The following is a 57,671-nucleotide window of genomic DNA, read 5'->3' as shown; positions in this document are numbered from 1 at the left end:
ATAAAGTCCGTAAAGGCGATGCAGAAGAAGGTTATCACCAGAGTTTAATTGATATTCAACCAGAGCAGGTTTATCAGGAATTAAGCCAGTTACTGAGTGCAAGGAAGGAGCTGTAATGCGGGTACTCATCGTCAAAACCTCGTCCATGGGCGACGTTCTGCATACGCTTCCGGCGTTAACGGATGCCATGCAGGCTATCCCCGGGATCCGCTTTGACTGGGTTGTGGAAGAAGGATTTACGCAAATCCCCGGCTGGCATCCGGCCGTTGATCGCGTGATACCGGTCGCCATCCGCCGCTGGCGCAAAAACTGGTTTGGATCTGAAACCCGTCAGCAACGCTGTGATTTTAAGCGAGAAGTGCAGTCTCAAACCTATGATGCGATCATTGATGCGCAGGGGCTGATGAAAAGTGCCGCGCTGATCACCCGTGTCGCTAAAGGTGAAAAACACGGTCAGGATTGTAAAAGTGCCCGTGAACCGTTCGCGAGCTGGTTCTACAACCAACGTCATGAAATCGACAAAAAACAGCATGCTGTAGAACGTACCCGCGAATTATTCGCCAAGAGTCTCGGGTATCAGAAACCTGAAACTCAGGGGGATTACGCCATCGCGGCACGGTTCCTTTCGCACCTTCCGGCGGATGCAGGGCAGTATCTGGTGTTTCTCCATGCCACCACCCGCGCAGATAAACACTGGCCGGAAGAACACTGGCGTGAACTGATTAGCATGCTGAGCGGGCAGGATATCCGCATCAAACTTCCCTGGGGAGCCGAGCATGAATATCAGCGCGCGATGCGTCTGGCCGACGGATTTCCTTTCGTCGAGGTCTTGCCGAAATTGAGTCTGGAAAAGGTAGCCGAAGTGCTGGCGGGCGCCAAAGCCGTGATTTCTGTGGATACCGGCCTGAGCCATCTGACAGCGGCACTGGATCGACCGAACATTACGCTGTATGGCCCCACCGATCCCGGTCTGATTGGCGGCTACGGAAAAAATCAGTTTATCCTCAAGGCGGAAGATAACGCGTTGCAAAATCTGCCCGCAAAACGCGTTTTTGAGCGTCTGAACGACATCATATCAGCAACAGAGGAAGTGAACTGAGCATGAGCTATGTGATTATCTTCATTCTGTTGTGGCCGTTCAAAATGCTGATGAAACCTTTTCATCAGGGAAAGGGCCGAAATCTGGTCATCCAAACCGCCAAAATTGGCGACTTTGTGAATATCACTCCGCTGCTGAAACACCTGAAAAAATCAGACGTGCTGATCAGTAAAACCGTTTTACCCCTCGCGGAACGTGATTCCACCATTGAGAACCTCTATCTGATTGAAGATCATAAAAAATCTCTCATCAGCAAAATTCGTCTGGCCTTTAGACTGCTCAACCGTTACGACAATGTGTATTTGCTGCAACCTAACAGTATCAACGCGTTCTACGCAGCCTTTTGTAATGCCCGACATAAAGCCTTTCTGATTGCCTATACCCGCAAGTGGTATCACAGCATTTTTTATCAGACCGCAGATGTTGTTGTTCTGCATAAGAAAACAGACTTTACGCTGGAAAGTTATCTGAAGCTGGCGAATCCATCCCTGACTGCCGACAGTTATAAGAAGCACGCCACTTTTCCTTTGTGGATCCCGCAGGAAAGGCTGTCAGCACTGGTGGAGAGTGAACACATCAAAATCGGCATCAGTATTTCTGCCGGTAACAAAGCGAAAACGATCCCGACGGCAATATGGATTAAAATCCTTGATTCCCTGAAAGACCTTCCCTGCCAGTTTTATGTGTTTGGTCCTGAGAATGAGCAAAAATATCTGGATCAGTTACTGGCGCAAAAAGGTGACAGTGAAAATATCATCAGTCTGATTGGTAAGCTAAAATTACACGAGGTGCCACACGCCATTTCACTGATGGATATGTATATCGCTTCCGATTCAGGGAATGTCTATATTGCAGATGCTGTAGAGGTACCGGTGGTGTGTCTGGCGGGTCCCTGTGATCTGCGCGAGCAACATCCTACGTTTTCGCCGCTGATCCTTACACCGCAGGGTGAGGGTCTGGCTCCTGAATCGTTTATCTTCTCGGCACCTTATTCATTCAGGCACAGCGCAGAACAGCTTTTTGCTCTCAGTGATGAACAGTTAAATCAGATACGTTCTTTTGTCATCAGCAAAATGGGTCAGGAACAGAATCATGCCTAATCATGAATACCTGAATTATCTCGAGCAGAAAGAAGAGCTCGTAAACAATTTAGGGTTTTCAGTATTGCCGGTTGTTCATATTGCGTTCGGGATCAACAACGCCTATGCACGCGGCATGGGCATCACTGTTTTTTCTGTTATGGAAAATAATCCAGATTTGGCGTTTCATATTCATGTTTTTGGCAGCCCGCTGGATCAAAAATCAAAATCCCTCCTGCTCGAATTGGCCGCCGGTCGTCCTCTGGCCATCACTTGCTATGTCTTTAAAGAGTCGGCATTTGCGGATTTACCGCTGATGGGGCGTTATCCACAGGCCATTTATTACCGTCTGTTTACGCCGTACATTCTCGCTAACGTGACGTCAAAACTGCTTTATCTTGATGCAGATACATTGTGTCTGGGCAGTTATAAGCCACTAAATGACATGGATATCAGTGGTTACACGCTGGCGGCAGTGAATGACACCCAAAGGGCGCGAAATAAACTCTGCCCTCAGTTAGGGCTGGTCCAGGGTAACTACTTCAACTCAGGTTTTTTATATATCAACATCCCGCAGTGGATCGAGAGAAAAACGACCGAAAGAATTATCCAGGTCCTTTCTCAACGCGAAGGTGAATTAAAATTCCCGGATCAGGACGCCCTGAATATTGCGCTGGAAAATGAAGTGTTATTGTTACCTAAAAAATACAATTTCATCTGTGACATCATTTTAAACAAAGTTGGGAAGAAAACCCCTGTACCGCAGGATACAATCCTGATGCATTACACCGGAAAATGTAAGCCCTGGCATCTGTGGGGGCTGGGTGAGTTATCGGCGATTTATAATCAATATTACGATAAATCTCCGTGGCATGGTGTGCCACACGATCATCCCGTGTCCTATAAAGAAATGAAACGTTACGCGCAGGCGCTTTGGCATGAACGTCAATATATAACCAGCCTGTGCTGGATGACTAAATACATGAACAACAAGATCTTCAGGAAGAGTCATTTATGATCAGGAAGTTAATGGCATCCGTCAGACAATCGTCTTTTGATGAGAAGCTGGCTGCTGTATTTTTCTTATTTATCACGATTTCTATTTCTTTCTTTATGTACTCAGGCGAAGTTACCCGAAACTTCTTCTACATAATTACCTATATTTCAATTATTTACTTTCTATACCTGACTTTCAAAGTCGAGAAGAAAGTCCATTTTTATCTTTTCTCCTGGGTCGTTTTCCTGCTGGGGTTAAGCAAGTTACTGTGGGTGATGCTGACCACCAATGAGCACTATCCTCTGATCGCCTATCACTATCAGATCAGCGGAAAACGCATGATGTTAGCCGCCTTTGTGCTCTATGCCATTGAACATAACTTGCGCAAATGGACATTATCGCGCACTACCGTCAGAGCGGGCGTCATTATTATGTCGCTGATGTTTATTTTCATTTCCGTCATTCATATTGTGGTGTTTGTTAAAACCGGCCACAGAATAAAAATAAACTCTGATGCCCCGACGTCAGGGGGATATATCTTCACCATCTTCTCGCTGCTGGTGATGTACAGCATTAAATATTATTCATTCAAACATTACAGGTTACCCTGTCTGGTTGTGATGACATTAACCTTTGCGGTACTGGCGGCCACGCAAACCCGTTCGGCCATTATACTTTTTGCCTTATTCAGCGTATTGAGCGTTCTTTACGATTTCGCCAAAAGTTCGCACACGTCGAAAATGATCTACGGGTTTGCTATCGGCGGTTTAATTATCGCTGCGGTTGTCTCCGGTCATCCTTATTATAATAAAGCGCTGGCCCGTATCGATAATCTGCAAAAAGAAGTGTCCTCTTACAGCGAAGGACATCGTAATTCATCCGTCGGGGCACGCTTCTCAATGTGGCGCGCGGGGATAAATGTTTTTGAACAACATCCGCTGGGTCAGTCGGCGGACAGTCGCAACGCGCTGGCCACCACGTTTATCCAGCAGCATGAAGGCGGTAACCCGGAAGCCCTGCGCAATCTGCAGTTCCATTTGCATAACGACATTATCGACACGCTGTCACTGCAGGGGATTTTTGGCGCCATCATTCTGGTCATCTTCTTTGCCGTCCTGCTGCTCTACCCTTTCAGACTGGTACCCAAAGGCTACGAATTCCTGCTGCTTTCGGTTCCGGTCATTTACTTCAGTCAGGGCGATACCCAGTTTTATAATCGTGAATCCCCCTATTTTATCATTCTGGTCTTCGGCTACCTGCTGATGCTGAGAATGAGCACCCGCACTTCATTGGGTAAATCCTGACCCTTCCGGACGGCGGGGCTGACCCGCCGTCCGGTTGTCTGCCCTCTTTATCAGTGGAAATTGTGTGAAATGATCATGACAACGACATCCGAAAACATCCGGCTCAGCGCCATTATTCCTCTGTTTAATGCCGGGGAGATGTTTCGAAACTTTATGGATTCGCTCGTCGCTCAGACGCTGGAAAGCCTTGAGATCATCATTGTTAATGACGGTTCAACGGACGGTTCTGATAAGGTGGCTCAGGAATATGCCGACAAATATCCGCACATTCGTGTCATCCATCAGACTAACGGTGGCGTGTCCCGGGCGCGCAATGCCGGTCTGGACGTTGCCAAAGGTCAGTATGTCACCTTCCCGGATGCCGATGACATACTGGATCCGGCGATGTATCAGACACTGACAGACATGTGTGAGCAGGATGATCTGGATGTCGCGCAATGCAATGGCGAGCGTTATTTTGTCGGGTCTGAGAAAGTAAAACCGATCATACCGGTTGACCGTTTAACCTCGACAGGTGTGCTGGATGGCGCAACCTGGCTGAAAATGGCGCTGGCAACCAACCGTTATCTGCATGTGGTGTGGCTGGGGGTCTACCGGCTTGAATTGATAAAGAAAAATGGCCTGTATTTTGAGCCCGGTTTGCATCATCAGGATATTCCCTGGACGACCGAGTTAATGTTCAACGCCCGTCGGGTGAGATATACCCAGCAGATCCTTTACCGCTATTACATTCATGGTCAGTCAATCAGTAACCAGAAGCGGACGGGGATGAAAAACGTTGAATATCAACGGCATTATTTGAAAATTGCCAAAATGCTGGATGAGCTGAATCAACGGTATAAAGACCGGGTCCACATCTATCCCGAGTTTCCACGTCAGGTCACCCGTGAAGCCCTGACGGTATGCCATTCTGTTCGTCGTGAACCGGACCCGGCGGCTCAGAAAGCCATGATCGAGGATATTTATACCTCCGGAACACGTAAGATAATGCTGCGTAATGCCCGCGGCCCGAAGCAGTGGTGGCAGGTCGTGCTGTGGCTCATCCGCCTGCACAAGTTACGTAAAAGACTCGCGTAAGATGTTTAAGAAAGGGACGATTCATTTACGTTCTTAACTCCATTATAACGGGTTCATAAACGTCGTTATTTATCTTTCTATATCAGTCAGATAAATAACTTCACAGCATACGATTCTTCACCTAAAATCAATTCACTATATTCTAATATCAGATAATAGAATGCCTAACTCCGAAGCCAAATATGCAGCGCTAAAACCCAGAAGAATTCTTCTGGTTAAACTCCGTCATCACGGAGATATGGTGCTGACAACGCCGGTGATAAACAGGCTGCGTCAGCATTATCCCGATGCTGAAATTGATGTGCTTCTGTATAAAGAAACCCGACCGATCCTCAGTGAGCATCCTGCCCTGTCGCATATCCATGTCATTGACAGATCATGGAAAAAGCAGGGGATTCGCTATCAGCTACAGCAAGAATATCAGTTACTCAAAGCAATCCGCGCACGGCATTATGACCTGGTGATTAACCTCGCCGACCAATGGCGAAGCGCCCTGCTGGCGTTGTTCAGCGGTGCTAAAATCCGGTTAGGCTTCGACTATAAAAAGCGCCGCTCACTGATCTGGCGCATGGGTCACACACAGTTAGTGACCACCGAAAATCACAGCATTTTGCATACCGTTGAGCAGAATATGTCGATTCTGTCTCCGCTGGGCGTATCGACAGAGAATGCCCAGACCTCGATGCATTATTCAGAAAGTGACAAGGCATTTTGTCAGCAGTTACTTCTGAAAAATCAGGTCGCTGGCGACTATATTGTGATCCAGCCGACGTCCCGCTGGACGTTCAAATGCTGGGACGATGACAAATTTGCCAGCGTAATTGATGGCCTCGGCGATACCGGTCTCACCATAGTGATGACCGCCGGTCCGGATAAGAAAGAGCTGGATATGGTGCGCAAAATCCAGGATCTGACCCATAACACGCAGGTGATTTCCGTTGCAGGTCAGCTTTCCCTGACGCAACTGGCGGCAATGATTGACGGCGCAAAACTCTTTATTGGTGTCGATTCCGCACCGATGCATATGGCTGCCGCGCTCAATACGCCTTGCGTGGCCCTGTTTGGTCCGACGAAGATGCAGCACTGGCGCCCGTGGGGTCACAATAATACGACACTCTGGGCGGGTAATTACGCACCACTTCCATCGCCGGATTCAATCGATACCAAAACCCAGCAACGTTATTTGCATGCAATCCCTGTCAGCGATGTGATTGATGCCGCCAGGAGTTATCTGCATGACTGATGCCGCCGAGACCAAAAATATTCGCTTAGCCATTGTCCGGCAAAAATATCGCCCGGATGGCGGCGCGGAACGGTTCATCTCCCGCGCGCTGGAAGCCCTGGATGACCAGAATATTGATCTAAATATCATTACCCGCCAGTGGGAAGGCAAGCCCAATCCGCAATGGAAAATTCACCTGTGCAATCCGGCAAAATATGGCCGTGTATCACGGGAGAAAGGATTTGCCGTGGCCGCCCGCCAGTGCTGGGAGCAGCAACATTTCGACATTGTGCAAAGTCACGAGCGCATTCCGGGTTGCGATATTTTCCGCGCCGGTGATGGCGCGCACCGCGTCTGGCTGGAACAAAGAGCACGCGTTATTTCGCCCTTCCAGCGGTTTCTCACCCGCATCAGCCCTTATCACCGCTACGTTCTGCAGGCTGAAGAAGCCATGTTCCACTCTGCGGAATTGAAAAAAATCATCTGTAATTCCGGGATGGTAAAGCGCGACATCATGCGCTGTTACGGCGTTGATGAGAGCCGTTTTGAAGTGATCTATAACGCCATCGATTCTGAAAAATTTATGCCTGCAACAGAGGAACAGCGCCGGAGTTCACGTGAGGCGCTTTCCATCCCTTCAGCCGCCGTCGCACTGATTTATGTGGGTTCAGGATTTGAGCGTAAGGGCCTGAAACCGGCGATTGAAGCCATTGCTTCCGGTGATCGCTACCTCATCGTTGTCGGGCAGGATAAAGATCAGAAAAAGTATGAGTTGCTGGCGCAGCAATCAGGCTGTGCTGACCGCGTCCGCTTCACCGGCGTGCAAAACAATGTGCTGCCTTACTACCACGCCGCAGACGGCATGATTTTGCCGACGTTATATGACCCGTTCCCGAACGTCATTCTGGAAGCGATGGCCTGCGGTTTACCGGTGATCACCAGCCAGACCTGCGGCGGGGCAGAATTCATCACACAGGGGAAAGAGGGCTTTGTTTGCGATGCGCTGGATGTTGCCAGCCTGAGCGAATTCGTGAAGAAAATCCCTTCGCGTCAGGAAAATGACGACATGGGGAAAGCCGCCAGAGCGCGAATTTTGCCTTATAGCCCTAAAAACCTTTCACAACAGTTAGTTGCACTCTATCACTCATTACTGGTCTGATGACGTTTGTGCTGACATGATGAGTCGATCGCACTTATCTGATACCATGTGCCAATCTATCCGCCGGGACTATTTTCGCTATATGAAATTGACTTTCCCTAACGCAACGCCTCATAAAAGATGAATATTTTTTATAATATAATCATATATTTAATTCAGCCATTGATTTGGATCCGTTTGCTGTTGCGCAGCCGCAAGTCGCCTGCATACCGTAAACGCTGGGCTGAACGTTATGGCTTCTGCAAAGGGAAGGTTGTCTCCGGCGGCATTATGCTGCATTCAGTCTCCGTGGGTGAAACACTGGCGGCAATCCCGTTAGTCCGCGCCTTACGCCACCGTTATCCGTCGTTGCCCATCACCGTGACCACGATGACACCGACCGGTTCGGAACGCGTGCAGTCCGCGTTCGGCAAAGGCGTGCATCACGTTTATCTGCCTTATGATCTGGCAGGATCGGTCAACCGCTTCCTGGATGAGGTCAACCCGAAGCTGGTGATCATCATGGAAACCGAGCTTTGGCCGAACCTGATCAGCGCCCTGCATCGCCGCAAAATTCCACTGGTGATCGCCAATGCCCGCCTTTCTGCCCGTTCAGCGAAGGGATATCAGAAGCTGGGTAAATTCATCCGTACCATTTTGCAACGCATCACCCTGATCGCCGCACAGAATCAGGAAGACGGCGAACGCTTCCTGTCTTTAGGGTTGAAACGCAATCAGCTCGCGGTCACCGGCAGTCTGAAATTCGATATCTCTGTCACGCCGGAATTAGCCGCCAAAGCCATCGCATTGCGCAGCCAGTGGGCGTCACGCCGTCAGGTATGGATTGCGACCAGCACGCATGAAGGTGAAGAAACCTTGCTGCTGGAAGCGCACAAAGAATTACTCAAAACGCACCCGAACTTGCTACTGATTCTGGTACCACGCCACCCTGAACGTTTCCCGGTCGCGTGCGACCTCACCCGTAAAGCGGGTCTGTCATTCATTCAGCGCAGCTCAGGTGAAGTTCCTTCTTCGGCTACGCAGGTGGTGATTGGCGATACCATGGGTGAACTTATGCTGCTGTACGGCATTGCCGATCTGGCATTTGTCGGCGGCAGTCTGGTGGAGCGTGGCGGGCATAATCCGCTGGAAGCAGCCGCACATGCGATCCCGGTACTGATGGGGCCACACACCTTTAATTTCAAAGACATCTGCGCCAAACTGGCTCAGGACGATGGCCTGATCACCGTGACCGACACGGCGTCGCTGGTGAAAGAGATTTCCACCCTGCTGACGGATGAAGATTATCGTCTCTATTACGGGCGTCACGCGGTCGAAGTGCTGCATCAGAATCAGGGTGCATTGCAACGCCTGCTGCATTTACTGGAGCCTTATCTGCCTGTCCGGAGTCATTAATGGCTGATAAAAAGCGTTTATCCGTCGTGCTGATTGCCCGCAATGAAGCGGATTTGTTGCCGGAATGCCTGGAATCAGTGGCCTGGGCAGATGAAATTATTCTGCTCGATTCCGGCAGTGAAGATGCCACGCAGGACGTTGCCCGTCGCTACGGCGCTAAAGTCTTTCAGAACACCGTCTGGCCAGGGTTTGGCAAACAGCGCCAGCTGGCGCAAAGTCATGCCACCGGCGACTACATTTTGATGATTGATGCCGACGAGCGCGTCTCCCCTGAATTACGCCAGTCCATCGAAAACGTTCTGCATACCCCACGCGATAACACTGTTTATAGCCTCGGGCGCAGTAATCTTTTTCTCGGAAGATTCATGCGCCACAGCGGCTGGTATCCTGATCGCGTCAACCGCCTGTATCCTTCCGCTTTCCGCTATAACGATGATCTGGTGCATGAATCACTGAAGACGGAAAATGCCAGCGTGATCCCGTTGCAGGGTGACTTGTTGCATCTCACCTGCCGCGACCTTTTTGTTTTCCAGCGTAAGCAGCTTAGCTATGCGCAGGCATGGGCGGAGCAGCGTCACCAGCAAGGCCGCCGTTGCAGCTTCTTCTCGATCATTTCGCATACGCTGGGCGCCTTCAGCAAAACCTGGATCCTGCGGGCTGGGTTTCTGGACGGGAAGCAGGGGTTGATCCTGGCGGGCGTCAATGCACAATATACGTTCAATAAATATGCCGCCCTGTGGGCACTCAGTCACCAACTGCAAAAGTGAGCCATCATGAGCACTAAGGCAATTTATCCCGGCACGTTTGACCCGATGACCAACGGGCATCTTGATATCGTCACCCGTGCGGCGCTGATGTTCGATCACGTCATTCTTGCGATTGCCGCCAGCCCGGGCAAAAAACCGATGTTTACCCTGGATGAGCGCGTGGCGCTGGCAACACAGGTCACCTCGCATCTGGATAACGTCGAGGTCATTGGTTTCAGTGATTTGATGGCGAATTTCGCCAAAGCACAGGGGGCTAACGTGCTGGTACGCGGATTACGTGCGGTGTCTGATTTTGAATATGAGATGCAGCTGGCCAATATGAACCGCCATTTGCTGCCGACGCTGGAAAGCGTGTTTATGATGCCTTCGAAAGAATGGTCGTTTATCTCCTCTTCACTGGTCAAAGAAGTTGCCCGCCACGGCGGGGATATCACTCCCTTCCTGCCACAGGTCATTACTCAGGCACTGATGGAAAAAATCAGCGCCTGAATCATGAATTAGCGCTGACAGCGCGGGCAGAAAAACGTGGTGCGCTGAGCGTGTTTTTTACTCTCAACAGGCGTACCACATACCCGGCAAGGTTCGCCAGCCCGTCCGTATACCTGCAATTCCTGCGCAAAATATCCCGGCTTTCCATCCGACTGTAAAAAGTCTTTCAGCGTCGTCCCACCCTGCTCAATCGAGCGCAGTAATACCGCTTTAATCGTTCTCACCAGTAATTCCGTCTCATCACGTTTGAGCGAATGAGCAGGTCTGTCAGGTGAAATACCCGCAACAAATAAGGACTCGCTGGCGTAGATATTCCCTACCCCGACCACCAGTTTGTTGTCCATCAGCCAGGGTTTGATCGGCGATTTTTTTGTGCGCGATTTCTCAAACAAATAGTCTGCTGTGAAATCTTCGCTTAACGGTTCCGGCCCCAGATGCGCCAGAACATTACTGGCCGCCAGATCAGCAGACCACAACCAGGCACCAAACCGTCGCGGATCGGTATAACGCAGCACATGTCCGGTATCCATGACCAGATCAACATGGTCATGTTTGCCTGCTTCTGTTTCTTCCGGCAGTACACGCAAACTGCCGGACATACCCAGATGGATGATGATCCAGCCGGTTTTCAGCTCGACCAGCAGATATTTTGCCCGGCGCTGCACACTCAGAACGGGCTGATCGCTTAACGCTAAGATTTCCGCCGAGACAGGCCAGCGCAGGCGTGGATTGCGCACGATGGCATGCAGTATCGTGTGACCTTTCAGATAGGGTTCAATCCCTCTGCGGCTGGTTTCAACCTCAGGTAATTCCGGCATAATTTCCCCTTGAGCAGAATCGTTTACAGAGTGTGTCGCAGTCGTCGATATCAGGCAAATAAAAGTCACGCCGAATGAAAACCACAAAATTCAGGCAATAAAAAACCCGGCCGGAGCCGGGTTTTTAGCAATCCACTAAAATTATTTAATTTTAGCTTCTTTGTAGATCACGTGTTGACGGACAACTGGATCGAATTTCTTCAGTTCCAATTTTTCCGGCTTAGTACGCTTGTTCTTCGTGGTGGTATAGAAGTGACCAGTACCAGCAGAAGAAACCAGCTTGATCTTCTCGCGAACACCTTTAGCCATGATGCAGTTCCTTAATACTTCTCACCGCGGGCACGCAGATCGGCCAAGACCGTCTCAATACCCTTCTTATCGATAACACGCATACCTTTAGCAGATACACGCAGAGTTACAAAGCGCTTCTCAGCCTCAACCCAAAAACGGTGGGAGTGCAGGTTCGGCAGAAAACGGCGTTTGGTCGCGTTCATTGCGTGGGAACGGTTGTTACCGCTCACCGGGCGCTTGCCAGTAACTTGGCAGACTCGGGACATGTCTATTCTCCAAAAATCAAATCAGCTCGAGCTTCGTATAGGGTATGGCCGCCTCGTCAGGCTTTTAGAGCCCATCTCAGCAAACTCCACTGAGAACCGACTCACTGTCGTCGGGTAAAAACCAATTCATCAGGTTAGAAACCTGCTGAGATAGGCTCTTAACGCCAAACCCAAGATTCTCAAAGGTGGCGTAGTATACGCTCTGTAGCGTAAGTGCTCAAGTCCCGAACAGCTAAAGATCCCTAAGGATCTTCAAAAAACGACGCTAAATCCAGCCGCGTTCGGCAAAAGATACCGTTTCTCCGTGACCTACAACCAAATGGTCAAGGACACGAATTTCCAGCAGCTGGCACGCTCGAATAATCTGTTCAGTCACTTTTCTGTCCATCAGACTGGGCTCAGCCCGACCGGATGGGTGATTATGCGCCAGAATTAGGGCTGCCGCATTAACCTTCATCGCACCACGAACAATTTCGCGGGGATACACTTCTACGTGCCCAATAGTACCAGCAAACATCTCCTCATGGCGAATAACGCGATGCTGGTTGTCGAGAAAAAGTACCAGAAATACCTCTCTTTCCCGAAAAACGAGCAAATTCTGCAAATATTCCCGGATGACCTCGGGGCTTAGCATCGCATTTTCGGCACTCAGGTGACGCAAATAGGCGCGGCGTGATAATTCAGACACCGCCACCAGCTGCGAAAACTTGGCGACGCCCATCCCTTTCGTACGCGCCATGGCCTCAAAATCGGCCATCAGTAATTTATGCAATGAACCGAATTCTTCCAGCAGGTTCTTTGCCAGATCCATCACATGTAATCCCCGGCATCCTGTACGCAGATAGATCGCCAGCAATTCCTGATCCGTCAGTTCCTTCGCACCCTGCTGCAACAATTTTTCCCGTGGTGGCATCATTCCCGGCCACTGGTCTGCTTGTTTCGTCATCCTGACTCCTTTTTCGCCGCGATTGTGGCACAACATTCCTTCCGCTAAGACGCTCACTGAGTAAGCTTGCGAGACGTTACGCAAAATTTTTATTCTTCAGATTTCGGCGCATCGCCAATAGCTGTCATCATTCCCCGTTATGCTAAAATGTCGCTTCTTTCAGCTTTCAACCAATCGGACAATGATGATGACGGGACTTTCCGGCAAACATATTGTGCTCGGTATCAGCGGTGGTATCGCTGCCTATAAAGCACCAGAACTGGTACGTCGCTTACGTGAAAGAGGCGCAGAAGTCCGCGTCGTCATGACTGAAGCGGCGAAATCCTTCGTGACGCCGTTGAGCCTGCAGGCAGTGTCTGGCTATCCGGTGTCTGACGACCTGCTTGATCCGGCTGCCGAAGCGGCGATGGGGCATATCGAATTAGGCAAATGGGCCGATTTAGTCATTATCGCGCCCGCGACGGCGGATTTGCTGGCCCGCATGAACGCTGGCATGGCCAATGATCTGCTGACGACGGTGTGTCTGGCGACAGCGGCACCGGTCGCCGTGCTGCCTGCAATGAATCAGCAAATGTACCGCGCTGCGGTGACGCAGGAAAATCTGCAAAGCCTGACGGCACGCGGCACGTTAGTGTGGGGTCCGGACAGCGGCAGTCAGGCTTGCGGCGATGTTGGCCCTGGACGCATGCTGGATCCGCTGGTGATTGTTGATATGGCGAACAGCCATTTTTCTGCGCGCAAGGATCTGGCACATCTGAACATTATGGTCACCGCAGGTCCGACGCGCGAGCCACTGGATCCGGTTCGCTTCATCAGTAATCACAGCTCCGGAAAAATGGGTTTTGCGATAGCCAAAGCCGCCGCTGAACGGGGTGCTAACGTGACGCTGATCGCCGGACCGGTATCGCAGCCGACACCCGCTAATGTCCGCCGTATTGATGTGGAAAGCGCGCTGGAGATGCAGCAAGCCGTCCGGCTTTCAGCAGCCACGCAGCAGATTTTCATTTCCTGTGCCGCCGTGGCAGATTATCGTGCGGAACGCATTGCAGATGAGAAAATCAAAAAGCAAGGCGATGAAATCACCGTAAAAATGATTAAGAACCCTGACATTGTTGCCGGTGTTGCGGCCATGACAGAAAACCGCCCTTACGTCGTGGGGTTTGCCGCTGAAACCCAGAATGTGGAAGAATACGCGCGGCAAAAAAGGATCCGCAAGAATCTGGATCTGATCTGCGCCAACGATGTTTCACTTGCCGGGCAAGGTTTCAACAGTGATTCCAATGCTTTGCATCTTTTTTGGCAGGACGGGGATAAAATCTTACCGCTCAGCGATAAGTCCCTGCTTGGCCAACGTTTATTAGAAGAGATTGTCAGCCGTTATGATGAAAAAAATCGACATTAAAATTCTCGACCCGCGCATCGGTTCGACTTTCCCTTTACCGGCTTACGCGACACCAGGGTCGGCGGGTCTGGATTTACGCGCCTGTCTGGATGCGTCGGTTGAACTGAAACCGGGCGAAACCACGTTGCTGCCAACAGGTCTGGCTATCCATATTGGTGATGCTAATCTGGCGGCGGTAATTCTGCCGCGCTCCGGTCTGGGCCATAAACACGGCGTCGTGTTGGGCAACCTGGTCGGCCTTATCGATTCTGATTATCAGGGCCAGCTGATGGTGTCGGTATGGAACCGCGGTCAGACGACCTTTGTTATCGAACCGGGCGAGCGCATTGCTCAGATGGTATTTGTGCCTGTGGTTCAGGCAGAATTCAATCTGGTGGAAGATTTTGACGCCAGTGAACGCGGCGAAGGGGGCTTTGGCCACTCAGGTCGCCAATAAGAACCTGTTCAGCACCGCTGATTCTGACGCGATATTGAACAGATCCTTATCACTATCAGACCGTCACAACGCGAAGGGAACGAAATAAGCCGCAGGATCACAGCGATTCATGCGGCAGTTGTGCGGTTTCTCCATGATTTTAGCCGTTTTTTAGCAAGGGTCTATTCAGACATGGCAGAGAAAGAAACGACAAAAAGGAACAGGCGCGAAGAGATTTTGCAGGCATTAGCGCAAATGCTTCAGTCCAGCGATGGCAGCCAGCGGATCACGACTGCAAAGCTCGCCGCCAGCGTAGGTGTTTCAGAAGCAGCTCTTTATCGTCATTTTCCCAGTAAAACGCGGATGTTTGACAGCTTAATCGAGTTTATCGAAGACAGTCTGATCACCCGTATCAATCTCATCCTGCAGGATGAAAAGGATACGCTGAACAGAATACGTCTGATTTTGCTGCTGATTTTAGGGTTTGCAGAACGTAATCCGGGGCTGACCCGCATTATGACCGGTCACGCCCTGATGTTTGAACAGGATCGCCTGCAAGGCCGCATCAACCAGCTTTTTGAGCGAATTGAAGCGCAACTGCGTCAGGTGTTGCGGGAAAAGAAAATGCGTGAAGGCAGCGGATTCATCAGTGATGAAACCCTGCTTGCCAGCCAGTTACTGGCCTTTTGCGAAGGGATGTTGTCGCGTTTTGTACGTTCGGAATTCAAGTACAAACCGACTCAGGACTTCGATACCCGCTGGCCGCTCATCTCTGCTCAGTTGCAATAAAGGCACGCCGCAGAGTCAGACGTCAGATATCAAAAAGGGCCGAAAGGCCCTTTTGTTTTCATCAACGATTATACGCCGTAACTCTGCTGGTAAGCCCGGACCGCCGCCAGATGGTCAGCCATTTCGGTTTTCTCTTCCAGATACTCAATCAGGTCAGCCAGCGTAATGATTGAAATCACTTTACAGTGATAGTCACGCTCCACTTCCTGAATGGCAGAAATGTCCGCGCGTCCACGTTCCTGGCGATCCAGAGAAATCAATACGCCTGCCAGCGTGGCTTTATTAGCATTGATGATTTCCATCGATTCACGGATAGCAGTGCCAGCGGTGATCACATCATCCACCAGCATGACGCGCCCCTGCAACGGGCTGCCGACCAGTAAGCCGCCTTCGCCGTGATCTTTTGCTTCTTTACGGTTAAAGCAATACGGCACGTCACGTTCATGATGTTCAGCCAGCGCAACGGCCGTGGTCGTGGCAATAGGAATACCTTTGTAAGCCGGGCCAAACACTAAATCAAAATCAATCTTGGAATCCACCAATGCTTCGGCATAAAAACGTCCCAGTAACGCCAGATCACGGCCAGTGTTAAACAAACCGGCATTGAAGAAGTAAGGGCTGATACGCCCGGACTTCAGGGTAAATTCACCGAATTTCAAAACCTGTTTGTTCAGTGCGAACTCAATAAACTGGCGCTGATAGGCTTTCATTGATGGTCTCCTAGATAATGTCTTATTTCTCATTGTCAGCCCGCAGGCCATAAAAAAGGCGACTTCTCAGTCGCCTTAAAAAATTATTCCGCCAACGCCGCTTTCTGCGCCTGGAAGATGGTGTCGATTCCCCCTCTGGCGAGGGCAAGCAAACCGAGCAGTTCTTCATGGCTGAACGGCTCGCCTTCGGCGGTGCCCTGCACCTCAATCATGCGGCCATCTTCCATCATCACCACATTCATATCGGTTTCAGCTGCCGAGTCTTCGACATACTCAAGGTCGCACAGCGCTTCGCCTTTCACGATGCCGACTGACACTGCCGCCACCATACCTTTCATCGGGTTAGCTTTCAGTTTACCTGCCGCCACCAGCGCGTTCAGCGCATCGGCCAGAGCAACACAAGCCCCGGAAATAGACGCCGTACGTGTGCCGCCGTCAGCCTGCAATACGTCGCAGTCGAGCGTAATGGTAAATTCACCCAGCTTTTTCAGGTCTACCGCAGCTCGCAGGGAACGGGCGATAAGGCGCTGGATTTCCAGAGTACGGCCACCTTGTTTGCCTTTTGCGGCTTCACGCGCATTACGCGTATGGGTAGAACGCGGCAACATGCCGTACTCTGCGGTGATCCAACCTTGTCCCTGACCTTTCAGAAAACGCGGAACACCTTCCTCCACCGTCGCGGTACACAGCACTTTGGTATCACCAAACTCCACCAGCACGGAACCTTCAGCGTGTTTAGTGTAATGGCGGGTCAGTGTTACGGGGCGCACTTGTTGTGCATTTCGGCCAGCTGGACGCATGGATAGTTCTCCGGGTCGCGATTCGTGTTTGGCTGCGCATTATACGGACTTCGCGAGGTAATGCCTATCATGACCCGCCCGTGGAGGCTATAATCGCTGCATCTTTACATTAACAGGTACGCATACATGATCCGTAGTATGACCGCTTATGCCCGACGCGAAATTAAGGGTAACTGGGGCAGCGCAGCGTGGGAACTCCGCTCGGTAAACCAACGTTATCTCGAAACTTACATCCGTCTGCCCGAGCAATTCCGCAGCCTGGAGCCGGTTGTCCGTGAGCGTATTCGCGCCCGACTGACCCGCGGTAAAGTCGAATGTAATCTGCGTTTTGACCTCGACCCGAGCGCGCAGAGCACGCTGCAGCTCAATGAAAAATTGGCGAAGCAGCTGGTGGAAGCCGCGCAATGGGTGAAAATGCAAAGTGATGAAGGCGAAATCAATCCGCTGGAAGTCCTGCGCTGGCCGGGTGTGATGCTGGCTGAAGAACAAGATCTGGACGCCATCAGTACTGAATTGCTGCTGGCGCTGGAAACCGCGCTGGACGATTTCATCAGCGCACGCGAAAGCGAAGGCGCCGCACTGAAAACGATGATCGAACAACGCCTCGACGGTGTGAGCGCAGAAGTGGTGAAAGTCCGCGCCCAGATGCCAAATATTCTGCAATGGCAGCGCGAGCGTCTGGTCAGCAAGCTGGAAGACGCGCAGGTACAGCTGGAAAATACCCGTCTTGAGCAGGAGCTGGTGCTGATGGCACAGCGTGTGGATGTGGCCGAAGAGCTGGATCGTCTGGAAGCGCACGTCAAAGAAACGCATAAAATCATGAAGAAAGAAGAAGCCGTTGGCCGTCGTCTTGATTTCATGATGCAGGAATTTAACCGCGAGTCGAACACTCTGGCCTCAAAATCGATCAATGCCGACGTCACGACATCAGCCATCGAGCTGAAAGTGCTGATCGAACAAATGCGCGAGCAGATTCAGAATATTGAGTAAATCTTCATTAATTATGAAGCATCGGTACCCCGAGAAGCCCGTCTACAGACGGGCTTTTTAATTTTCACGCGCTATCATAAAGGCGCTGTAAAATTCGCCATTCCGGGCATTGGCTACCGGCATCATTTGCGATAGGGAGATTAAAATGAAAAAGAACCATCAACCTTTTGAAGAACTTCGCCAGCACAGCAATGACAACAATGAATATTGGTCAGCAAGAGATCTGGCCCCGTTGCTGGATTATAGAGATTGGCGTAACTTTCAAAATGTTCTATCCAGAGCGGCGCAAGCTTGTGAAACCAGCAATCAACAGTTAAGCGACCATTTCGTTGATGCCACCAAAATGGTAATTCTTGGTTCCGGAGCACAACGTGAATTAGAGGACATTCACTTGTCGAGGTATGCATGTTATCTGGTTGTCCAGAATGGTGACCCCGGCAAACCCGTTATCGCAGCCGGACAGACTTACTTCGCCCTCCAGACCAGACGGCAAGAGCTGGCGGATGACGCTACGTTTAAACAGCTGAGAGAAGACGAAAAGCGTTTATTCCTGCGTAACGAACTAAAAGAGCACAATAAACAATTGGTTGAAGTCGCTCAACAGGCAGGAGTAGCAACAACGCTGGACTTTGCCGTGTTTCAGAATCACGGCTATCAGAGGCTGTATGGTGGGTTAGACCAAAAAGCTATCCATCAGCGTAAGGGGCTCAAAAAGAGTCAAAAGATCCTCGATCATATGGGATCCACTGAACTGGCCGCCAACTTGTTCAGAGCAACTCAGACAGAAGAGAAATTGCGACGCGATCAGGTGGATTCAAAAGAACAGGCTAATCAGACACATTTTGATGTGGGTAGTAAGGTTCGGAAAACAATCGAAGAATTAGGCGGAACCATGCCGGAAAATCTCCCCGCTCCGGAACACAGCATCAGGCAAATTGAATCAGCCGCAAAGCGGCTGAATAAAAAATAACGACAACGGGTTCATTGCCTCACGCACAAAAAAAACGCCTCCGGTCATCAAAACCCGAGGCGTTTTTTTATGCTTTAACGAAGAGAGAAATTAATCTTCCCAGCGTTTCAACAGCACGCAGGCATTCACGCCACCGAAACCAAAGCCATTTGACAGGGCATAGGTAATGTCATGCTTTTGCGCGGTATTACCCACGATATTCAGACCCGCAGCCGCTTCATCTTTGTTTTCCAGATTCAGCGTCGGAGGAACGATTTGGTCACGCACGGCCAGAATGGTGAAGATGGTTTCCAGCCCGCCAGCCGCGCCCAGAAGATGTCCGGTCGCAGATTTGGTGGACGTCACCGCCAGCTTACCGTCGGTTCCGAACAGGGTTTTAATCGCATTAATTTCGCCCAGATCGCCCACCGGCGTAGAGGTAGCATGAGCATTCAGATGCTGAACATCTGAAGGCTGAATGCCTGCCTGACGCAGGGCGATTTTCATCGCGCGGCCCGCTCCGTTGCCGTCTTCCGCACCGGAAGTCATGTGATAAGCGTCACCGCTGGTGCCGTAACCGACAATCTCAGCCAGGATTTTGGCTCCACGCGCTTTCGCATGTTCCAGCTCTTCAATGACCAGCATGCCTGCGCCTTCACCCATGATGAAACCATCGCGTGCGCTGTCGAACGGACGGGATGCTTTCTCAGGATGATCTTCATGGCCGGTAGACATGGCTTTTGCCGCCGCGAAACCACCCAGGCTGACAGTATCGATAGCCGCTTCAGCACCACCACAAAGTGCAACATCCGCTTCATCGTTGCGGATCAAACGAACGGCATCACCGATGGCCTGAACACCCGCCGCACAAGCCGTGACCGGTGCACCAATCGGGCCTTTGAACTGATGTTTGATGGAAACCTGACCCGCCGCGAGATTCACCAGGAATGAAGGAATGGTGAAAGGCGACAAACGTTTGGCACCACGGCTGTCGTTGGTACGCACCGCATGGGCAATCGCCGGGAAGCCACCAATACCGGAACCGATGACCGTTGCAGTACGTTCCTGTTGTTCAGGGGTTTCCGCTTTCCAGCCAGCATCAGCAACGGCCATATCGGCAGCAGCCATCGCGAACAGAATAAAGCGGTCCATTTTTTTCTGGTCTTTCGGTACCACGAACTGATCCGGATCGAAGCCTGATTCAGGGTCCTGCTCTTTCGTTTGTACCTGACCACCGATTTTCACGCTCAGGGTTTCAACAATTTCTTCCGGCAAAACGCGGATACCAGACTGACCGGCCAGCAGACGCTTCCAGATAGTTTCGATATCACAGCCCAGAGGACTCACAGCCCCCATGCCGGTAATAACCACTCGACGATGAGTCATAAAACATTCCTCTCTGTCTGTTTAAGACGTAAGTTTCTGCCGGGACTTTTGCAAGCCTGACAAAAACGGGTTTCAGCGAATAGGGCTGACAGTATGTGACGAATTACGATTTTGTAAACCCGTAACCAAAAATTTTTCGTGGCTACTTTGCCAGACTGCGCAACACCAGACTGGTGATGGCCTGAACGCGTTCTTCGAGCTGTTCCGGTGTTTTTTGTTCCAGCAATAACGGATGAGAAAACGGCGTCGTCACACTGGTGATCGCCATACATACCTCATCCAGCGGCGTTTTACGCTCAAACTCACCGGATTCCCGCCCGTCATTGACCACTTTTTCCACGATGCTGTACATCATCGCCCGGTGATTAAGTGTCGACTTCCATTGTTGTGCGGAGGCTGTGGCCGCCAGATCATGCAATTTTCTATCCTGAAAGAAGAGCTCCAGACTACGTGTCAGCAGTGTTTTAAAAATAGATCGCAGGCGCAGAGTTGCACTTTGGTGGCTTTGCGCAATAAGCATCAGTGCATCATCTATCTGACCCACACGCTGTGAACAAATGGCTTCGCCAATCGCCTGTTTCGACTCAAAAAACTTGTAAATATAAGCACTTGAAACACCAATCGATTTGGCCAGATCGGCGACCGACGTTTTGGCGTAACCATACAGGCGGAAGTGCTCAAAAGCCGCATCAATGATTTGCTCGCGCCGTTCATGCTCGGCAGGTCCACGCTGTGTTAACGCAACCGGAATATCGGGCTTCATACACTCCTCCGGGCTGATAAAACAATTATGCAGTGCGTCAATGAGTGACGATTTCAATTAATCGTAACTTATAAACGATGAAAATACACCTCTGATGAAAAAGAGACGTCAGCCATATATGTGAGGGGAATGACCAGATAAACACGCAATCGCGATTTTTCTAATCTAAAATAAACTGACATTCTGTCTCATCCTTAAGTACTGGGCTGAATATCGGGTATTCGCATTAGATTTCATAATGTCAAAATCAATCTAAAAGAAAAACTCAGTCGTGAGCTGAAGATAAACGCATTACTCTGCGCGGCTACCGCTTTCTCATTACTGATTTGTCTGGCGTACATCCATGTTACTCACCGTTCTTTATATTATCGGGATCACCGCAGAAGCCATGACCGGTGCCCTTGCCGCCGGACGCCGGAAAATGGACTCCTTTGGAGTCATTATTATCGCGTCTGCGACGGCTATTGGCGGGGGTTCTGTCCGTGACATGTTGCTGGGCCATTATCCTTTGGGCTGGGTTAAGCATCCGGAATACATTGTGATCGTGGCTATCGCGGCACTCATGACCACCTGGCTTGCCCCACTGATGCAACATCTTCGCCGGCTCTTCTTAGTGCTTGATGCCTTAGGTTTAGTGGTGTTTTCAATCATCGGGACACAAGTCGCACTCGATATGGGGCATGGTGCCATCATCGCCTCTGTCTGTGCCGTCATCACCGGCGTTTTTGGCGGCGTGCTGCGGGATATGATGTGTAATCAGATCCCGCTGGTCTTTCAGAAAGAAATTTATGCCGGCGTTTCATTTGCCTCTGCCTGGGTTTACATCGGGCTGCAATATTTCTCTCTGCCGCACAATCTGGTGGTGATTATCACGTTGCTGGTCGGCTTTACCGCCCGACTGATCGCATTACGTTTTCGCCTTGGGTTGCCGGTCTTCAATTATCCGCACTCTGACCACTGATCTTCCCTGCGGGTTTTCAGCTAGCGGAAAGCAGGCAATTGCGCCTGCTGTAACGCCCCGGTGATTGCCATGACAGCCGGGTGATGTATAAAGTCAAAAACCTGAGCGGCTCTTTTTTCCCCCATTCCCGCGGCCTTTGCCCAGTCGTGAGACGTGAGTTGTTTCAATTGGCTCCAGCCCTGCTGTTGCCCGGCAAATTTCAGGGCATAAGAAGGAAATCCCAGCGCGGACAGCCAGTGTCGCAAGTCCTTCTCCCGGGCAAAGTGAATCTGTGCCATCAGTTTTTGCGCCTGTTTAACTCCGATTCCCGGAACCGCAGCCAGGTCTTTTTCATTCAATGCTAACCAGCTGACCAGGGAGTCGGCAGGAATTGCATCCAGCAACTTTTGCCATGTCGCCCCGCCAAATCCTGCCATATCCAGGGCTTCAGGGCCGCTGAGCCAGATAAGACGTGAGAGAAATTGCGCCGCACAACCCGGACCGGGCGTAAAACAGGAAAAGGCGTTATAACGCTGCGGATCGGGCAATGGCACCGGCGAACGCTCACTGACCCGCCATGTCACTTCATCAAGACGCGGGATCCCCTGCCCTGCCAGTGTGATGGCAACCTGATCACCGGGAAGCACATCCCATTGCCTGAAACGACTGACGGACCCCACACTCACCTTACTGACTAACTTATCGTCCAGCCTCAGAGGGTTCAGGTTGAGGATGACCGTCACCTTCCCGCTTCGCCCTGTCGTCGTCGTGATGCCGGTAACATCAGTAAGCTGTCTGGCGGGGGGGTATTTCCAGGCGACAGCCCATGTGGGAGGCGTATTTTGCCAATATTTTCCGGCTGGCTCTTCTTCCTGACGGATGACGACACCATCAGTAGCAAAAGGTAATGCCTGGCGGAACCAGTGCTCGCGCCATTTTTCTACCTCTTCCGGTGTGCTGACCGGCAGTGTGAACTGAGCAACAACCGGAAATCCGAACCGGCTCAGTTTCTCAAGATGATCTGACATAAGGATCGGCCCATCCGGCCATGACCAGATAAACACACCCACCTGTTTCAGGATGTCAGAAGCCGACGTACGCCGCATTGCTCCCGCGACTTTTGATCTTGCATTCATACCCCCATCGACACTTTGCTGATGACCGGTCATCTTCAGGTAAAGCTCGCCCTGCAGCACTAACTCCGGGCTCACGTCCGGAACGGTGAGCGGGATCGCCGGTATTGATGCGGCTTTCGGCGTCCAGTTTTGTCCTTTCTCACCGTTCCCCCGGCTGATCAATGCAGTCAATTGCCCGTACCGGTAAACCAGCGACACCGCCACGCCATCGATTTTGGGCTGAATACTGAGATTCTTTCGTCCCTTCATCCAGTTCGAGACGGCCTGTTTATCTTTCATTTTATGCAGACCGGTGTGGGCGACCGGATGCGGGAATTCAGCAGTATCACCGGCGGGCACGGTCACTTCGGGCGCAGGCTGGCTGGCACACTGTAGCCAGACACGTTGTTTCTGACGTAACTGGTCATAGACCGAATCTTCTATCGGGCTGCTGCCGGACTGATGATAAGCCGTATCCCATCGGGTCAGCTGATCCGTGAGATGGCGGGTTTCCTGCGACAAGCGTGACGATGACCAGGCCGGACATTCCTGCGGCGGCATATCCTGACCGGACACAGAGAAAGTAAAAGAGAACAGGCAGATAAGAAAAATGAACTGGCGCATAGGCACCTCCTTGTGACCGCCAGTAAACGCGGGTATGGCGTTTCCCGCCACTGGCATCACCGGTTCTTGCGAGATGCTTTCCGGGTTATTTCATCAGTTGCAGTAACGAAGAAAAAATTTGGAATGCGGCACGTAAATCTGTCAGGAAAGGCTATTTTCTCGGGTGAAGTTGCGATGAAATACGTCTGGGCGCTGCACCGAATGCGGCGAGCGTGTATACTGTGCGAGAGATCACTCTTCGCATACTTCCTATCAACCCATTCAGTTGAAACGTCATCATGGTTCAAGGCACGCTATATATTGTCTCCGCCCCAAGTGGAGCAGGTAAATCAAGTCTGATTCAGGCTTTACTTAAAACACAACCGCTCTACGACACACAGGTTTCTATTTCTCATACCACCCGTTCTGTACGTCCTGGTGAGAAACATGGCGAACATTACTTCTTTGTCGACAAAGAAGCGTTTCGCGAGATGATTGAACGTGATGCCTTTTTAGAACACGCGGAAGTTTTCGGTAATTATTACGGAACGTCCCGTGAAGCCATTGAGCAGGTTTTAGCATCAGGTGTGGATGTTTTCCTCGATATCGACTGGCAAGGTGCTCAGCAAATCAGGAAAAAGATGCCGCTGGCGCGCAGTATTTTTGTTCTGCCGCCATCGAAAGATGAGCTTGATCGCCGCTTACGTGGTCGTGGTCAGGACAGCGAAGAGGTTATTGCCAAACGTATGGCACAAGCCGTGGCTGAAATGACACACTTTGCCGAATACGACTATTTAATTGTGAATGACGATTTTGATCTGGCTCTATCGGATTTAAAAACGATTATTCGCGCCGAACGTCTGCGTCTGAGCCGTCAGCGGCTCCGTCATGACGGATTAATCACCAAACTATTGGCAGACTGAAGTCACTTTCAGTATTATGCCCAGTCTTTCGTCACCCTGTGGAGTAGCACATATATGGCACGCGTAACTGTTCAAGACGCTGTTGAGAAAATTGGTAACCGTTTTGACCTGGTGTTGGTGGCTGCTCGTCGCGCACGCCAGCTGCAATCTGGTGGTAAAGATCCACTGGTCGCTGAAGAAAACGATAAATTCACTGTTATCGCCCTGCGCGAAATCGAAGAAGGCCTGATCACGAATCAGATCCTCGACGTTCGTGACCGTCAGGAGCAACAGGAGCAGGAAGCCGCAGAGATTCAGGCAGTGACTGCCATCGCTGAAGGCCGTCGTTAATTAACGAAACGGATCTCACTTGTATATCTTTGAAAGCCTGAATCAACTGATTCAAAAATACCTGCCGGAGGAGCAAATAAAGCGCCTCGTGCAGGCTTACCTCGTGGCGCGGGATGCGCACGAGGGGCAAACACGTTCCAGTGGTGAGCCCTATATTACTCACCCGGTGGCCGTGGCATGTATTTTGGCTGAAATGAGGCTCGATCATGAGACTCTGATGGCGGCGTTATTACACGACGTTATCGAAGACACGCCTGCCACTTACCAGGATATGGAACAACTGTTTGGCAAAAGTGTTGCTGAGCTGGTTGAAGGCGTTTCGAAGTTAGACAAGCTGAAATTCCGCGATAAGAAAGAAGCGCAGGCGGAAAACTTCCGCAAAATGGTCATGGCGATGGTGCAAGACATCCGCGTCATCTTGATCAAACTCGCTGACCGTACCCATAACATGCGCACACTGGGCTCTTTGCGCCCGGATAAACGTCGCCGTATTGCCCGCGAAACGCTGGAAATCTACAGCCCGCTGGCTCACCGTTTGGGTATTCATCACCTGAAAACCGAGCTCGAAGAGCTGGGCTTCGAAGCCCTCTATCCCAACCGTTACCGCGTCATCAAAGAAGTGGTGAAAGCCGCGCGTGGCAACCGTAAAGAGATGATCCAAAAAATCCTCTCTGAGATAGAAGGCCGTTTAACCGAAGCCGGAATTCAGTGTCGGGTCAGTGGTCGCGAAAAACACCTGTACTCGATCTATTGCAAAATGCACCTGAAGGAACAGCGTTTCCATTCCATTATGGATATCTACGCGTTCCGGGTGATCGTTAAAGAACTCGATACCTGCTATCGCGTGTTAGGACAGGCACACAGCCTGTACAAACCGCGTCCGGGTCGGGTCAAAGATTACATCGCCATTCCTAAAGCCAACGGCTATCAATCTTTGCATACCTCGCTCATCGGCCCGCACGGTGTGCCGGTTGAAGTGCAGATCCGTACGGAAGATATGGATCAGATGGCAGAGATGGGGGTGGCGGCTCACTGGGCTTATAAAGAGAACAGTGAAACCAGCACGACGGCGCAGATCCGCGCACAGCGCTGGTTACAGAGTTTGCTCGAACTGCAACAAAGCGCGGGCAACTCGTTTGAATTTATCGAGAGCGTGAAATCCGATCTGTTCCCGGATGAGATTTATGTCTTTACGCCGGAAGGCCGTATTGTCGAATTGCCTGCGGGCGCGACACCGGTCGACTTTGCTTACGCCGTGCATACCGATATCGGCCATGCCTGTGTCGGCGCGCGCGTAGACCGCCAGCCTTATCCGCTCTCGCAGCCGCTGACCAGCGGACAGACCATCGAAATCATTACCGCACCGGGCGCCCGTCCGAATGCCGCCTGGCTGAACTTTGTTGTCAGCTCGCGCGCTCGTGCCAAAATTCGCCAGATGCTTAAAAACCTGAAACGTGATGATTCCGTTTCACTTGGCCGTCGTCTGCTGAATCATGCGCTGGGCGCCGGTAAAAAACTCTCAGATATTCCGCCGGAAAACATCAAAAACGAGCTGGATCGCATGAAGCTCGCCGCGATGGATGACCTGCTGGCTGAAATCGGCCTCGGCAATGCCATGAGCGTGGTGGTTGCCAAAAATCTGATGGGTGACCAGTCTTCAATGGCCACGTCCGGTACCCGCAATCTGCCGATTAAAGGTGCAGATGGCGTGCTGATCACGTTCGCAAAATGCTGTCGTCCGATCCCAGGTGACCCAATCATTGCGCACGTCAGTCCGGGTAAAGGTCTGGTGATCCACCATGAATCCTGCCGTAATATTCGTGGCTATCAGAAAGAACCTGAGAAATTCATGGCAGTTGACTGGGATGACCACCAGGAAACCGATCAGGAATTTATCGCTGAAATCAAAGTCGATATGTTTAACCATCAGGGCGCTCTGGCGAACCTGACCGCAGCGATCAATGCGGCACAGTCGAACATTCAGAGTCTGAGCACTGAAGAAAAAGACGGTCGCGTCTACAGCGCCTTTATCCGCCTGACGACCCGCGATCGCGTTCATTTGGCGAATATCATGCGTAAAATTCGTATCATGCCGGACGTCATCAAAGTTACCCGCAACCGAAACTGATTGTTATGACCCCAGAACGTTATGCGCGCATCCGCGAAATGCTTGCGGCCCGACAGCCAGACCTGACGGTCTGCATGGAACAGGTGCATAAACCGCATAACGTTTCTGCCGTCATCCGCACGGCAGACGCCGTTGGCGTTCACGAAATCCATGCTGTCTGGCCCACCACCCGGATGAAGACGCTGGTCTCTTCGGCGGCAGGCAGCAACAGTTGGGTTCAGGTCAAAACTCACAAAACCATTCAGGATGCCGTCGCCAAAATGAAGGCGCAGGGCATGCAAATTCTGGCCACCAACCTGTCAGAGAAAGCCGTCGACTTCCGCGCGATTGATTACACCCGTCCGACCTGTATTTTGCTGGGTCAGGAGAAAACGGGCATCACGCCTGAAGCATTAGCCCTGGCAGACAGCGATATCATCATTCCGATGATCGGTATGGTGCAGTCTCTTAACGTTTCCGTCGCTTCGGCGTTGATTTTGTATGAAGCCCAGCGCCAGCGTGAAAACGCCGGCATGTATCGCCGCGACACCAGCCTGCTGAGCGAGAAAGAGCAACAGCGATTGCTGTTTGAAGGTGGCTATCCGGTGCTGTCGAATGTGGCGAAGCGAAAAAAACTGCCACGCCCTTTCATTGACGATCAGGGGCAAATTATTGCCGATGATGAATGGTGGTCTGCGATGCAAATGACGGTTAAAAAAAGATGAAAGGCCGCCTGCTCGACGCCATCCCGCTGACGTCGCTTTCCGGCGTCGGAGCCAGTCAGGCAGATAAACTCGCTAAGCTCGGCCTTGAAACTATTCAGGATTTACTGCTTCACCTGCCTTTGCGTTATGAAGATCGTACCCGCCTTTACACCATCAATGATTTGCAGCCCGGTATTTTCGCCACCATAGAAGGCGAAGTCCTGCGCAGCGATATCAGTTTTGGTCGCCGCAGAATGCTCACCTGTCAGATAAGCGACGGTACCGGCATGGTGACATTACGCTTCTTCAACTTTAACGCCGCGATGAAAAACAGTCTGGCAGCAGGCCGTCGTGTCACTGCTTATGGTGAAATCAAACGCGGCACAATCGGCGCAGAAATCATTCATCCGGAATACCGCATTCAGGGTGAAAACAGCGAAGTGGTTTTGCAGGAATCGCTGACACCGGTTTACCCGACAACAGAAGGCATTCGTCAGGCAACGCTGCGTAAACTGACCGATCAGGCACTTGAACTGCTCGACACCGTGCCAATTGCCGAACTGTTGCCGGAAGAACTGAGCCGGTCGTTGATCCCGCTCCCTCAGGCGCTGCATTTGCTGCACCGCCCGCCGCCTGATATCCAGCTTGCCGATCTTGAAAAAGGTCATCATCCGGCACAACGCCGTCTGATTATGGAAGAGCTGCTGGCGCACAATCTCAGTATGCTGGCCGTCCGCGCCGGTACACAAAGTTATAAAGCCCTGCCGTTGCATCATGACGACCGGTTGAAGAATCAGTTTCTCGCGTCCCTTCCTTTCAGTCCGACCGGTGCGCAGCAGCGCGTGGTGGCTGAAATCGAGCAGGATTTAGCGAAAAGTTATCCGATGATGCGCCTGGTTCAGGGCGACGTCGGTTCTGGTAAAACGCTGGTCGCTGCACTTGCCGCCCTTTGCGCTATCGCGCAAGGGCAGCAGGTCGGATTAATGGCACCCACTGAATTGCTGGCCGAACAACACGCCAATAATTTCCGTCAGTGGTTTGAACCGCTGGGCATTCAGGTCGGCTGGCTGGCAGGAAAACAAAAAGGTAAAGCGCGGCAGGCGCAGCAGGACGCGATCGCCAGCGGACAGGTGTCGATGGTGGTGGGAACGCATGCCATCTTCCAGGAACAGGTTTTGTTCTCTTCGCTTTCCCTGGTCATTATTGATGAACAGCACCGTTTCGGTGTACATCAGCGTCTGGCGCTGTGGGAAAAGGGGCTGCAACAGGGCTTCCACCCGCATCAGCTGATCATGACCGCTACGCCGATCCCCCGCACACTGGCGATGACTGCCTATGCGGATCTGGATACGTCCGTCATCGACGAACTGCCTCCGGGCCGTACGCCGGTGACAACCGTCGCGATCCCTGATACCCGCCGCAGCGACATCATCAGCCGGGTGAAAAGTGCCTGCGAACAGGAAAACCGTCAGGCTTATTGGGTGTGTACGCTGATTGAAGAATCAGAAATGCTGGAAGCTCAGGCCGCAGAAGCCACCTGGGAAGGGCTGAAAGAGGCGCTTCCGGCACTCAATATCGGACTGGTTCATGGGCGCATGAAAGCGCAGGAAAAACAGGCCGTCATGCAGGCGTTCAAACAGGGTGAAGTGCAACTGCTGGTTGCCACCACCGTGATTGAAGTGGGCGTCGATGTTCCCAATGCCAGCCTGATGATTATCGAAAACCCGGAGCGTTTAGGACTGGCGCAGTTGCACCAGTTACGCGGACGCGTCGGGCGCGGTGCTGTCGCGTCTCACTGCGTTCTGCTCTATAAAACGCCCCTTAGTAAAACTGCGCAGAAACGTTTGCAGGTTTTACGCGACAGCAACGACGGCTTTGTCATTGCCCAGCAGGATTTAGAAATCCGCGGGCCGGGCGAATTACTGGGTACGCGCCAGACCGGCAGTGCCGAGTTTAAAGTCGCGGACCTGTTGCGTGACCAGGCGATGATCCCCGATGTACAGCGCATTGCGCGTTATCTGCAGCAGCAGTTCCCTGAACATGCCAGGGCCCTGATTGAGCGCTGGCTGCCAGAACGCGTCCGCTATACCAACGCCTGAGTCTCCTTTTCCTGCTTTTATACCCTCGAAACATTATTGAAAATGATGTTTCACCCTCAACACATTTTTGCCATTTCTCCTTATCCTCCCTTAACTGCGCTTTCTGCATCGGTTATTTGATAACCTTCACAGAGTGAGGCAAAGCCGGTAACCGGTTCCACACCCCACCACTACACTGATGATAATTAAGGCAACCCTGTCTGATGTCCTCAACATAAGGTCAAATCATCATGAGTATCAGCCAATCCCTCTTTACTTTTATAGAACAGAAAATCAGCCCCTTTGCCGCACGACTGTCCTCTCAGCGACATGTCATGGCGGTGCGCGACGGCTTCATTTCAGCAATGCCCTTTATGATTGTTGGATCATTTTTATTGGTTTTCGTGCATCCGCCCTTTTCGCCGGAATCGTCATGGGGTTTCGCCACAAGCTGGCTGGCGCTCTCGGCAAAATATGAAGTGCAGATCCTGACGCCGTTCAATATGACCATGGGCATCATGTCGATCTATATCTCGGCATCGATTGCCTACAATCTGGCACGGAGTTACAAACTTGACCCGTTCATGACAGCCATGCTGGCGCTGATGTCTTTCCTGCTGGTGGCCGCGCCACAAATTGATGAAAAGATGCCGACGGCGGCGCTGGGCGGTGTGGGGATCTTTACCGCCATTCTGGTGGCCATTTACGTCACGGAGCTGACGCGGTTACTGAAAAAATACAATATCGGCATCCGCTTACCCGAGCAGGTACCGTCAAACATTAAGCATTCATTTGATTTGCTGATCCCGATTATTGCTGTGGTAGTGACGATTTTCCCGCTGAGTTTGCTGGTGCAATACGGGTTTGATATGTTGCTGCCGCAGGCAATTATGGCGCTGTTCGAGCCGCTGATTTCCGCCGCTGACTCGCTGCCTGCGGTGCTGCTGGCCGTGCTGATTTGTCATCTGCTTTGGTTTGCCGGTATTCATGGCTCAGCCATCGTTTCCGGCATGTTGCAGGCATTCTGGCTGACCAATCTCGGGCTTAATCAGACAGCCCTCGCTGCCGGTTTACCGATGACGCATATCATGACTGAGGCATTCTGGAATTTCCTGATCGTGATTGGCGGGTCCGGCGCGACCATAGGACTGGTGCTGCTGTTTTGTCGCAGTAAGTCAGCGCACCTGCGCACAATGGGGAAACTCAGTCTGGTGCCGAGCTGTTTCAATATCAATGAACCGGTCATTTTCGGCACGCCTATCGTGATGAATCCGGTCTTTTTCATCCCCTTCCTGCTGGCACCCATGGTCAACGCCGTCATCGCCTATCTGGCCGTGTCGACCGATCTGCTTCCGCATATGATTTCACTGGTTCCGTGGACGTCTCCGGCACCTGTCGGGGCGGCATGGGCAATGGGCTGGGATTTTAAAGTATCGATTCTGGTCGTTCTGCTGATGGCGCTGTCGATGGTGATTTATTATCCGTTCTTCAAGGTCTACGAGAAGCAGTTAATGACGCAGGAGAAAGCCGCTGAAGCTGAACAGGTGTTCTCTGAAAAGGCCGACGCCACGCAATAACAGGCAGGGAAGGAAGGAGACAGGCACAGAAGCGATGTTTCTGTGCCTGTTTTTTTTAGCTGATAGCCGGGAATATCGGCAGCATCAGATAGAGTTTAATGACAATCGCATTGGCGATATCGATGAAGAAGGCGCCCACCATCGGCACCACCAGAAACGCAAGATGCGAAGGACCAAACTGATTGGTGATCGCCTGCATATTGGCAATGGCTGTCGGCGTCGCGCCCAGTCCGAAACCGCAGTGCCCGGCCGCCAGCACCGCCGCGTCGTAGTTTTTCCCCATCACGCGATAAGTGACAAAAATCGCGTAAAGCGCCATCGCGAGGGTTTGTACCATCAGAATCGCCATCATCGGCAGCGCCAGTGACGCCATCTCCCATAACTTCAGACTCATCAATGCCATGGCGAGGAACAGCGACAAGCTGACATTACCCAGCACGGACACTGCGCGATCGAAGACACGATAAAAACCCAGCCATGCCAGCACATTACTCAGGATCACACCAACGAAGAGCACGCAGACAAATGTCGGGATTTCAAATGCCGAACCCTGCAACAGGCCGGAGATGTGCGTCCCCGCGGTCAGGCAGATCGCAATCAGCGCGATGGTTTCCACCATTACCAGGGGCGTGATCATTCTGCCAATCGACGGTTTCTCAAAGGCGCTCGGGTCGACCGTATCCTCAGGTGTGCCGTGAGGTGTGGAAGAATGGCTCACCAGATAGCGCGCCACCGGGCCACCGATAATCCCACCGAGTACCAGACCGAAGGTCGCACAGGCCATGGCAACTTCTGTCGCGTTTTCAAAACCATAACGCTCGGTGAACAGCTTGCTCCACGCCGCGCCGGTGCCGTGACCACCGGAAAGGGTAATTGACCCCGCCAGCAGCCCCATCAGCGGATCCAGACCGAGCATTTTCGCCATGCCGATACCGATGGCATTTTGCAAAAGCAATAAACCCACAACCACAAAAACCAGCAGGAAAAGGGATTTTCCCCCTGCTCTCAGGCTTGCCAGATTGGCGTTAAGGCCAATCGTCGCAAAAAATGCCAGCATCAGTGGCTCTTTTAAGGACATGTCGAAACCGACTTCCCAGCCGAACATCTGATTGGCGATCAGCAGCAGCAAAGCGACCAGTAACCCTCCGGCGACGGGTTCAGGAATGGTGTATTTATTGAGGAATTTGACCGACTGGACGCATTTTCGTCCTAAAAGGAGTACCAACGTGGCGGCAACCAGTGTGCCGTAGGTATCGAGTTGAATCATTGACGAACTCCATTCTAAAATAAATCCAATAAAATTATTACGTTATAAACTTTTCGCTTACCGTTTTTTTCCCAGAGGCTGAATTAGAAGTCATTCACGCTGCATTACGCAAGAAAAACAGGCCATAAACGCCACCTAAACTCAAACCAGCCACTGAAAATTGCTGATAGCAAACGATTGCTTTTGTCGTTAATTTCAATAAAAATGCCCGCTTTGCCGCTTATTGGAATGCCACAACATGAGTTCGCAAACCGCAGAACAAGAAACACAGCAACCCGATCTCTCCCGCCAGCAAAAAAGTGAACTGATTTACCGGCTCGAAGACCGCCCGCCTTTACCTCAGACGTTATTTGCCGCCTGTCAGCACTTGCTGGCGATGTTTGTTGCGGTGATCACACCGGCATTACTGATTTGTCAGGCGCTGGGTCTGCCTGCACAGGACACTCAGCACATCATCAGCATGTCGCTGTTCGCCTCCGGTCTTGCGTCTATTTTGCAGATTAAAACCTGGGGGCCGGTCGGTTCCGGTTTGCTGTCCATTCAGGGCACCAGCTTTAACTTTGTGGCACCGCTGATCATGGGCGGAATGGCACTGAAGAATGGCGGCGCAGATGTACCGACCATGATGGCCGCGCTGTTCGGCACGCTGATGCTGGCTTCCTGTACTGAAATCATCCTGTCCCGTTTCCTGCATCTCGCGCGCCGCATTATCACGCCGCTGGTTTCCGGCATCGTGGTGATGATTATCGGGCTGTCACTGATTCAGGTCGGGCTGACGTCGATTGGCGGCGGTTACTCCGCCATGAGTGATCACACTTTCGGCGCACCGAAAAATCTGTTGCTGGCCGCCGTGGTGCTGGTGGTGATTGTTCTGCTGAACCGTCAGCGCAACCCGTACCTGCGTGTCGCTTCTCTGGTGATCGCCATGGCTGTGGGTTATCTGGTGGCCTGGATGATGGGGATGTTGCCGACCGCGGCTGCGCCAGCCACCCAAAGCAACTGGATAACCTTACCGACGCCGCTGTATTACGGGCTGGGTTTTGACTGGAATCTGCTGATCCCGCTGATGCTGATTTTCATGGTGACATCGCTGGAAACTATCGGTGATATTACCGCGACCTCAGACGTTTCGGAGCAGCCGGTCAGCGGCCCGCTCTATATGAAGCGCATCAAAGGCGGTGTTCTGGCAAACGGCCTGAACTCAATGCTGTCTGCGGTATTTAACACTTTCCCGAATTCATGTTTCGGGCAAAACAACGGCGTGATTCAGCTGACCGGTGTTGCCAGCCGCTATGTCGGTTTTGTTGTCGCGCTGATGCTGATCGTACTGGGTCTGTTCCCGGCGGTGGCCGGATTTGTGCAGCATATTCCTGAACCGGTTCTGGGCGGCGCGACCATCGTGATGTTCGGCACCATTGCCGCATCCGGTGTGCGTATTGTTTCCCGCGAGCGCCTGAACCGCCGCGCGATTATGATCATGGCGCTTTCTCTGGCCGTCGGTATGGGTGTTTCCCAGCAACCGCTGATCCTGCAATTCGCGCCCGACTGGCTGAAAACCTTGCTGTCATCCGGTATTGCGGCAGGCGGGATTACTGCGATAGTTCTGAATCTGGTTTTCCCTCACGAGAAGTAAACACAGGATGTAATCCGCGTGCAACAGCGGCAGAGGGTCTGGAACCCCTGCCGCTTTTTATTGTCTCCATTCTGCTAACCTGTTGAGAAAAGTCGCTGTTTGCGGCATAAACAAAGAATCTTTTTTCCACTTTCCCGCTACAGGGCTCCAGACGATGAGATTTATCGGTAAAATTTTGCTGACGTTCGCCTTACTTCTGGTACTGGCGATCGTGCTGGTGTACGTCCTGTTGCAAACGCGCTGGGCCGCTGGCTGGGTCAGCCGCTGGATCAGCAACAACAGCGAGTACCGGGTCTCCGTTGAGAAACTCGACCATAACTGGTCATCTCCGGGGCGCGTGACGTTAAACAATGTGGTCTTCGGGCAAAAGAATCAGCCGGAAATTCTCAGTGCCGGGGAAGTCGATCTGGATTTAAGCTGGCGTCAGATCACTGAACCGCGCTTTTTCGATCGCGTCGTTCTGATTAACGGACGTCTTAACGTCAGTCCTTCCTCAATGAATTTGCCGTTGCAGGCCAATACCCTGCAACTGAGTAAGATGGCGCTCACCGGCAATGCCGCCGGCCTGGATATTCAGGGGCAGCAGATTAATGCCGGTATTTCGCCATGGCAGCCGAAACCTCATCAGCTTTTAGGCGATAAAGCCGACTTCCAGCTAAGCGCCGCCAGCCTGACGGTCAACGGACTGCCAGCCGAAAATGTGCTGATTCAGGGCAATATCAATCATAAAAATCTCACGCTGAGTAATTTTGGCGGTGATCTGGCGCGCGGTCAGCTGACCGGCAAAGCCACACAGGCCGCCGACGGCAGCTGGAATATCGAAAACCTGCGCCTGAGCAATGTGCGTCTGCAAACCTCCAAACCGCTTTCCGCTTTCTTCGATGACTTCCAGACCCTGCCCAAAGTGACCCTCCAGCGTCTTGATCTGATCGACGCGCGTTTGCAGGGAACGGACTGGGCCTTCAGCGACGTTGATTTGTCTGTACAGGATCTGACGCTGGAAAAAGGTGACTGGCACAGCGATGACGGCGAAATCACGCTGAATGCAACCGACATGATTGACGGCAATCTGCATATTCAGGATCCGATCATCAGCCTCGACCTTTCACCGCAGGGCATTGCGATCAAACAAGCCACGGCGCGCTGGGAACGCAGTTTACTGCGCACAACCGGCAACTGGCTGCGCGCCAACAAACGCCTGCAGCTTGATGAAGTGTCTGTCGCGGGGCTGGAATACACATTGCCGGAAAACTGGAAACAGCTGTGGAATCAGGCACTGCCGGATTCGCTGTCAGAGGTGTTTATCAGCCGGTTCATTGCTAACCGCAATCTGATCATTGATATCAATCCTCAATTCCCGTTCCAGCTGACGGCGCTTGATGGCCTCGGCAACAATCTGCTGCTGGCGCGTAATCACCAGTGGGGGATCTGGAACGGCACGCTGAATCTCAATGCCAGTGAAGCGACCTTTAACCGCAATGATGTGCGTCGTCCCTCCATTACACTGAATGCGAACGACAGTCAGGTGAACATTTCCGAACTGAGTGCGTTCACCAAAGAAGGATTGCTGGAAGCCAGTGCGACGGTTGACCAGCAGCCGCAGCGTCATTTCTCGCTAAAAATGACAGGCCGCTCCGTGCCTGCCAATCAGCTGGAAAACTGGGGATGGCAGCATCTGGCGCTGGAAGGGAATGCGAATATGCAGCTCAATCTGCAAGGGCAGATGCCCGCAAATGTGGATTACAAACCGACACTCAGCGGGACATTGCAGGTGAACAGCGCCAGCGGGCAGTCCGTGACGGAAAGAATGGTCAACGGACTGGTGTCCGGCGCGGCCACAACAGCAGCGCCAGTACCCGCTACGCCGTAATTCAGGTCAGTTGATTTCAGGTTCCAGCGGTGCGCCGGGTGCCGCTGGAAGCACCAGATAGGTGCCTTCAAACACCGCGCCGTCCACCTCATCACCGTATAAATTCACTTCAAGCTGCACGCGCGCTTTGCGCCCGCGGGCCAGACGGTCGAGGTCACCGCGAACAGAGCCGAGATCGGCCACCGCACGCGGCCTGCCGGTCACCGGGGTACTGTAGCGGATATGGGCATCGGCCAGCACAATGGTGCCGCCCAGATGGCGCTCACGCAGCAATAACCAGATCAGCCCCCAGCCGGTCAGCGTCGCCAGTGAAAACAGACTGCCAGCGAAGAGTGTGTGGTGCGGGTTCTGGTTTCCCGTCTCAGGCATCGTGGTCACAAAACGCTGGCCGGTGTACTGGCTGATACGGACGCCCATTTTTTCGCTAAGCGGAATATGGTCATACCAGGCCTGTTGCAACTGACCGCACCAGTCGGGGCGATGCAGAATATCATCCAGCGTTTCGATCGGTTTGATCATCAGGAAATGGCGAACCGGCGTGGTTTGCGGGGTGGTAATTTCCCCCTGATTCACAAAGCCCAGTTTGGCAAAGAAATCCACGGCATCTTCACGGGCGCTACAGACCACACGTTTCACCCCTTCCTGACGCGCCACAGACTCCAGGGTCATCGCCACCAGTGTTCCCAGCCCTTTGTCCTGCACATTCGGATCCACCGCCAGGAAGCGGATAGAGGCTTCATTATCGGCATTGATGTATAAACGACCCACCGCCACCGGCTCGCCGTGTTCATCCACCACCATCTGGTGATGTGCGATAGAATCGTAGGCATCACGCTCTGAACCCTCCGGCTGGTGCAGCGGTTTGCGCAGCATTTCCCAGCGGAATCGGTAATAGGCGGCCAGTTCTTTTTCGGTCGTCGGTACTCTCAGGTGATACATAGATACTTTCTCTCCGGCGTTATGCCTTGTCGGTCAGACTTGTAGCCAGAAGGTCACTGGTCCGTCGTTCACCAGTGCCACTTTCATGTCCGCTGCAAAACGACCGGTTTCGGTCGCTATGCCTTTTTCCCGGCACTGCCCGCAAAAATACTGATATAACCGGTCAGCTTCCTGAGGTTCCGCCCCGCGTGAGAATCCCGGGCGCATGCCTTTTTGCGTGTCTGCCGCCAGTGTGAACTGCGACACCACCAGCAGACTGCCGCCAGCCTGCTGCACGTTCAGATTCATCTTGTCGTTTTCGTCACCGAAAATCCGGTACCCGATCACCCGTTCACAGAGGCGTTTGGCTTTTTGCTCATCGTCGCCCTGTTCAACACCCAGTAACACCAGTAATCCCGGCCCTATCTGGCCGCAGATTTCGCCCTCTATCGTGACGCTGGCATTCAATACCCGCTGAATTAACGCGATCATACATATCCTTCGGACTGATTATTCTTCTGCGATGTGTTGCGCGGACTGCAATTTCCTCAGAGAACGGAATTCTCCCAGTGTGACGGTAATTTCCGCCCCGAGAAGTACGATACACCAGCTGACATACACCCAGAGAAATAAAATGGGGATCACAGCCAGTACACCGTAAATCAACTGATACGACGGGAAAAGCTGAATGTATAAGGTGAAGATTTTTTTACTTAATTCGAATAAAGCCCCGGAAACCAGCGCGCCCACCAGCGCATCCTTTGCCGGAACTCTCACCGTCGGCACGACCTGATAAAGCAGCCAGAATGTCACCCAGGAAATCAGCAACGGCAGGATGCGCAGCGCGTGGTCGATCACCGAATGCACGCCGCTGATATTCAGCCAGTTCAGGGAGAGCAGATACGAGCTGACCGCCACACTGGCAACCAGCAAAATAGGCCCGAGCGTTAAAACCATCCAGTAAACGGCAAAGGAGAAGACGATCGGGCGCTTGGTTTTGCTGTCCCAGATTTTGTTCAGCACGCTGTCTACTGAGGCGATCAGAAGCAATGCGGTGACGATTAATCCGCAGGTGCCCACGGCGGTCATTTTGCTGGAGTTGGCAACAAACTGTTCCAGATAACGCTGGATGGTGTTGCCGGTGGCGGGCATGAAGTTGGAAAAAATGAAAGTTTTCAGCTGCATGCTGATGTCTGAGAAAACCGGGAATAACGCAAACAGCGAAAACACCACGGCGATCAGCGGCACCAGCGAAAGCAAAGAGACATAAGCCAGATGGCCCGCGAGAAGCGTCAGGCCATCTTTATCCGAACGCTTCAGCAGCAGGTGCGTGAATCTCCACAATGATTTTAGGTAGTGGCTCAGTGCCCTTTTCTGCATCCGTACATCCTTCAGGAAAAGTATTGCGGTACCGTCTGGTTATCTTCCACCCACACAGCCTGAATGCCTGCCTGCCGGGCAGCTTCAATATTTTCGGCAACGTCATCAAAGAACACGGCCTGATCGGCGGTAAACCCTTCGGTGTCCAGAACGTGCCGGAATATTTCAGGTTCCGGTTTGCGCATACCGAGATTTTGCGAGAGGTACATCGCATCCGTATTGGCTTCGATTTCCGGATAATGATGCGGCCAGAAATCCAGATGTAAGCGATTGGTATTTGACAGCACGACGACGCGATGACCTTCTTCGCGAAGCTTCTGGAATAAGGTAATGACTTCCGGACGCAGACCGACGAAAACGGCGTGCCAGCCCGCACTGAACTGCTCGAAGCTGAGCGCAATGCCCATTTCATCACACAGATCGGCGGCAAACTGTTCGTCGCTGATTTCACCGCGCTCGTGTTTCTGGAACGCCTCGCCCATTGAAAAACGCTCGGTCAGCATGGCCAGCGGCGTTCCGCTCAGATGGCTCCACACCCCCAGCACACGTTTGAAATCAATATCTATAATGACGTTTCCCATATCAAAAATGTACAGCATTGCACGCTCCTGATTTCAACGATGACAGTTAACTTTAGCGGTAAAACGTACAGGTGAACAGTGACATCTCTGCGGGGTTTAACGAACGGAGAAGAAAAAAACATAAAAAAAACAGGGTACCCGGAGGCACCCTGTTTCTGTGTAACGGCTAACGTGGAAGAAGATTAACCTTCTTTAGGGCCACGCATTGCACGTTTACGATCGTTCTCGGTCAGGTGACGTTTACGGATACGTACAGACTGAGGAGTCACTTCGACCAGTTCGTCATCATCGATGAATTCCAGAGCTTGCTCCAGAGACATTTTGATAGCAGGAACCAGAGTCGTTGCTTCGTCAGTACCGGACGCACGCATGTTGGTCAGCTTCTTACCGGTCAGGCAGTTCACGGTCAGGTCGTTAGAACGTGAGTGAATACCGATGATCTGGCCTTCATACACTTCTGCGCCGTGGCCCAGGAACAATTTACCGCGGTCTTGCAGGCTGAACAGTGCGAACGCAACAGCTTTACCCTGACCGTTGGAGATCAGCACGCCGTTCTGACGCTGGCCGATTTCGCCCGGACGAACGTCATCATAGTGGCTGAACGTGGAGTACAGCAGACCGGTACCGGAAGTCATGGTCATGAATTCGGTACGGAAGCCGATCAGGCCACGTGCTGGGATCAGGTAATCAAGACGGATACGACCTTTGCCGTCTGGGATCATGTCTTTGACATCGCCTTTACGCTCACCCATGGCCTGCATGACAGAACCCTGGTGTTGCTCTTCGATATCCAGTGTCACGTTCTCGAATGGCTCTTGCATGCGGCCATCGATTTTACGGTTGATTACTTTAGGACGGGAAACCGCCAGCTCGAAACCTTCGCGACGCATGTTTTCGATCAGAACCGACAGGTGAAGTTCACCACGGCCTGAAACGCGGAATGCATCAGCATCTTCAGTTTCTTCAACACGCAAGGCAACGTTGTGCACCAGTTCTTTGTTCAGACGGTCAAGGATCTGACGTGAAGTCACATACTTACCTTCTTTACCACAGAACGGAGAGGTGTTGACGTTGAAGTACATGGTTACTGTTGGTTCATCAACGCTCAGCGCTGGCAGAGCTTCAACATTCGCCGGATCACAGATAGTGTCGGAGATGTTCAGTTCGCCCAGGCCGGTGATGGCGATGATGTCGCCCGCTTCAGCAACGGCCGCTTCGATACGCTCAAGACCCATGTGGGTCAGAACTTTACCGACTTTACCGTTACGGGTTTTGCCTTCGCTGTCGATGACAGTGATCTGCTGGTTAGGCTTAACGGTACCGCGTTTGATGCGGCCGATGCCGATGACGCCAACATAGTTGTTGTAGTCCAGCTGAGAGATTTGCATCTGGAAAGGTGCATCCATCTCAACTTGTGGCGGAGATACGTGGTCAACGATCGCCTGATACAGCGGGGTCATGTCTTCGGCCATATCGTTATGGTCGTTACCCGCGATACCCATCAATGCTGATGCATAGATGATTGGGAAATCGAGTTGTTCGTCGGTTGCGTCCAGGTTAACGAACAGGTCGAAGACCTGATCAACAACCCAGTCAGGACGCGCGCCAGGGCGGTCAACCTTGTTGATTACCACGATCGGTTTCAGACCATTAGCGAAGGCTTTTTTGGTCACGAAACGGGTTTGCGGCATTGGGCCATCCATTGCATCCACAACCAGCAGCACCGAGTCGACCATTGACATCACACGCTCTACCTCACCGCCGAAGTCGGCGTGTCCTGGGGTATCCACGATGTTGATGCGGTAGTCTTTCCAATTAATGGCGGTGTTTTTTGCGAGGATGGTAATCCCACGCTCTTTCTCCAAATCGTTGGAGTCCATTACGCGTTCAGTGGCTTCTACACGCTCTCCGAAAGTACCGGATTGTTGCAGCAGCTTGTCGACCAGGGTGGTTTTACCATGGTCAACGTGGGCAATAATGGCGATGTTACGCAAATTTTCGATCACAGCTTTGCCTCAGGCATTAGAAATAGCGCGCTATTGTACACGTATTAAGCGAGGTTCTAAACAAGATCACAAGGATCTTGATGAAACAACTTATGGATGGTTACTTTGTGATCCCTTTCACGGTGCAAAAAGACCACTGAACCATTATGACGCACCGTTTTGGTGCCATGCATCTCAGAGTTAGCACCATTATAGTGCAGAAATTCCGTTATGGTGCATACTTATCGAGTGCAAGAGCCCTGTAAAATGGCGTTGTTTGCATTTTCTCAAAGTTGGCACACTTTTCGCTAATAGTTTTTAGGGTAAAAAAAAGTTTTTACAGGGTGAAGCGTCTGACCAGTCAAATAATAGCGCTGTTCAGTCCACACGCCAGTTCAAGTAAAGCTGTTATTTCCAACTAAAGACCAAAAATGGTTATTCGTTCCACGACGATAATGAGAAATTCGGGAGAACTAGTATGTCCGCTGAACACGTTTTGACGATGCTGAATGAGCATGAAGTGAAATTCGTAGATTTACGTTTCACTGATACCAAAGGCAAAGAACAGCACGTCACCATTCCTGCACACCAGGTTAGCGCTGACTTCTTCGAAGAAGGCAAAATGTTTGATGGCTCTTCAATCGGTGGCTGGAAAGGCATTAACGAATCTGACATGGTATTGATGCCAGATGCGAGCACTGCTGTTCTGGACCCATTCTACGAAGAAACCACCCTGATCATTCGTTGCGACATCCTTGAGCCAACCACGCTGCAAGGTTATGACCGCGACCCACGCTCTACCGCAAAACGTGCGGAAGACTTCCTGCGTTCTTCCGGTATCGCGGACACCGTTCTGTTCGGGCCAGAGCCAGAATTCTTCCTGTTTGATGATGTGCGCTTCGGCAGCAGCATCTCCGGTTCTCACGTCGCTATCGATGATATCGAAGGCGCATGGAACTCCAGCACCAAATATGAAGGCGGCAACAAAGGCCACCGTCCTGCAGTGAAAGGCGGTTACTTCCCGGTTCCTCCGGTCGACTCCTCCCAGGATCTGCGTTCTACCATGTGTCTGACCATGGAAGAAATGGGTCTGGTTGTTGAAGCTCACCACCACGAAGTGGCAACTGCAGGTCAGAACGAAGTGGCAACCCGCTTCAACACCCTGACCAAGAAAGCCGACGAAATCCAAATCTACAAATACGTGGTTCACAACGTGGCTCACGCATTTGGCAAAACCGCAACCTTCATGCCAAAACCAATGTTTGGCGATAACGGTTCCGGTATGCACTGCCACATGTCTCTGTCCAAGAACGGTAACAACCTGTTCGCTGGCGACAAATACGGCGGCCTGTCTGAAATGGCACTGTTCTACATCGGCGGTATCATCAAACACGCTAAAGCAATCAACGCCTACGCTAACCCAACCACCAACTCTTACAAGCGTCTGGTCCCGGGCTACGAAGCGCCAGTGATGCTGGCTTACTCCGCGCGTAACCGTTCTGCATCCATCCGTATTCCACACGTATCAACGCCAAAAGCGATGCGTATCGAAGCACGTTTCCCTGATCCAGCGGCTAACCCATACCTGGCGTTTGCTGCACTGATGATGGCTGGCCTCGACGGTATCATCAACAAGATCCACCCTGGCGATGCGATGGACAAAAACCTGTATGACCTGCCGCCGGAAGAAGAAGCAGAAATTCCAAAAGTTGCAGGTTCACTGGAAGAAGCACTGAACGCACTGAACGAAGACCGCGAGTTCCTGACCCGTGGTGGCGTGTTCACTGACGACGCTATCGATGCTTACATCGGTCTGCGTAAAGAAGAAATGGACCGCGTGCGTATGACTCCGCATCCGGTTGAGTTCGAACTGTACTATAGCGTCTAAAAAAACAGCGTTTGATTTTTAATTGAACCTGAACTCAGCGCCGGTTTTCCGACCGGCGCTGAGAGAAATACCCGACTGGAGGACGGCGTTAACAACTCCTTCAGCGTCAAAATTAAGTATGACGATTTATATTTGTTGCCGTGGAAACTTTCAGCCCATCTCCGGATGGGCTTTTTTCTCCACACTCTTTCCTGCTTAACCCCTCAGGCCCGTGATTTCCCCGGGTAGCGAGATAAAATGCACCAATCAGGTGCGGGAGACTGCGGTATGGCAACTGGCAAACTGCCCGATGCTGGGCAGATCCTGAATTCCTTAATCAACAGCGTTCTGCTGTTGGACGACGAACTGGCGGTGCATTACGCCAATCCGGCGGCTCAGCAGTTACTGGCGCAAAGTTCCCGAAAGCTTTTTGGCACCCCTTTGCCAGAACTGGTGGGATATTTTTCGCTGAACATCGAGTTAATGCGTGAAAGTCTGACAGCCGGACAGGGCTTTACAGACAGTGAAGTGACGCTGGTGGTTGACGGTCGTGCGCATGTGTTGTCGCTGACCGCGCAGATGCTGCCGGAAGGTTTCATTCTGGTGGAACTGGCGCCGATGGATAATCAGCGTCGCCTGAGTCAGGAACAATTGCAGCATGCTCAACAGGTTGCTGCGCGTGATTTGATCCGCGGTCTGGCGCACGAGATAAAGAATCCGCTCGGCGGATTACGCGGTGCCGCGCAATTGTTATCCAGAGCGCTGCCTGATCCAGCCTTGCTGGAATACACCAAAGTCATTATCGAGCAGGCTGACCGTCTGCGTAATCTGGTGGACAGATTGCTTGGGCCGCAACGTCCGAGCCAGCATGTGACACAAAGTATCCATCAGGTGGCGGAACGGGTTTGCCAGCTGGTATCGATGGAGAAGCCGGATAATGTTCAGCTGGTGCGGGACTATGACCCGAGCCTGCCGGAACTGGCACACGATCCCGATCAGATAGAACAGATTTTGTTAAATATTACCCGCAACGCCTTACAGGCGCTGGGGGAGGAAGGCGGCACAATTACATTACGCACACGTACCGCTTTCCAGATCACGTTACATGGCGTGCGTTATCGCCTGGTGGCCCGTATCGATATTGAAGATGACGGCCCCGGCGTTCCGGCGCATTTGCAGGACACCCTTTTTTACCCCATGGTCAGTGGCCGCGAAGGGGGCACCGGTTTGGGCCTGTCTATCGCGCGCAGTTTGATTGATCAGCATTCGGGTAAAGTTGAATTTAACAGTTGGCCAGGACATACCGAATTCTCGGTTTTCCTGCCTATTCGCCAGTGAGGTTCTTATGCAACGAGGGATAGTCTGGATCGTCGATGACGATAGCTCCATCCGCTGGGTACTTGAACGTGCGCTCACTGGAGCCGGTTTAACCTGCACCACGTTTGACAGCGGCAATGAAGTGCTTGATGCCATTGCGACTCAAACCCCTGACGTGTTGTTATCGGATATCCGTATGCCCGGGATGGACGGTTTAGCCCTGTTAAAGCAGATTAAACAACGTCACCCGATGCTTCCGGTCATCATAATGACAGCGCATTCCGATCTGGATGCCGCAGTCAGCGCCTATCAGCAAGGTGCCTTTGATTATCTGCCAAAACCGTTCGACATTGACGAAGCCGTGGCACTGGTTGAACGCGCCATCAGTCATTATCAGGAACAACAGCAACCGGCACGCAGCCAGCCGGCAAGTGGCCCGACTGCCGACATTATCGGCGAAGCGCCAGCCATGCAGGACGTGTTCCGCATCATCGGCCGTTTGTCCCGCTCTTCCATCAGCGTGCTGATTAACGGGGAATCCGGTACAGGTAAAGAACTGGTCGCGCATGCTTTACACCGTCACAGCCCGCGCGCCAAAGCGCCCTTTATCGCGCTGAACATGGCGGCAATCCCGAAAGACCTGATCGAATCCGAATTATTCGGCCACGAGAAAGGGGCATTTACCGGTGCCAATACCATTCGTCAGGGGCGTTTTGAGCAGGCCGATAACGGCACGCTGTTCCTCGATGAAATCGGTGATATGCCACTCGACGTGCAAACCCGTCTGCTGCGCGTGCTGGCAGATGGTCAGTTCTACCGTGTGGGCGGTTATGCGCCGGTGAAAGTGGATGTGCGAATCATCGCCGCGACGCACCAGAATCTGGAACTGCGGGTACAGGAAGGCAAATTCCGTGAGGATTTATTCCATCGCCTGAACGTTATCCGCGTCCATCTGCCACCGCTGCGCGAACGCCGTGAAGACATTCCGCGTCTGGCGCGTTACTTCCTGCAAGTGGCAGCCAAAGAACTGGGAGTGGAAGCGAAAAACCTGCATCCGGAAACGGAAACCGCACTGACGCGTCTGCCGTGGCAAGGCAACGTGCGCCAGCTGGAAAATACCTGTCGCTGGCTCACCGTGATGGCAGCGGGTCAGGAAGTGCTGATTCAGGATCTGCCCAGCGAACTGTTTGAGACGTCAGCCCCGGAAACCGGCGGTCAGAGTCTGCCGGACAGCTGGGCAACGCTGCTGGCACAATGGGCAGACCGCGCCCTGCGTTCCGGTCATCAAAACCTGCTGTCAGAAGCACAACCTGAAATGGAGCGTACGTTACTGACCACGGCGCTGCGCCACACTCAGGGACATAAACAGGAAGCCGCACGGTTGCTGGGCTGGGGACGCAATACCCTGACCCGTAAGCTGAAAGAACTGGGCATGGAATAATCCTTCTGTGTACCAGACAGCAAAACAGCCGCTTATGCGGCTGTTTTGCTTTGCTCAGCGAAGAAAATCAGATCACGCGGGAGAACTGCTGCTGACGCACCTGACGGCGCAGATAAATATCAAAACACATACAGATATTGCGGATCAGCAAACGTCCGCGCGGCGTCACCTGAATATGCGTGTCGCTCACCTCAACCAGCCCGTCTTCTGCCAGCGGCTTCAGCAGCGCCAGATCGTCGGCAAAATAGTCGGTAAACTGAAGGCCGTAACGCTGTTCGATATCAGCGAAATTCAGTTCAAAATGGCAGATCAGCGATTTGATCACGTCGCGGCGCAGGCAGTCATCATCGGTCATTTCCAGACCGCGCCATAACGCATTCCCCTGCTCTTCCACTCTGGCGTAATACGTTTTGAGATCTTTTTCGTTCTGCGCGTAGGTATCGCCGAGCATGCTGATCGCCGAAACGCCCATCCCCAGCAAATCGCTGTCGCCCTGAGTGGTATAGCCCTGGAAATTGCGGTGCAGTTTGCCTTCTCGCTGGGCAACCGCCAGTTCATCATCAGGACGGGCAAAGTGATCCATGCCGATAAAACGGTAACCGGAGGCGGTGAGCGAGGCGATGGTTTCCTGCAGAATTTTCAGTTTCTCTTCTGCGCCAGGTAAATCGGCATCTTTGATTTTACGCTGAGCAGCAAACAATTTTGGCATATGCGCATAGTTGAATACGCTCAGCCGGTCGGGATTAAGCTCAGCCACGCGTTGCAGCGTGTAGGCAAAACTCTCCGCCGTTTGTTTCGGCAGCCCGTAGATCAGGTCGATATTGGTCGAATTGAAACCCAGCGCGCGGGCGCGTTCAATCAGGGCAAAGATGAAGTCTTCATCCTGCTCGCGGTTCACCAGACGCTGCACTTCTTTATTGAAATCCTGAACGCCCATGCTCAGGCGATTAAAACCTTCGCTGCGCAGGTGATCGAGCACATCCAGCTCGATTTCACGAGGATCCACTTCCAGTGACATTTCTGCATCGGGCAGGATATCAAAGTGTGCCCGCAGAAGGCCCATCAGACGGCTTATCTGCGCTTTATTGAGGTAAGTCGGTGTACCACCGCCCCAGTGCAGCTGACTGACCTGACGGCCTTTAAAGAGCGGTGCACGGTGGCTGATCTCTTTTTCAAGCACGTTAAGATATTCTTCGGCTTTATGCTGCTGGCGTGTGACCAGTTTATTGCAGCCGCAGAAGTAGCAGAGTTTATGGCAGAAAGGAATGTGCACATACAATGAGAGCGTACGCGCCGGATAACGGGCGGCCGCATTTTCGAAAGCGATGTTGTCGTAGCTTTCACTGAACTCAAGTGCTGTGGGATAGGATGTGTATCGCGGGCCCGAATAATTGTACTTCTGGATCAGCGCTAAATCCCAGACGGTGGTCTGTTCTGACATAGGTGACTTACTCCTTCCGGCGTCGGATGCTGCCGGGTCGCCTTACAGGCAGGCTTGGGGCCTGCCGTGCAAAGGTCGCTCTGCGCAAACGTGCTTTGGTTTTCGATAACCGGCGTAGTTTACCGAATAACCAAAGCAGATAACATGCAAAGAGTAAGGCTATTGCCGGGATAACCCAGCGCATGGCTTAGAAACCTTCTTTCGGGTTCCCGCGCTTGAGCAACTGCATCATGTCTTCGTTCTTCACTTCTTCTTCTTCATCTTCGTCGTCGCCGAGTTCAATGCCGAGGATTTCCATCAGAACGTCGATGCGATCCAGAGTCTGGTCAACATAAGCCTGATCTTCTGCGCTTAACGCTTTGCCATCGTCGATGAGATCCAGCAAGGAATCCAGACGCTCATCGTTCTCAAGTAACGTCAGTTCTTCTTCCGGCGTCATCTTCGGTTTTGGATCTTGCTTCGGCTGTGCGGCTTTCTTCGCTTTCGCTGCATTGTTCGTGACGGTCTCAACGATCAATGGCACGGCTTTTTTACTGCCGATACGCGGATCGGCTTTTTTCGCGCCTGCGCCGTTCTGGTTCTGAGCCGCATCCGGGTTCGCGCGGGAGCCTGCTTTATGGCCACGGCGCTTGTTATCACGCTTGCGTTCGCGCGCTTCGATATCAAGCTCTACACGACTTTTCTTCTTCGTTTTCGCTGTCGCGGTATTGGCGCGCGGTGCTTTCGCTGGCTGTTTCATGGCATCTGCTCTTAGGTGTGTACATTTAGTATAGATTTGCGGCGGAATCTAGCAGAAAGCGGGCAAAGAAAAAAGGCAGCAAGGTAACCTTGCTGCCTTTTTCTTTCCTTCATGAGAAGGATGTTCATCAAACACTTTCCCTGTATAGCGTCAACGTCCCGGTTTTTCCTTTGCCTTTCAGAGCCTCCGGCTCCGTTCATCCCTAAATCGCGATGCATTTCCCGTGATCCCTGAATGCAATTATCGTCCGTGTTTCCCTGCTTGCCTTCATCGCGTAAGAATTACTTTACCCGACTGACACAAAGGCTCAAGATACCCGCCAGCTGTGTTTAAGGTGCAGAGAGCGCCTTAATTTTATCTTATTGAAATTGAATGACATTAAAAAACACAGCGTTAAAACAAGCGAAATAACCCGCATCATGAATAGCAAATGTCTTACATCATGAAGGCAATTTTCCCCCGCCTTCATCTCTGTGGTCCCTTCGCCTCATCATTCGGATTTTAAAAACACGAACACATCACGGCGCAGTTGCAGTTATAATCGCCAGCCAGATACTCATGCCTCACGGAGACGCACGCTTTGACCAGCCAAACTTACAACTATCATATGACCCATTTCGTCATGAGCGCCCCGGATATCCGGCATTTGCCATCTGACGCAGGCATTGAAGTCGCATTTGCTGGTCGTTCAAACGCCGGCAAATCCAGCGCACTGAATACCCTGACGCAGCAAAAAAGCCTTGCACGTACCAGTAAAACACCGGGCCGCACCCAGCTTATCAACCTGTTTGAAGTGAAACCGGGTATTCGCCTGGTCGACTTGCCGGGTTATGGCTACGCGGAAGTGCCGGAAGAAATGAAACGCAAATGGCAGCGTGCGCTGGGCGAATATCTGCAAATGCGCAACTCGCTGAAAGGTCTGGTTGTGTTGATGGATATCCGCCATCCGCTGAAAGATCTCGATCAGCAAATGATTCAGTGGGCAGTGGATGTCGGTACACCGGTGATGTTGCTGCTGACTAAAGCCGACAAACTGGCTTCAGGCGCACGTCAGGCGCAGATCAAAATGGTTCGCGAAGCTGTGAAGGAATTCATGGGCGACATTCAGGTCGAAGCGTTCTCGTCACCGAAGAAAATGGGCGTGGATAAACTGAGTGACAAACTGAACACCTGGTTCAGCGAAATCCCACCGGAAGTGCTGGAAGAAGCGCTGTCCGACGAAGGCGAATAATTGCGCCCTCCCGTAAGGGAAAATGTAAGTTAAGAACAGAAAGGGTGGCCGCAGGGTTAATGCCGATCGTTTAAGGATCGGTTGACCGATCCTGTGGCTCGTGTAAAAAGGGTTCATGCTCAACATGGACCCTTTTTAAATGGAACTTTCACAAGCTCTCGGTATTATCAATCTCACTGCCCCCGATGAAGTTCAAAGCCTCGCTGACCTCCTGTCTCCTGACCTCATTCAGCAAGCTTTTTCTCTCACTGACACCGTCACCCTACGCAAGCGTAAACTCCCCCTCGAGTCCATGGTCTGGCTGGTTATCGGTATGGCCATATTCAACAATAAGCCTATGAGTCATATCGTTAATCTGATGGATATTGTTGACCGAACCGGACGCTCATTCACCGCACCCAGCTCCGTTATTGCCCGCAGAAAAACGTTAGGTGAAGATGCCATCCGGGTTCTGTTTGATATCACTCAGCAACACTGGCATGCAGAGGCAAAACATCCTCTCTGGCACGGACTGACACTCAATGCCGTCGATGGCGTAGTCTGGCATACGCAGGACACGCCTGAAAATGCAGAGGCCTTCGGTAAGGCTTCTAACCAGCACGGTGAACGCGGATATCCTCAGGTCCGCATGGTATGCCTGATGGAACTGAGCAGCCACCTGCTGCGGGCCAGTGTGATGGACAGTTACGACGTTAATGAGATGCGCCTGGCGGCACAGCTGGCAGACAGCGCGCCGGATAACAGTATTACGCTGTTTGATAAGGGTTTTTACTCTTTAGGACTGCTACATGTCTGGCATAATGCGGGCGAAAATCGCCACTGGCTGACGCCGCTGAAAAAGAACACGCAGTACGAGGTGGTGTGTAAGCTCGGCAAACAGGACGAGCTGATACGGCTGAAAACGTCACCGCAGGCCAGAAAACAGTGGGAAGGACTGCCGGAAGAAATAACCGTGCGGCTTATCCGCCGGAAGGTCAATGGCGTTGAACGGCAGGTTGTGACGTCAATGACGGATGCGATGCGTTATCCGGCCGCCAGCGTGGCGGAGCTTTATAAGCATCGCTGGGAAATCGAGTTAGGATACAGGGAGGCTAAGCAGTTTTTACTGGGGAACCGGTGGGCGTTGAGAAGCAAACTGTCGGAAATGGTCAGGCAGGAACTGTGGGGTATCCTGCTGACTTATAACCTTGTTCGTTACCAGATGATCAAGATGGCATTCAGCCTGAAGGGAGATTATCTGCCTTATCAGCTGAGTTTTAGCGGTGCAGTGTCGGAGATATTACGGTTGTTAATCGGGCTGCCGTGGGCATCAGCGGGAGCCATCCCGGGTCATCTGAAGCATTTTTACAGCAACGCAGCGATGCTAAAACTCCCCCCGAGGCGTGAGCGTGAATATGCAAGGGAAGTGAGAGAAAAAAGGTCGAAATATCCCTTAAAAAACAATGCTGGTCACCTTAAGTGACCAGCATTAGGCCGCAGGGTCGCCCTTTTTAATGGGCTTTTGTGGGTAAAAACCGACGAAAATCCAATAAAAAACGCCCCAGACATAAATGCCTGGGGCGGCTAAAATATTCAGCCAAATCCGATTACGTGAAGTAAAAGGTCTGAAAGATAGAACATCTTACCTCTGTACCCTACAAGAGAAACTTTACCCTATTTCCTGATGGGGAAAAAGAACTTTTTGTAGTTTACTTACACAAAAATCGCGGATTATGCGATCACCTTCATGGTCTGAGCCCATAATCCTGTAGCTTAATTACAAAAAAAGCTTAATAACTATTCACTTAGTGAGCCTGATCCCAGTTTTCACCGGTACCCACGTCAACTTTCAACGGCACGGCCAGCGTCATGCTTGATTCCATCAGGTTGCGGATTTTTTCGCTTGCAGCTTCAACATCATCCTTATGCACTTCAAACACCAGTTCATCGTGTACCTGCATGATGATGCGGGCACGCGGTGCATCCGGTTGTTTCAGCCAGGCATCGACGCTGATCATGGCGCGTTTGATAATGTCAGCCGCGGTCCCCTGCATCGGGGCATTAATCGCTGCACGCTCAGCTCCTTTACGGCGCATGGCGTTGCTGGATTTAATGTCCGGCAGATACAGGCGGCGCCCATCCAGCGTTTCAACATACCCCTGTTCCGACGCCTGAGCGCGGGTACGCTCCATGTATTCCAGCACGCCCGGATAGCGCTCAAAGTATAAATCCATATAACGCTGGGATTCTTTGCGCGGGATATTCAGCTGACGTGACAGACCAAAGGCGCTCATGCCATAAATCAGGCCGAAGTTAATCGCTTTCGCACTGCGGCGTTGCTCGCCAGAAACCTTCTCCAGCGGCGTGCCGAAGACTTCTGCAGCCGTTGCGCGGTGGATGTCTTTCCCCTCGGCGAACGCTTTCAGCAAACCTTCATCTTTCGATAAATGCGCCATGATGCGCAGTTCGATCTGCGAATAGTCGGCTGCCAGAATGATGTAATCCTTAGGCGCGATAAACGCCTGACGAATACGGCGACCTTCGTCATTACGCACCGGAATATTTTGCAGATTGGGATCACTGGAAGACAGACGACCGGTGGCCGTTACCGCCTGATGATACGACGTATGCACGCGCCCGGACTGCGGATTGATCATCAATGGCAGTTTGTCGGTATACGTCGATTTCAGTTTTGCCAGACCACGATATTCAAGAATGACTTTTGGCAACGGGTAATCCAGAGCCAGTTCAGCCAGAACTTCTTCATTAGTCGAAGGCGCGCCACCCGGCGTTTTCTTCAGGATCGGCAGTTTCTGTTTTTCATACAAAATGGCCTGCAACTGTTTGGTTGAGGACAGATTGAAAGGCTCTTCCGCCAGCTCATGCGCCTTGTTTTCCAGCTCATTCAGGCGGATCGCCAGCTCTTTTGAATGGGCGGCGAGGATATTCTGATCAATCAGAACACCGGTACGTTCGATATGAGACAACACGGGCACCAGCGGCATTTCAATATCCGTGAAGACTTTTTTCAGGGATTCACTTTCCGCAATCCGGGGCCAGAGTGCCTGATGCAACTGCAATGTGACGTCCGCATCTTCCGCCGCATACGGTGCCGCTTGCTCCAGTGCGATTTGGTTGAAGGTAAGCTGGTTTTTCCCTTTGCCGGCAATTTCTTCAAAGCTCACCGTTTTATGTCCCAGATAGCGATCGGCAAGGCTGTCCATATCGTGACGGCCAGATACGCTGTCGAGCACATAAGACTCGAGCATGGTATCGAAGGCTATACCTTTTAATTCAATGTCGTAACGCAGTAAAACGCCGCGATCAAACTTCAGGTTCTGACCCACTTTCAGCTGTTTTTCATCTTCAAGCACAGGTTTGAGCTGTTTCAATACGTCATCGCGATCCAGCTGTACCGGCGCGTCCAGATAATCATGAGCGACTGGCAAATAGGCGGCTTTGCCTGCTTGCGTCGCAAAAGATAAACCGATGAGATTGGCCGTCAGCGTATCCAGACCATCCGTTTCAGTATCGAAGGCAAATACCTCAGAGGCTTTCAGATGACCGATCCATTCATCCAGCGTCGCCTGATCCAAAATGGTGACGTAACCGTCCTGAGAAAGTTGGTTAGGTTCGACCGATACCGCGGAGGCAGTTTCCTGATCGGCAGCTTTCTTTTTCGCTGCTGAAGGCGCTTTACCCGCCGACTTTTTACTGGTCAGCCAGGTGCCGGATTCGACATCAGCCAGCCAGCGCTTAAATTCATAACGACCAAATAACTGGTGAAGTTCATCCGCATCCGGTTCTGAAACGGTCAGTTCTGCGCAGGTCAGATCCAGCTTCACGTCCGTTTTGATGGTTGCCAGCTGGTAAGAGAGATAGGCAACGTCTTTGTTTTCCGCGAGCTTAGCGGCCATGGTTTTTGAACCACGGAAAGTCAGCGTCGACACTTTATCGAGATCCGCATATAAGTCATCAAGACCCCCAATGCCCTGCAACAGAGCCTGTGCGGTCTTCTCACCTACGCCCGGCACGCCAGGAATATTGTCCGAGGAATCGCCCATCAGCGCGAGGAAATCAATAATCAGTGAAGGTGGAACACCGTACTTTTCAACAACTTCATCTGGCCCCAGAATCGCATTGTTCATGGTGTTAATTAATGTCACTCCCGGGGTTACCAGCTGTGCCATATCTTTATCACCGGTACTGATCAGAACCGCATGCCCGGCTTTCTCTGCTTCGAGGGCCAGCGTACCAATCACGTCATCCGCTTCCACACCCGAGACCATCAGCAATGGTAAACCCATTGCCCTGACCATCTGATGAAGGGGCTCAATTTGAGAGCGTAAATCATCAGGCATCGGAGGGCGATGCGATTTGTACTGTTCGAAGAGTTCGTCACGGAAGGTTTTGCCTTTCGCGTCAAAAACCACTGCAACATGGCTTGGTGTGTATTGCAGCAACAGACTGCGCAACATATTCAGCACACCGTACATCGCGCCGGTCGGTTCGCCCGCAGAGTTGGTCAGCGGAGGAAACGCATGGTAAGCGCGATAAAGGTAGGACGAACCGTCCACCAGGATTAAGGGGTTTTCTGCTATCTGGGCCATAACTCTTCTTTATTCGTGATCAGACATGCCCTAAGGATGCCATAGCCAGCGGGAAAGACGAACCTTGAGAAGGAAATTCATTGCGAAGTTGCGAGGGATCTCGAAGGATCATCCTGTGGATAACTTTGTGAATAGTTTTTATAGGAAATTATTATCGGATCGCAGGGAGAGAATATGCCAACATTTTCGCTACTGGTATCATCAGGTTATCAGGGCGATTTATGAAATATTGGTGTAATAGAAGCTTAATAGCGATTGTGGATAGTAATATTTTTGAGGGAATAACTCGGGCCACTCTTAAATATATTTTCTGCCGTTATCATTTTTCAGCTTTAAATTTCCTGAGAATATAACACCAGCCCGAAGGCTGGTGTTGAGATGACAATGTCTTATTTTTTTGTCGCTAAGAAATTGATCACATCAGAATATTGTTTGACGTACATATCCATTGAACTGGTATCAAGCCCGTCATTTTTAACCATATATTTGCCGTTCACAAATACAGAGGGGACGCCTTGCAGCCCCAGATCCGCCGCCGCTTTCTCCTGTTGAACAACCAGGGATTTCACGACGAAGCTGTTCAGTGCAGCATCGTAATCTTCGCCTTTGACACCCGCCTGAATAAAGACTTTACGGATATCATCAGCATTCTGTACAGACTGTTGTTTCTGGACGGCATCAAACATCAGCGGACTGACTTTGTCTTCAACGCCCAAAGCAATAGCGACAGCCCATGCCTGAGTTAATTGCTTGCCTAATGGGCCCAGGAACTCAACGTGATACTTGGTATATTTAACATCTTTTGGCAGGTTCTTACGAATGCTGTCAGACACATGCCAGACTTGTTCGAACTGGTAACAGTGCGGGCAATAAAATGAGAAGAACTCAAGAACCTGTGGCTCATTAGCAACGGTTTTATCTAAAGTAACGTACTGCGCACCATCAGAAAATTGCGCGGCAGATACACTGAAGGCCATGACCATACCAACCAGTGCCAGGAATATCTTTTTCATATAAAGCCTATCTCCATTTAATTAAACTTCGAACGTTAATCGTGACTCAATACATTGGCATCAACTGTAAAGGAGGTGCCTGTAATTTCTTAACTTGCTCAGTAAAAGCGGCTATCTGACCACGCCAGAAGTCTTCATCCTGCATCCAGGGAAAACTTTTAGGAAACGCCGGATCCTCCCAGCGACGGGCAACCCAGGCCAGATAATAAACCATGCGCATAGCACGCAGCGGTTCAATCAAAGACAGCTCACGGGTATCTAACTCAGCAAACTCTCCATAAGCTTCCAGCAATATGTCCAGCTGGAGCCTTTGCTCATTTTGGTCGCCATGCAGCAACATCCAGAGATCCTGAATTGCCGGGCCATTGCGGGCATCATCCATATCCACAAACAACGGGCCATCGCGCCACAGAATATTCCCCGGATGGCAATCGCCATGCAGCCGCAGGGGCTGCCAGTCGGTGTGCCAGAATTCGCCTGTCGTGGCGATCAGGTTATCTGTTGCAGCAAAAAACGGCTCACGTAAACTTTTGGGAATAAGGGAACACTCCGCCAGGACTTCCCGCGGCCGGTAAAGGTATTCATCCAGACCGATCGTCGGCCGTGCGGTGAAAAGGCTTTCGCTGCCGACCTGATGGATGCGCCCAAGGAAACGTCCCACCCATTCCAGCTGATCAAGATTGTCTATTTCGTACTGACGCCCCCCGACACTTGGGAACACAGTAAACATATAACCCTGATAGTGATGAAGTGTATTGTCATTAATAGAAAGAGGGGCAACAGCAGGTATTTCGGCATCAGCCATATCGAGTGAAAAACGATGCTCTTCGTGAATTTGTTCTTCACTCCAGCGTTCCGGCCGGTAGAACTTCACCACATAGCGTTTTCTGTCTTCACCCAAAAACTGGTAGACACGGTTTTCATAGCTATTTAATGCAGTGAGGCCGGACTCAGCAATCAGACCGACGCTCTCTAACGCATCAAGGATAAGATCCGGCGACAATGCCTGAAAATTAAAAGCTGAATTGTTCATAACTTCATTCGGATTAGCCGCACAGAAAAATGATAATGGGAAATAGTATCATCTATTTTTCGCGGTTCGCATGAAGTTCACATAAGTTTACATCAATCTTTAATCACGCCACGGGCACGCAAAATGGCGGTTTTGAAGTCATCCTCATAATCTTTCTTCAGACCCGGGATTTCCGTGGTGCTGTCAGTACCGCGCATTTTCAGATGATAAATCAACGTATCATCGCTCAGTTCTCCTAAAGATCCCTGATAGCCACATTCCGTTGCCAGCTTTTGAATAAACTCCATCAGGTTAAGATCACAGTCTTCTTTCCAGGCCGGATGAAGCAGCTCGATCAACTCATTTACGCGATGTTCTTTCATGATATTCCCTCTCCACTGAGTGACAGACCCTAAAAATAACAGGGTTATTTCATCAGGGAAAGGACAAGCTTACGATGTAAAAGTTAAACCAGCCCGCCCCTGACGAAGGCGTTACAATGAAAGGAATATAGACGTTTCTGCAGGTAAACATAATGAGTATGGACAACATTACCGGCGTTATTTTAGCGGGTGGGCGTTCGAGCCGGATGGGGCAAGATAAAGGGCTGGTAGAAGTAAAGGGAAAGCCTTTATTTGAATACATTGCAGAGCGGTTGCGTCCGCACGTCGGCGAGATCTTGATCAGCTGCAATCAAAATGCGGATCGTTATGGCCGTGAATTTCAGACCTTTCAGGATATTACGGCGGATTTTTCAGGTCCACTGGCTGGCATGCTTGCCGCATTAACTGTCAGTAAAACGGAATGGGTTCTTTTCGTTCCCTGCGATGTGCCCGCTTTCCCGGCTAACCTGGCAGAAACCTTTCTGGAAAACGCTGCGGATCAGAAAGCCGTTTATGCCCGTGATCCTGAACGAGAACACCCGACACTTTGCCTGCTGAACCGTGATCTGATACCTGAGCTGAAATCATATCTGGAGAAGGGTGAGCGGAAATTAATGATTTTCTTTCATCAGATTGGTGCCAAAGCCGTATTGTTCAACGACTCTGCCGCGTTTTGCAATCTCAATACGCCTGAAGAGGTGGCACTCTGGGAAATTAACAACCTGGACTTATCCTGATGATCATAAACCATATACCTTTGCTGGGGATCACCGCTTACAGCGGAACGGGGAAAACGACATTACTCAAACAACTCATCCCCTGGCTACGTCAGCGCAGCATACGTACAGGTTTGATAAAGCACACTCATCATGATGTTGACGTTGATACTCCCGGGAAAGACAGTTTTGAGCTGCGTAAAGCCGGTGCAGACCAGACTATGGTTGCCAGTGACAGCCGGTGGGCATTAATGACGGAAACACCGCAGCAAGACCCGCTCAATCTCAGGTATCTCGCAACACGTTTTGACAGCGATAATCTGGATATGATCCTCGTTGAAGGGTTCAAGCACGAAGATATCGACAAAATTGTGCTTCACAGGAAAGGGACAGGAAAATCGCTGGAGCAGTTAATGGATATTCATGTTATTGCGGTGGCCAGTGATTGTCAGCCAGAGGATATACCAACGACAGTTAGCCTTATGAATATCAATGAAATAGAAGAAGTTGGGGAGTTTATTGTCCGTTGGCTGGCAAGACAGTAAAAACAACGCGATTAAGGTCGTTTGAATCGTCAAATCCCCCATAGCAAAAAGCCCTGTACGTCAGTACAGGGCTTTCCACTTATTTGATGCCTGGCAGTTGATGACCCACTTCGTGGCTCACCCTTCGGGCCGTTGCTGCGCAACGTTCAAAAGGCTTCGCCTTTTGTCCTGCTCTCTTCTCGTGTAGCCAACCACCTGATAGCAGTAAAGCCAAAAGCCCCACACTTTCGTGCGGGGCTTTTGGCTTTATTTG

General features: G+C 51.6%; 53 protein-coding genes (1 of these 53 running past the window's edge). 32 read left to right on the top strand and 21 right to left on the bottom strand.

The features are described from left to right. From rfaF to coaD, 11 genes are all read left to right on the top strand, one after another. Positions 1-116, top strand: partial view of an ADP-heptose--LPS heptosyltransferase RfaF gene (gene rfaF / locus EDF78_RS22180; protein WP_133823915.1) — the 3' end only. It extends 934 nt beyond the left edge of the window; the window shows 116 of its 1,050 coding nt (coding positions 935-1,050); the start codon falls outside the window, past its left edge; the stop codon is at positions 114-116. Then, positions 116-1,099 carry a lipopolysaccharide heptosyltransferase RfaC gene (rfaC, locus tag EDF78_RS22175; protein WP_095924111.1) on the top strand — a complete coding sequence of 328 codons (984 nt, stop codon included), beginning with the start codon at positions 116-118 and terminating at the stop codon, positions 1,097-1,099. Before rfaF ends, rfaC begins: the two co-directional genes overlap by 1 nt. A gap of 2 nt (positions 1,100-1,101) precedes the next feature. Then, positions 1,102-2,199: a glycosyltransferase family 9 protein gene (locus tag EDF78_RS22170; protein ID WP_131693825.1), complete on the top strand. Its 1,098-nt coding sequence runs from the start codon at positions 1,102-1,104 to the stop codon at positions 2,197-2,199. Then, on the top strand, positions 2,192-3,196 hold the full coding sequence (locus tag EDF78_RS22165) for a glycosyltransferase (protein ID WP_133823914.1): 1,005 nt from the start codon (positions 2,192-2,194) through the stop codon (positions 3,194-3,196). The genes EDF78_RS22170 and EDF78_RS22165 overlap by 8 nt, the downstream gene beginning before the upstream one ends. Beyond that, complete coding sequence (locus tag EDF78_RS22160) at positions 3,193-4,479, top strand: O-antigen ligase family protein (RefSeq protein ID WP_133823913.1); 1,287 nt, start codon at positions 3,193-3,195, stop codon at positions 4,477-4,479. Before EDF78_RS22165 ends, EDF78_RS22160 begins: the two co-directional genes overlap by 4 nt. A 69-nt stretch (positions 4,480-4,548) precedes the next feature. Then, a complete protein-coding gene (locus EDF78_RS22155) occupies positions 4,549-5,556 on the top strand; it encodes a glycosyltransferase (protein WP_133823912.1) in 1,008 nt (335 codons plus the stop codon). Positions 5,557-5,716: 160 nt separating this feature from the next. Next, positions 5,717-6,799, top strand: coding sequence for a putative lipopolysaccharide heptosyltransferase III (gene rfaQ / locus EDF78_RS22150; RefSeq protein WP_133823911.1), 1,083 nt, complete (start codon positions 5,717-5,719; stop codon positions 6,797-6,799). After that, positions 6,792-7,937: a glycosyltransferase family 4 protein gene (locus tag EDF78_RS22145; RefSeq protein ID WP_095924105.1), complete on the top strand. Its 1,146-nt coding sequence runs from the start codon at positions 6,792-6,794 to the stop codon at positions 7,935-7,937. The genes rfaQ and EDF78_RS22145 overlap by 8 nt, the downstream gene beginning before the upstream one ends. Before the next feature lie 120 nt (positions 7,938-8,057). Continuing rightward, a complete protein-coding gene (gene waaA / locus EDF78_RS22140; protein WP_131693830.1) occupies positions 8,058-9,332 on the top strand; it encodes a lipid IV(A) 3-deoxy-D-manno-octulosonic acid transferase in 1,275 nt (424 codons plus the stop codon). Then, positions 9,332-10,099 carry a glycosyltransferase family 2 protein gene (locus tag EDF78_RS22135; protein WP_133823910.1) on the top strand — a complete coding sequence of 256 codons (768 nt, stop codon included), beginning with the start codon at positions 9,332-9,334 and terminating at the stop codon, positions 10,097-10,099. Before waaA ends, EDF78_RS22135 begins: the two co-directional genes overlap by 1 nt. Positions 10,100-10,105: 6 nt before the next feature. Beyond that, the gene (gene coaD / locus EDF78_RS22130) at positions 10,106-10,588 is read left to right on the top strand and encodes a pantetheine-phosphate adenylyltransferase (protein ID WP_095924102.1); all 483 of its coding nucleotides are present in this window, start codon (positions 10,106-10,108) and stop codon (positions 10,586-10,588) included. A gap of 8 nt (positions 10,589-10,596) precedes the next feature. Here coaD and mutM read toward each other — a convergent pair whose 3' ends face one another. The 4 genes from mutM to radC all read right to left on the bottom strand — a co-directional run bounded on the left by mutM (position 10,597) and on the right by radC (position 12,909). After that, positions 10,597-11,406 carry a bifunctional DNA-formamidopyrimidine glycosylase/DNA-(apurinic or apyrimidinic site) lyase gene (gene mutM, locus EDF78_RS22125; protein WP_133823909.1) on the bottom strand — a complete coding sequence of 270 codons (810 nt, stop codon included), beginning with the start codon at positions 11,404-11,406 and terminating at the stop codon, positions 10,597-10,599. 141 nt (positions 11,407-11,547) lie between these two features. Beyond that, positions 11,548-11,715, bottom strand: a complete 168-nt coding sequence (gene rpmG, locus EDF78_RS22120; protein ID WP_004392084.1) for a 50S ribosomal protein L33 — start codon at positions 11,713-11,715, stop codon at positions 11,548-11,550. A gap of 11 nt (positions 11,716-11,726) precedes the next feature. After that, the gene (rpmB, locus tag EDF78_RS22115; RefSeq protein WP_004931195.1) at positions 11,727-11,963 is read right to left on the bottom strand and encodes a 50S ribosomal protein L28; all 237 of its coding nucleotides are present in this window, start codon (positions 11,961-11,963) and stop codon (positions 11,727-11,729) included. Between the two features lie 265 nt (positions 11,964-12,228). Beyond that, on the bottom strand, positions 12,229-12,909 hold the full coding sequence (radC, locus tag EDF78_RS22110) for a DNA repair protein RadC (protein WP_095924100.1): 681 nt from the start codon (positions 12,907-12,909) through the stop codon (positions 12,229-12,231). A 184-nt stretch (positions 12,910-13,093) separates the two neighbouring features. Here radC and coaBC point away from each other — a divergent pair, with 184 nt between their 5' ends. From coaBC to slmA, 3 genes are all read left to right on the top strand, one after another. Then, the gene (gene coaBC, locus EDF78_RS22105; RefSeq protein WP_166654483.1) at positions 13,094-14,311 is read left to right on the top strand and encodes a bifunctional phosphopantothenoylcysteine decarboxylase/phosphopantothenate--cysteine ligase CoaBC; all 1,218 of its coding nucleotides are present in this window, start codon (positions 13,094-13,096) and stop codon (positions 14,309-14,311) included. Next, complete coding sequence (dut, locus tag EDF78_RS22100) at positions 14,289-14,747, top strand: dUTP diphosphatase (RefSeq protein ID WP_013577627.1); 459 nt, start codon at positions 14,289-14,291, stop codon at positions 14,745-14,747. Before coaBC ends, dut begins: the two co-directional genes overlap by 23 nt. A gap of 171 nt (positions 14,748-14,918) precedes the next feature. Continuing rightward, positions 14,919-15,515: a nucleoid occlusion factor SlmA gene (gene slmA, locus EDF78_RS22095; RefSeq protein WP_013577628.1), complete on the top strand. Its 597-nt coding sequence runs from the start codon at positions 14,919-14,921 to the stop codon at positions 15,513-15,515. Positions 15,516-15,583: 68 nt separating this feature from the next. Here slmA and pyrE read toward each other — a convergent pair whose 3' ends face one another. Both pyrE and rph read right to left on the bottom strand, forming a co-directional pair. Continuing rightward, positions 15,584-16,225 carry an orotate phosphoribosyltransferase gene (pyrE, locus tag EDF78_RS22090; protein WP_133823907.1) on the bottom strand — a complete coding sequence of 214 codons (642 nt, stop codon included), beginning with the start codon at positions 16,223-16,225 and terminating at the stop codon, positions 15,584-15,586. An 83-nt stretch (positions 16,226-16,308) separates the two neighbouring features. Next, complete coding sequence (rph, locus tag EDF78_RS22085) at positions 16,309-17,025, bottom strand: ribonuclease PH (protein WP_013577632.1); 717 nt, start codon at positions 17,023-17,025, stop codon at positions 16,309-16,311. 126 nt (positions 17,026-17,151) lie between these two features. Between rph and EDF78_RS22080 the strand changes: the two genes are divergently transcribed. Beyond that, positions 17,152-18,015, top strand: coding sequence for a YicC/YloC family endoribonuclease (locus EDF78_RS22080; RefSeq protein WP_095924097.1), 864 nt, complete (start codon positions 17,152-17,154; stop codon positions 18,013-18,015). Positions 18,016-18,160: 145 nt separating this feature from the next. Then, the gene (gene dinD, locus EDF78_RS22075; protein WP_133823906.1) at positions 18,161-18,985 is read left to right on the top strand and encodes a DNA damage-inducible protein D; all 825 of its coding nucleotides are present in this window, start codon (positions 18,161-18,163) and stop codon (positions 18,983-18,985) included. Between the two features lie 90 nt (positions 18,986-19,075). Here the strand turns inward: dinD and fabF are convergent, their stop codons facing one another. Together fabF and EDF78_RS22065 are read right to left on the bottom strand one after the other, a co-directional pair. Continuing rightward, positions 19,076-20,350 (bottom strand): beta-ketoacyl-ACP synthase II, encoded by a 1,275-nt coding sequence (gene fabF, locus EDF78_RS22070; RefSeq protein ID WP_095924095.1) that lies wholly within the window; start codon positions 20,348-20,350, stop codon positions 19,076-19,078. A 142-nt stretch (positions 20,351-20,492) separates the two neighbouring features. Further along, a complete protein-coding gene (locus EDF78_RS22065) occupies positions 20,493-21,113 on the bottom strand; it encodes a TetR/AcrR family transcriptional regulator (protein ID WP_095924094.1) in 621 nt (206 codons plus the stop codon). Positions 21,114-21,456: 343 nt separating this feature from the next. Here EDF78_RS22065 and EDF78_RS22060 point away from each other — a divergent pair, with 343 nt between their 5' ends. Further along, entirely contained in the window at positions 21,457-22,074 is a 618-nt protein-coding gene (locus tag EDF78_RS22060; RefSeq protein ID WP_095924093.1) for a trimeric intracellular cation channel family protein, read from the top strand. 20 nt (positions 22,075-22,094) lie between these two features. On the opposite strand, the gene ligB is transcribed toward EDF78_RS22060, so the two are convergent. Next, the gene (ligB, locus tag EDF78_RS22055) at positions 22,095-23,792 is read right to left on the bottom strand and encodes an NAD-dependent DNA ligase LigB (RefSeq protein ID WP_133823905.1); all 1,698 of its coding nucleotides are present in this window, start codon (positions 23,790-23,792) and stop codon (positions 22,095-22,097) included. A 278-nt stretch (positions 23,793-24,070) separates the two neighbouring features. On the opposite strand from ligB, the gene gmk reads away from it, so the two are divergent. The 6 genes from gmk (at position 24,071) to EDF78_RS22025 (ending at position 31,490) form a co-directional block, all read left to right on the top strand. Then, positions 24,071-24,694 (top strand): guanylate kinase, encoded by a 624-nt coding sequence (gene gmk / locus EDF78_RS22050; RefSeq protein ID WP_095924091.1) that lies wholly within the window; start codon positions 24,071-24,073, stop codon positions 24,692-24,694. Positions 24,695-24,748: 54 nt separating this feature from the next. Next, a complete protein-coding gene (gene rpoZ / locus EDF78_RS22045; RefSeq protein WP_015699238.1) occupies positions 24,749-25,024 on the top strand; it encodes a DNA-directed RNA polymerase subunit omega in 276 nt (91 codons plus the stop codon). Positions 25,025-25,043: 19 nt separating this feature from the next. Continuing rightward, the gene (spoT, locus tag EDF78_RS22040) at positions 25,044-27,152 is read left to right on the top strand and encodes a bifunctional GTP diphosphokinase/guanosine-3',5'-bis pyrophosphate 3'-pyrophosphohydrolase (protein ID WP_095924090.1); all 2,109 of its coding nucleotides are present in this window, start codon (positions 25,044-25,046) and stop codon (positions 27,150-27,152) included. 5 nt (positions 27,153-27,157) lie between these two features. Continuing rightward, entirely contained in the window at positions 27,158-27,856 is a 699-nt protein-coding gene (gene trmH / locus EDF78_RS22035) for a tRNA (guanosine(18)-2'-O)-methyltransferase TrmH (protein WP_119823938.1), read from the top strand. Beyond that, positions 27,853-29,934 carry an ATP-dependent DNA helicase RecG gene (recG, locus tag EDF78_RS22030; RefSeq protein ID WP_095924088.1) on the top strand — a complete coding sequence of 694 codons (2,082 nt, stop codon included), beginning with the start codon at positions 27,853-27,855 and terminating at the stop codon, positions 29,932-29,934. The genes trmH and recG overlap by 4 nt, the downstream gene beginning before the upstream one ends. Positions 29,935-30,164: 230 nt before the next feature. Further along, on the top strand, positions 30,165-31,490 hold the full coding sequence (locus tag EDF78_RS22025; RefSeq protein WP_133823904.1) for a PTS sugar transporter subunit IIC: 1,326 nt from the start codon (positions 30,165-30,167) through the stop codon (positions 31,488-31,490). Positions 31,491-31,545: 55 nt separating this feature from the next. On the opposite strand, the gene gltS is transcribed toward EDF78_RS22025, so the two are convergent. Further along, positions 31,546-32,757 (bottom strand): sodium/glutamate symporter, encoded by a 1,212-nt coding sequence (gltS, locus tag EDF78_RS22020; protein ID WP_095924086.1) that lies wholly within the window; start codon positions 32,755-32,757, stop codon positions 31,546-31,548. A gap of 238 nt (positions 32,758-32,995) precedes the next feature. On the opposite strand from gltS, the gene EDF78_RS22015 reads away from it, so the two are divergent. Both EDF78_RS22015 and EDF78_RS22010 read left to right on the top strand, forming a co-directional pair. Further along, on the top strand, positions 32,996-34,390 hold the full coding sequence (locus EDF78_RS22015; protein WP_133823903.1) for a uracil-xanthine permease family protein: 1,395 nt from the start codon (positions 32,996-32,998) through the stop codon (positions 34,388-34,390). A 154-nt stretch (positions 34,391-34,544) separates the two neighbouring features. After that, complete coding sequence (locus EDF78_RS22010) at positions 34,545-36,260, top strand: AsmA family protein (protein WP_133823902.1); 1,716 nt, start codon at positions 34,545-34,547, stop codon at positions 36,258-36,260. 6 nt (positions 36,261-36,266) lie between these two features. On the opposite strand, the gene fabY is transcribed toward EDF78_RS22010, so the two are convergent. The 5 genes from fabY to typA form a co-directional block, all read right to left on the bottom strand. Further along, positions 36,267-37,199: a fatty acid biosynthesis protein FabY gene (gene fabY, locus EDF78_RS22005; protein WP_095924083.1), complete on the bottom strand. Its 933-nt coding sequence runs from the start codon at positions 37,197-37,199 to the stop codon at positions 36,267-36,269. Between the two features lie 33 nt (positions 37,200-37,232). Further along, complete coding sequence (dtd, locus tag EDF78_RS22000; protein WP_095924082.1) at positions 37,233-37,670, bottom strand: D-aminoacyl-tRNA deacylase; 438 nt, start codon at positions 37,668-37,670, stop codon at positions 37,233-37,235. An 18-nt stretch (positions 37,671-37,688) separates the two neighbouring features. Continuing rightward, complete coding sequence (locus tag EDF78_RS21995; RefSeq protein WP_095924081.1) at positions 37,689-38,558, bottom strand: virulence factor BrkB family protein; 870 nt, start codon at positions 38,556-38,558, stop codon at positions 37,689-37,691. 11 nt (positions 38,559-38,569) lie between these two features. Beyond that, complete coding sequence (gene yihX / locus EDF78_RS21990; protein WP_095924080.1) at positions 38,570-39,157, bottom strand: glucose-1-phosphatase; 588 nt, start codon at positions 39,155-39,157, stop codon at positions 38,570-38,572. Between the two features lie 164 nt (positions 39,158-39,321). Further along, positions 39,322-41,145, bottom strand: a complete 1,824-nt coding sequence (gene typA / locus EDF78_RS21985) for a ribosome-dependent GTPase TypA (protein ID WP_095924079.1) — start codon at positions 41,143-41,145, stop codon at positions 39,322-39,324. A 457-nt stretch (positions 41,146-41,602) separates the two neighbouring features. Between typA and glnA the strand changes: the two genes are divergently transcribed. The 3 genes from glnA to glnG all read left to right on the top strand — a co-directional run bounded on the left by glnA (position 41,603) and on the right by glnG (position 45,749). Further along, positions 41,603-43,012, top strand: coding sequence for a glutamate--ammonia ligase (glnA, locus tag EDF78_RS21980; RefSeq protein WP_013577652.1), 1,410 nt, complete (start codon positions 41,603-41,605; stop codon positions 43,010-43,012). 267 nt (positions 43,013-43,279) lie between these two features. Continuing rightward, positions 43,280-44,329: a nitrogen regulation protein NR(II) gene (gene glnL / locus EDF78_RS21975; protein ID WP_013577653.1), complete on the top strand. Its 1,050-nt coding sequence runs from the start codon at positions 43,280-43,282 to the stop codon at positions 44,327-44,329. 7 nt (positions 44,330-44,336) lie between these two features. Beyond that, positions 44,337-45,749, top strand: a complete 1,413-nt coding sequence (gene glnG, locus EDF78_RS21970) for a nitrogen regulation protein NR(I) (RefSeq protein WP_095924078.1) — start codon at positions 44,337-44,339, stop codon at positions 45,747-45,749. A 67-nt stretch (positions 45,750-45,816) separates the two neighbouring features. On the opposite strand, the gene hemN is transcribed toward glnG, so the two are convergent. Beyond that, complete coding sequence (gene hemN / locus EDF78_RS21965) at positions 45,817-47,190, bottom strand: oxygen-independent coproporphyrinogen III oxidase (protein ID WP_133823901.1); 1,374 nt, start codon at positions 47,188-47,190, stop codon at positions 45,817-45,819. A 187-nt stretch (positions 47,191-47,377) separates the two neighbouring features. Beyond that, the gene (gene yihI / locus EDF78_RS21955) at positions 47,378-47,929 is read right to left on the bottom strand and encodes a Der GTPase-activating protein YihI (RefSeq protein ID WP_133823900.1); all 552 of its coding nucleotides are present in this window, start codon (positions 47,927-47,929) and stop codon (positions 47,378-47,380) included. 580 nt (positions 47,930-48,509) lie between these two features. On the opposite strand from yihI, the gene yihA reads away from it, so the two are divergent. Continuing rightward, the gene (yihA, locus tag EDF78_RS21950) at positions 48,510-49,160 is read left to right on the top strand and encodes a ribosome biogenesis GTP-binding protein YihA/YsxC (protein ID WP_095924073.1); all 651 of its coding nucleotides are present in this window, start codon (positions 48,510-48,512) and stop codon (positions 49,158-49,160) included. A gap of 139 nt (positions 49,161-49,299) precedes the next feature. Further along, positions 49,300-50,622 (top strand): IS4 family transposase, encoded by a 1,323-nt coding sequence (locus EDF78_RS21940; protein ID WP_133823898.1) that lies wholly within the window; start codon positions 49,300-49,302, stop codon positions 50,620-50,622. Positions 50,623-50,944: 322 nt separating this feature from the next. On the opposite strand, the gene polA is transcribed toward EDF78_RS21940, so the two are convergent. From polA to EDF78_RS21920, 4 genes are all read right to left on the bottom strand, one after another. Further along, positions 50,945-53,749 carry a DNA polymerase I gene (polA, locus tag EDF78_RS21935; RefSeq protein WP_133823897.1) on the bottom strand — a complete coding sequence of 935 codons (2,805 nt, stop codon included), beginning with the start codon at positions 53,747-53,749 and terminating at the stop codon, positions 50,945-50,947. Positions 53,750-54,138: 389 nt separating this feature from the next. Then, a complete protein-coding gene (gene dsbA / locus EDF78_RS21930; RefSeq protein WP_056777623.1) occupies positions 54,139-54,762 on the bottom strand; it encodes a thiol:disulfide interchange protein DsbA in 624 nt (207 codons plus the stop codon). Positions 54,763-54,808: 46 nt separating this feature from the next. Next, complete coding sequence (locus tag EDF78_RS21925) at positions 54,809-55,795, bottom strand: serine/threonine protein kinase (RefSeq protein WP_095924070.1); 987 nt, start codon at positions 55,793-55,795, stop codon at positions 54,809-54,811. Between the two features lie 92 nt (positions 55,796-55,887). After that, positions 55,888-56,157, bottom strand: coding sequence for a YihD family protein (locus EDF78_RS21920; protein ID WP_095924069.1), 270 nt, complete (start codon positions 56,155-56,157; stop codon positions 55,888-55,890). A gap of 152 nt (positions 56,158-56,309) precedes the next feature. Between EDF78_RS21920 and mobA the strand changes: the two genes are divergently transcribed. Both mobA and mobB read left to right on the top strand, forming a co-directional pair. Then, complete coding sequence (gene mobA, locus EDF78_RS21915; protein ID WP_095924068.1) at positions 56,310-56,894, top strand: molybdenum cofactor guanylyltransferase MobA; 585 nt, start codon at positions 56,310-56,312, stop codon at positions 56,892-56,894. Beyond that, a complete protein-coding gene (mobB, locus tag EDF78_RS21910) occupies positions 56,894-57,418 on the top strand; it encodes a molybdopterin-guanine dinucleotide biosynthesis protein MobB (protein WP_095924067.1) in 525 nt (174 codons plus the stop codon). The genes mobA and mobB overlap by 1 nt, the downstream gene beginning before the upstream one ends. The last annotated feature ends 253 nt before the right edge of the window (positions 57,419-57,671 follow it).

It is taken from the genome of Rahnella sp. BIGb0236, from assembly GCF_004364755.1.
GTDB classification, from domain to species: domain Bacteria; phylum Pseudomonadota; class Gammaproteobacteria; order Enterobacterales; family Enterobacteriaceae; genus Rahnella; species Rahnella victoriana.
This window is presented reverse-complemented; position numbering and strand designations above follow the sequence as displayed.

Excerpts from the sequence above, each read along its gene's own strand:
- rfaC (WP_095924111.1), top strand. The coding sequence starts at position 116 with ATGCGGGTACTCATCGTCAAAACCTCGTCCATGGGCGACGTTCTGCAT.
- EDF78_RS22170 (WP_131693825.1), top strand. The coding sequence starts at position 1,102 with ATGAGCTATGTGATTATCTTCATTCTGTTGTGGCCGTTCAAAATGCTG.
- EDF78_RS22165 (WP_133823914.1), top strand. The coding sequence starts at position 2,192 with ATGCCTAATCATGAATACCTGAATTATCTCGAGCAGAAAGAAGAGCTC.
- EDF78_RS22160 (WP_133823913.1), top strand. The coding sequence starts at position 3,193 with ATGATCAGGAAGTTAATGGCATCCGTCAGACAATCGTCTTTTGATGAG.
- EDF78_RS22155 (WP_133823912.1), top strand. The coding sequence starts at position 4,549 with ATGATCATGACAACGACATCCGAAAACATCCGGCTCAGCGCCATTATT.
- rfaQ (WP_133823911.1), top strand. The coding sequence starts at position 5,717 with ATGCCTAACTCCGAAGCCAAATATGCAGCGCTAAAACCCAGAAGAATT.
- EDF78_RS22145 (WP_095924105.1), top strand. The coding sequence starts at position 6,792 with ATGACTGATGCCGCCGAGACCAAAAATATTCGCTTAGCCATTGTCCGG.
- waaA (WP_131693830.1), top strand. The coding sequence starts at position 8,058 with ATGAATATTTTTTATAATATAATCATATATTTAATTCAGCCATTGATT.
- EDF78_RS22135 (WP_133823910.1), top strand. The coding sequence starts at position 9,332 with ATGGCTGATAAAAAGCGTTTATCCGTCGTGCTGATTGCCCGCAATGAA.
- coaD (WP_095924102.1), top strand. The coding sequence starts at position 10,106 with ATGAGCACTAAGGCAATTTATCCCGGCACGTTTGACCCGATGACCAAC.
- mutM (WP_133823909.1), bottom strand. The coding sequence starts at position 11,406 with ATGCCGGAATTACCTGAGGTTGAAACCAGCCGCAGAGGGATTGAACCC.
- rpmG (WP_004392084.1), bottom strand. The coding sequence starts at position 11,715 with ATGGCTAAAGGTGTTCGCGAGAAGATCAAGCTGGTTTCTTCTGCTGGT.
- rpmB (WP_004931195.1), bottom strand. The coding sequence starts at position 11,963 with ATGTCCCGAGTCTGCCAAGTTACTGGCAAGCGCCCGGTGAGCGGTAAC.
- radC (WP_095924100.1), bottom strand. The coding sequence starts at position 12,909 with ATGACGAAACAAGCAGACCAGTGGCCGGGAATGATGCCACCACGGGAA.
- coaBC (WP_166654483.1), top strand. The coding sequence starts at position 13,094 with ATGATGACGGGACTTTCCGGCAAACATATTGTGCTCGGTATCAGCGGT.
- dut (WP_013577627.1), top strand. The coding sequence starts at position 14,289 with ATGATGAAAAAAATCGACATTAAAATTCTCGACCCGCGCATCGGTTCG.
- slmA (WP_013577628.1), top strand. The coding sequence starts at position 14,919 with ATGGCAGAGAAAGAAACGACAAAAAGGAACAGGCGCGAAGAGATTTTG.
- pyrE (WP_133823907.1), bottom strand. The coding sequence starts at position 16,225 with ATGAAAGCCTATCAGCGCCAGTTTATTGAGTTCGCACTGAACAAACAG.
- rph (WP_013577632.1), bottom strand. The coding sequence starts at position 17,025 with ATGCGTCCAGCTGGCCGAAATGCACAACAAGTGCGCCCCGTAACACTG.
- EDF78_RS22080 (WP_095924097.1), top strand. The coding sequence starts at position 17,152 with ATGATCCGTAGTATGACCGCTTATGCCCGACGCGAAATTAAGGGTAAC.
- dinD (WP_133823906.1), top strand. The coding sequence starts at position 18,161 with ATGAAAAAGAACCATCAACCTTTTGAAGAACTTCGCCAGCACAGCAAT.
- fabF (WP_095924095.1), bottom strand. The coding sequence starts at position 20,350 with ATGACTCATCGTCGAGTGGTTATTACCGGCATGGGGGCTGTGAGTCCT.
- EDF78_RS22065 (WP_095924094.1), bottom strand. The coding sequence starts at position 21,113 with ATGAAGCCCGATATTCCGGTTGCGTTAACACAGCGTGGACCTGCCGAG.
- EDF78_RS22060 (WP_095924093.1), top strand. The coding sequence starts at position 21,457 with ATGTTACTCACCGTTCTTTATATTATCGGGATCACCGCAGAAGCCATG.
- ligB (WP_133823905.1), bottom strand. The coding sequence starts at position 23,792 with ATGCGCCAGTTCATTTTTCTTATCTGCCTGTTCTCTTTTACTTTCTCT.
- gmk (WP_095924091.1), top strand. The coding sequence starts at position 24,071 with ATGGTTCAAGGCACGCTATATATTGTCTCCGCCCCAAGTGGAGCAGGT.
- rpoZ (WP_015699238.1), top strand. The coding sequence starts at position 24,749 with ATGGCACGCGTAACTGTTCAAGACGCTGTTGAGAAAATTGGTAACCGT.
- trmH (WP_119823938.1), top strand. The coding sequence starts at position 27,158 with ATGACCCCAGAACGTTATGCGCGCATCCGCGAAATGCTTGCGGCCCGA.
- recG (WP_095924088.1), top strand. The coding sequence starts at position 27,853 with ATGAAAGGCCGCCTGCTCGACGCCATCCCGCTGACGTCGCTTTCCGGC.
- EDF78_RS22025 (WP_133823904.1), top strand. The coding sequence starts at position 30,165 with ATGAGTATCAGCCAATCCCTCTTTACTTTTATAGAACAGAAAATCAGC.
- gltS (WP_095924086.1), bottom strand. The coding sequence starts at position 32,757 with ATGATTCAACTCGATACCTACGGCACACTGGTTGCCGCCACGTTGGTA.
- EDF78_RS22015 (WP_133823903.1), top strand. The coding sequence starts at position 32,996 with ATGAGTTCGCAAACCGCAGAACAAGAAACACAGCAACCCGATCTCTCC.
- EDF78_RS22010 (WP_133823902.1), top strand. The coding sequence starts at position 34,545 with ATGAGATTTATCGGTAAAATTTTGCTGACGTTCGCCTTACTTCTGGTA.
- fabY (WP_095924083.1), bottom strand. The coding sequence starts at position 37,199 with ATGTATCACCTGAGAGTACCGACGACCGAAAAAGAACTGGCCGCCTAT.
- dtd (WP_095924082.1), bottom strand. The coding sequence starts at position 37,670 with ATGATCGCGTTAATTCAGCGGGTATTGAATGCCAGCGTCACGATAGAG.
- EDF78_RS21995 (WP_095924081.1), bottom strand. The coding sequence starts at position 38,558 with ATGCAGAAAAGGGCACTGAGCCACTACCTAAAATCATTGTGGAGATTC.
- yihX (WP_095924080.1), bottom strand. The coding sequence starts at position 39,157 with ATGCTGTACATTTTTGATATGGGAAACGTCATTATAGATATTGATTTC.
- glnA (WP_013577652.1), top strand. The coding sequence starts at position 41,603 with ATGTCCGCTGAACACGTTTTGACGATGCTGAATGAGCATGAAGTGAAA.
- glnL (WP_013577653.1), top strand. The coding sequence starts at position 43,280 with ATGGCAACTGGCAAACTGCCCGATGCTGGGCAGATCCTGAATTCCTTA.
- glnG (WP_095924078.1), top strand. The coding sequence starts at position 44,337 with ATGCAACGAGGGATAGTCTGGATCGTCGATGACGATAGCTCCATCCGC.
- hemN (WP_133823901.1), bottom strand. The coding sequence starts at position 47,190 with ATGTCAGAACAGACCACCGTCTGGGATTTAGCGCTGATCCAGAAGTAC.
- yihI (WP_133823900.1), bottom strand. The coding sequence starts at position 47,929 with ATGAAACAGCCAGCGAAAGCACCGCGCGCCAATACCGCGACAGCGAAA.
- EDF78_RS21940 (WP_133823898.1), top strand. The coding sequence starts at position 49,300 with ATGGAACTTTCACAAGCTCTCGGTATTATCAATCTCACTGCCCCCGAT.
- polA (WP_133823897.1), bottom strand. The coding sequence starts at position 53,749 with ATGGCCCAGATAGCAGAAAACCCCTTAATCCTGGTGGACGGTTCGTCC.
- dsbA (WP_056777623.1), bottom strand. The coding sequence starts at position 54,762 with ATGAAAAAGATATTCCTGGCACTGGTTGGTATGGTCATGGCCTTCAGT.
- EDF78_RS21925 (WP_095924070.1), bottom strand. The coding sequence starts at position 55,795 with ATGAACAATTCAGCTTTTAATTTTCAGGCATTGTCGCCGGATCTTATC.
- EDF78_RS21920 (WP_095924069.1), bottom strand. The coding sequence starts at position 56,157 with ATGAAAGAACATCGCGTAAATGAGTTGATCGAGCTGCTTCATCCGGCC.
- mobA (WP_095924068.1), top strand. The coding sequence starts at position 56,310 with ATGAGTATGGACAACATTACCGGCGTTATTTTAGCGGGTGGGCGTTCG.
- mobB (WP_095924067.1), top strand. The coding sequence starts at position 56,894 with ATGATCATAAACCATATACCTTTGCTGGGGATCACCGCTTACAGCGGA.